Consider the following 55968-nt stretch of genomic DNA (forward strand, 5'->3'; position numbering starts at 1 on the left):
GTTACGCCGCTTTGATCAAAGACTCTTAACCTTTCCGTGTTCCTGGATCTGCTGTCAAACAGCCTGACACACTCAATAGTCTCTGGAAGAGCTGGGCAAACACTGAGGAACCGCAAAAATGATTCCTCAAAAATTTGTGCGTCATCCTCCAGAACAATGAGCGGCTTGTTGGACTCAGAGCAGCGCTGCCACACCAGGTAGTGACTGGCATAACAGCCCAAATGTCCTGCAGTAAGCGGAATTTCTCCAATACGCTTCGCCTTCCGTGCATCGAACCTTGAAAACAGCTCATGTCCTTTCTTGCCATCCACAGCATCAAAGAAGTGAAAGTCTACGCCAAGGTGCGAAAACTGTGCCTTAATCGCTTCTCGGCGCTCAACCGCCCTGAGAAGGCTGATGACAATTATTTCAGGCTGATCATTCATCATACTATTCCTAAAGAGAAACGAACCCGCGCCAAAAACTAGCGCTTGAACCATCGCCTGAGAGCAACTTCAAGATTGTTGAGCTGCTTATAAAACCGCAATCCCGTTAATGGATTATAGGTCCAGGGCTTAGGTGGATCTTTGGGAGTACACTCAAGAAATTCCTCGGCCACGGGCAACTTTTGGTCGGGTACAGATCTGATTTCTTTTGCCCGCCCCTCAGACCAAATCCGAAAAGGATAGAAACCCACCCCTTTCTTACGCTCTGCGAGCTTCAGTCCCAAGGTTTTATTCTTTCCCCGATATGCAGGAACTTCAGGCAGCCACATTGCGAAAGGCAGCCACATGTACGCCATCATCCCGAAAAGCGACTTTGCCTGTTGGTCATTGGCAGGTTCGGACTGCTTGAATTGCCAGCCTGCCACGATAAGTCTCTCCGGACGAAAAACAACCAGATCAGAGTAGTGAATACCTGCACTCTGGCCCGTGTCCTTCCTGAAGAAAAATTCGGCTGATGGTCCCTGTAATGGTGTTATCGGCCGTTTCGTCAGGTCGACACCTCGAATGAAGCAAGGATGAATAAACCCAAGACTTTCCGTATCGTCAAACAGCTGATCCAGAGCGATGAGATCTTCTGGTGAAATAGGTCGAACAACTTGCGTATCATCCTGAAGAAAACAAACAAGGCGACGACTCTGAAATCGTGTAAGCGCCGAGTTCATATTATGATAGAGACCGCCATGCTTAATGCTGCCCTCTTTCTCCGGTTTGATTACCTCACAGGTGCCCGAAATAGTGTTCAGATACTCGCAGGTTTCGGAGTCAGTGCTGTTGTCATCAAAAATGGCAATATCTGCGTCTGGGATGCATCGCAGAATCGAATCAACACAATTTCGGAGAAATTTCCCGCGGTTGAAGGAAAATATACATACGACTATTCGGTTATCGAACATAAGCCTCCCCAGCCCCGTTTTGTTTCTTCACCCCAGCATGAGCGGAACAGGCCCATGACCACACAAAAACCAAAGGAAGCCAACCAATCAACCAGACTGGGTGCAGCGAAATCAGCAAGGTATATTCATCCGTGAAGGTGAGCATCACAAAGAGTGCAAGAAGCGCCAACAAGTGAAATTTTACCAGAGGATTGACTGTCGCCTTAATAGCCCAGAGCGCCGGCAATCCCAATAAAGCGAGTTGAAATGCAACGCCAATGACACCCGTTTCAGCCCAAACCCCAAGCCAGATATTGTGCGGATGGGATATATCAAGCCCCAAAGGCTCAAGATACTGACGCGAGGCATCCATCAACTTGAAGTCCATTCCCGCACCGTTGCCAAACCAGAGAGACTCCGGCGGGTAGGACGCGTAAGCCTCCCAAATGTCAAAGCGATGTGCATCGCCCCTCTTGAATAGCTGTTCAATCAAGGGTTCAAATCCCACGAGTGACTGAACACTTACTACGATTATGGCGCCCGCAATGACAACACCAAATGCGGTCAAGTACGGGCGGAATCTGGCCGCAAGAACAACAACAAAAAACGCCAAATAGGCGCACATTGTCAGAATGGGAGCCCGACTCTTGGTCATTATCACAAATACGCAGGTAGCAACAATCACCAGGGCAGCGAAAAACACTTCGGCCGGCTGTATTGGCTCATTTTTATGCAACATGATGAACAAGCCAATTGCCATGAGCACAATCGCTATCGACGCGCCTTGAATAGGGTGTTCCAGCATGCCCAAACCACCCGTCCTCAACCTCCCAAACTCAGGCAACGGATCAGTTGCCAGTCCTGCGAGAGAACCGAGAAGTGCAGCGCACAGAAACACATATCCCCATACCGCTCTGTAACGAACGATACTGGACATCCACAGCCGGAATGCAAGCATGCCAAAGGCAGCTTCTACGCCCCACCGTGACGCCTGCCAGTCATCCTTAACAGGGCCACTCCCCACAAACCATGTAGAAACAGACATATAGGCACAGAAAAGGATAAAAACAGCGATAAACGGTTCTTTCAGATCAACCAGATCCCGCCTATGCAAAGCCAGGTATGCGGTGAGAGGTAAGATCAAAGCGTGAAAAAAGGTTCTGAATACCACCTCAGGCGCAGATACACTTAAGAAAAGCCAGATACCGAACAGAAACCCCAATCGACCAAACCATACAGCCGTCATTTCACGACCACTGGAAACCTGCCCCATGTCTACAACACCCTGCATAGGTCGTCAGCCCGCCTGCAATTGACGAATCAAAGGATCTATATAAGCACTGGGCGCCCAACTCTCTCGCCCACTAGCCTGCGAATGAATCGTAATGTAGTGCACGCTGGGATCCCCACGCATCGAGGTCACCGTGTGAATAACCTTTTCAGGATCGCTGGTATCAAATATGTAACGACTTGATACTGGGTTACGCCATTCGACCTCACTGGCGTCGCACTGACACGCCAGAAACGCTTTGTAGTAGCCGAATTCGGACCACCTTCTGGGAGGTTGATCCAGAAGCACCTGCCACCAACGTTTTCTGCTACCCCTCTCCAGAAAATTCAGGGCCGCACGCAAAAGCCTCTGATCAAAAACAAAAGGCGTGTCAAAATAGACGTTAACCTTTCGGTCAGCGTTGACGGCCCCTGCCATTGCCTCTGAAACTGCCACCCAGTTAGCCACCTTCCCCTTCAAGTCAGTTCGGGATTTCCAGTCAGCAAAGCACACTGACCCTGAAGTCGATACAAAATCATCGACTTGCGCACCCGGCGTAACGTACACATCCGAATCAATGATCACGGCCAGATCACAATCAAGCTCACTCGCCAGCTTCAACTTGCACAGTTGCTGGGTATGCCACCCGGTATAGGATGGCCATATTGGCCACGAAATGAGGCGTTTCAGGCTCCCAAAAATCTTGGTCAGGCCCCGCCCAAACCTTGAAGAAAGGTTTCGGGCCCTCACGCGGATTGCTTCCACCTCGGGAGGCAAAACGTCTCGCGTCGACAGAAGGTGCAAACCGGGTGTGTCGGCAAACTCTCGGAACAGTTCGAGATCCTCATGCTGAACCACTACATAGTGTGGCAGGTGGCTCAAACCGGAATGCTCAAGCGAAGCTCGCATCAATCGGAAATGCTCGAAATCACCAGCCCACGTCGGTGTAATCAGAACCGTTCTCTGGAGGCGACTCATGAGAGGTTGCCCTGCTTCCTATCCCGCCACCGAGACTGCCATACCCGTAGCCTGGTCCTGAGCTTACTCCGGGCTTCATTACCGGAATATCGGCCTTTGGCAACGTGGCGAATCCTGTAAACACCAGGAATCTGAATGGGCACGCCCTGGCTCTGCAGTAACCACCGGAAGGCTCGATCTTCATGGCATTTGGCGAAGTTTTCTACCGGCTGTTGATACAACCCGATGTTTCGGCAATAGCCCACGGCTCGACACACATCACCATGGGCAATCTGAAGCGGGCCGGTGGCTTTGACGATGTTTCTGGTGGTGAAGGAACCGATATCGATATCAAGGACTTGCGGCCCCGTGGTACCCGCTTGCAACAGGGGGTTATCCTCGGCCAACAAGTCGGTTGTGTGCTCTTGTTCGGGAAACAGCAAGGCGTCCTGGCGGCCCTGAAGTGCCGCAGCGAGAGCATCTAAACAGCCATCGCGAAACATGAGATCACAATCGGTAAACCACACCCAGTCGGCGGTTGTAGCCAGTGCTGCCCGGTTTCGGCCAATGCCGCGACGGAATAGTTCCTGTTTCGCGATTGGCTGCCAGTTCCAAGTAATACCGGGAGCCACTTGGTCACCAAAAAAGGCAAGGAGTTCGGCAGTTTTCTTGTCCTCCGGACTGTAGAAAACCGTCATGGTGACATCCAGCTCTTTTGGCGGGAACAGCACCAGAGAGCTCAGTTGGTAAACCAGAAAATGGGAATAGTTCCAGCAATGGCTGACCACCTCCAGTTTGAGGTGGCCGGTGCGCGCAGCTCGCTTGTCCTTTGGCGGCAGGTCAGGCTCGAACCACCGTGCAGGAATCCAGCCACCGGCTGCAAACCGGAAAAAGGCGAGTTTAATAAGGTTCCACATAGTTCGGGCCCGGGCAACGTCATGTAAAAACCCGCGAATTCTATCATGGCCAAGCTTCAAAAGCCGACAACCGTGCTGTTACAAAGCGTCAATCACCTTGTGCGGTGTTGGTGACAATGTTACTTTTTCGGCCCTGTTTCTACCTCAAATGGAAAGATTTCGTGACTGGCAAGCTCATCAAAGTCGTTTTTCGCCTGCTGTCTTTTCTGGGCCTGCGCAAGGCTCAGCGCCTGGGCAGGCTTCTCGGCAGCCTTGCCTGGAAACTTGAAGGGCGCTCGGTCGAAACCACCCGCAAAAACCTTCGAGTCTGTTATCCGGATCTTTCGGAGGAACATATTGAGGCCATGGGCCGCGAGAGCCTGCGTGAAACCGGCGCAACCGCGCTGGAGCTTCCAATAATGTGGGAGTGGCCCGTGGAGCGCTGCCTCGGCTTGATCCGCGAGATTGAAGGGGAAGAGCTACTCGCTGATTATCAATCTGGCAAACAAGGCCTGCTGTTACTGGCACCGCACCTGGGCAACTGGGAGCTCACCGGGCTGTTCTTTGCGTCACGTTACAAGATGGCAGCGCTTTACAGCCCGCCAAACCAGGCCGGCTTCGAAGAGTACATGAAAGCGGTACGCAGTCGCAGCGGGTCCGAACTGGTCGCCACTGACCGGCGCGGTATTATGCGGCTGTTCAGCATTCTTCGGGAGGGCGGTGTCGTCGGCATCCTGCCAGACCAGACACCACGAAAAGAAGGCGGCGAGTTTGCACCTTTTTTCGGCATCCCGACCATCACCATGACACTGGCCTCCAAGCTGATCCACAAAACCGGCGCGAGACCCTTGGTCACCTATGCCCAACGATTGCCCGACGGGCAAGGTTTCAAAATGGTCATTCGGGAAGCCGAGCCGGGGATGGCATCACAGGACATGAGCGAGTCGCTTGCTGCACTTAATCGCTCGGTTGAAAAGTGCATCGCCGATGTTCCGGTTCAATACCAATGGGAATACAAACGTTTTCGCAGGACAGCTCCGGGCGAGACGCCGGTTTACTGATCTGCCCCGTCATAACCCGCCATAAACGCCTGCCATAAACGGTGCCTTAACGAATCATCAACGTCACCCAGGCATTTAGTGACAGAACGTTGCAACCGGCCGATGTTTGCGGCTTTCCAGCGGTCACCCTGCATTGGCGGCACGATTTTTCCGCGGTCAAAGTCAATCAGATACACCGCTCTCCCTGCCACCAGAATGTTCATGCAGTTTAGGTCCGCATGATAAACCCTTGCATCGTGGAAGCGCCGCACACAACCCCCGACTGCTTTCCAAACGCGCAAACAATCAGCGCCGGAGTAATCGGTTAGCGGCGCTGCTTCGGGAATCCGGCGAATGATGATGGAGGCACGATAGAGCAAACCGGCCTGGCGCTGATAACCGGCGGCAACCGGTTCGGGAACGGGAAACCCCTGGCGATAAAGCTGATCAAGTAATCGAAACTCAGCAAAGGACCGAACGCGATCCTCTCCGGTATAGACATACTCGCTACGGATGAAGCGCCCCGGCAGGCCACCTCGGGAAAATTGCCTCAACACCAGGTCGCCCACCGGTGAGTGAACAAACCAGGCCGAGCCACGGCCGCCTTTTGTTACTGGAACTGCCCGTTCTGCCCAAAACTCCGGGTTAAACCACTGTTCCGAGAAATCCGCCACATACGAACGGGCCACCAGATTGACTCCGGTGGCCCCAACGTTTCTAACGTAGCCTTCCCTCATGGGAGCCTTTACCGAACCGGCGTCAGCCACTCGGAATGCTGAGCCAACTTACCTTTAACCGCATCAAAATACATGCTCTGCAGCTTCTCGGTAATTGGCCCACGCTTGCCAGCCCCAATAGCACGGCCGTCCAGTTCGCGGATTGGCAGCACTTCAGCGGCGGTACCGGTGAAGAAGGCTTCTTCGGCAACGTAGACTTCATCGCGGGTAATGCGGCGCTCTTTCACCTGCAGGCCGAGGTCTTTGGCGAAGTCGATGATGGTGGCGCGGGTAATACCTTCCAGACAGGAGGTCAGTTCGGGCGTGTGCAGCACTCCGTCACGAACGATGAAGATGTTCTCGCCGGAACCTTCAGCCACGTAGCCTTCATTATCCAGCAGCAGGGCTTCTTCCGCACCGCCCGAGATCGCCTCGTTCAGGGCCAGCATGGAGTTGATGTAGTTGCCGTTGGCCTTCGCCTTACACATGGTGATGTTGACGTGGTGTCGGGTGTAAGAGGACGTGCGCACCTTGATGCCCATTTCCTTTGCTTCCGGCGACATGTAGGACGGCCAGCTCCAGGCGGCAACCATCACGTGCACTTTCAGGTTGTCCGCACGCAGGCCCATGCCTTCGGAACCCAGAAACGCCATCGGGCGCAGGTAGGCTTCATCAAGATTGTTTTCACGAACCGCTGCACGCTGAGCTTCATTGATCTCATCTTTGCTGAACGGCATCTTCATGTTCAGGATGTGAGCGGAGCGGAACAAACGGTCCGTGTGCTCTTTCAGGCGGAAAATCGCCGGGCCGTTGGCAGTATTGTAGGCTCGCACACCTTCAAAACAACCGAGGCCGTAATGCAGGGTGTGAGTGAGGACGTGGATTTTGGCTTCGCGCCAGGGAACCATTTCACCATCCAGCCAGATAACGCCATCACGGTCAGCCATCGACATTTCTATTCTGCTCCTAAAAAAGCGGTTTTTCGGGGAATCGGCATTCTAGCAGGAAAGTCCGCCATAAATAAATTTAGCTTGCTACCCACCCATGACTTTTTTCCACATACTTTGGATGTAGTCACGCTCTTCCGGAAAAGCATCGCCGTCTACCTGGCTGTTCAGGTTCTGCAATGCCCGCCGATGAATGGTTGAGCGCAGGGTAATAAAGGCGGCCCGAAGTTTTTCCGTATCGGCAACCTCAAGCACACCTGCACGACCCAGCTCCTCCAGCTGACGAATGTTATCGCTCCATTGGGTCAGCTCGGGATGCTCTTCGCTACAGGCCAGCATCAGGTATTGCACCATAAACTCGATGTCTACGATGCCGCCGGCGTCGTGCTTGATGTGAAATACCTCGCCCCGCCGGGCTTCGGGCGTGCCAAGGTTGCTGCGCATTTTTTCACGCATCTCGGCGACATCCTGGCGCAGTTTGGTTTTGTCTCTGGATGCACACAAGATGTTGTGCCGGATCTTCTCGAAGCCCGCCAAGGTATCGGGGCAGCCCGCCACACCACGGGCGCGGGCCAGGGCCTGATGCTCCCAGGTCCAGGCATCGTTCTGCTGGTATTTTTCGAAGGCCTGCAGTGTACTGACCAACAAACCGGAATTGCCGGATGGCCGCAGCCGCATGTCTACCTCGTACAGCTGTCCGGAGGGTGTCTGAGTGCTGAGAATATGCACAATGCGCTGACCCAGGCGCGTGTAGAACACAGCGTTGTCGATCGGCTTATCACCATCCGTCGCCAGCTGAGGATCCGCTTGGTGCACAAAAACCAGGTCCAGATCGGAGGTATACCCCAACTCAATTCCGCCAAGCTTGCCATAGCCAATGATGGCGAAGTCGGTATCGCAGGCCGAGCCATCGGCCCGGCGGGGGTATCCGTGACGGCTCACCAGGTTGGAGAAGGCCACATCCACCACGTGATCCAGCACCACCTCGGCGATCCAGGTGAGGTAATCGCTCACTTTCATCAGCGGTAAGGTGCCTTTCAGCTCAGACGCAGCCACGCGCAGAATATGGGCTTTCTTGAAGTGCCGAAGGGATTCCATCTGTTCTTCGAGATCTTCGTAGGGAATTCGCAGCATTTGCTGACGCAGATCGTCCTGCAGCTCCTCTTTTGCCGGCGGGCTGTAAAGGCTCTCTGCGTTCAGCAGTTCATCCAGGAGCAGCGGGGTCTCCGCCAGCAGCCTCGCAATCCAGGGGCTTTCACTGCACAACCGAACCAGCTGGGTCAGTGCACCGGGGTTTTCTACCAACAACACCATATAGGCGGTTCGCCGCAGGATGGCTTCAACCAACTGCAGAACTCGGTCAAGGGTTTCTGAAGGGTTACTGACTTCGGTGAGCGCGCTTAGCAAGAGCGGCAGGAACTGGTTCAGGCGTTTACGACCCTGCGTCTGCATGGTTTGCACCGTGCGGCCTTCACGCAGGCTCGCAAGCACTTTGAAGCTGGCGTCCGGATCCTCAAAGCCCTGCTCCGCCAACCACTCAATCGCGGCCGGCTCTTCCATTTCCGACAACCAGAGCTCAAACCAGCCATCGTCTACGCCGGAGTCACCTTCCTGCTGGTCGTCATCGTCGGTCGCTATGATATTGGCGAAGTGTTTGGCCACGCGCTCACGGTGATCCGTCAGCGCCATCTCGCAAGCGGACCAATCCTCAAACTCCATAACACGGGCTGCTCGGGCCAGAGAAAGCGCATCGTCCGGCAGGGTCTGCGTTTGCTTGTCTTCCATGCCCTGCAGGGCATGCTCGAGATCACGCAGGAACACATAGGCCTCCCGCAACTCTTTGACCACCGGGGACGGCAGCAACTCCAGCTCTTCAAGCTCTTTGAGAATATTAAGCAGCTCTCGCTGTTGAAGCTCCCTGTCGCGACCACCTCGAATGAGCTGGAATGCCTGCACCACAAATTCGATCTCGCGAATGCCGCCGCTACCCAGCTTGATGTTGTTTTCCAGCCCCTTGCGGCGAACTTCCCGACTGATCATGGCCTTCATATTGCGGAGGGATTCAAACGCGCTGAAGTCGATGTACTTGCGGTAAACGAACGGGCGCAGGCTTTCCATCAACACGCTTCCTGCTCGCTGGTCACCGGCCACCACCCTGGCCTTCACCATGGCATAACGTTCCCAATCCCGCCCCTGGTCCTGATAGTAGGTTTCCAGGGCGGCAAAACTGAGCGCAAGCGCCCCGCTCTGACCGTATGGGCGCAAGCGCATATCGACCCGAAACACAAAGCCGTCTGCGGTGATCTGGTCCAGTGCCTGAATCAGCCGCTGACCCAAGCGAATGAAAAATTGCTGATTGTCCAGCGCACGACGCCCCCCCCGGGTTTCGCCCTTCGCCGGAAAGGCAAAAATCAAATCAATATCGGACGACACATTGAGTTCACGACCACCGAGCTTGCCCATGCCCAGCACGACCATCCTCTGGGGTGCGTCTTCACGGGTGGATGGGTCTTTCCCCCAGGGCACCCCAAATTCTTCGCAGGCCTTGCTGTAGAGCCAGTCGAGCGCTCCATCAATGCAGGTGTCGGCAAAGGCACTGGTAGCCTGCATGGTTTCCTGCAGGTTTGCCCAGTTCATTACATCACGCCAGATGATGCGGAATTGAATTTCACGGCGGAAACGCCGAAGTGCCGCATGCAGGGCCAGCTCTGTATCGACAGCCTCCAGATACCAGGCCCAGCGTTCCGACAGCCAGGCTTCGGTCGTCGGCTCAGTGAGCGGGCGAGCCGCCAGAGCCTGCCGAACGTAATCAGGGTGACGCTCCAGTGTCTGGCGCAGGAACAAGCTGCGCGCCAAGGCCTCCGCAAGATCCGCATCGGTCATGTCTGCAGACCCGGACAACCACTCTGGCACTCCATCCGGAAACACCGATGGCCAGCAGGACGACACATCCTCTGCCAGAATGGCCGGCAACGAATCCCAAGGCTCAGACATAACGCAAACCCCTGTCTCTCTGATATATTTCCGGTACTGTATAACGAACTCGCCAAGGACTGAACAGGCCACCACGCCAATGATGAGAAACAAGCGCCCGCTGAATCCGGAACATTCGCAACCTCACCTCCCGATGGGAGGGCTAATCCGTCAGCGTGTAAAACGATTATTTCTTGTTTTGGCGGCGCTGGTTTGTGCCCAGGTCCTTATCCTGTGGGCGGCAGAGCCACTGACCTTTTTTGAAGCCGTATGGCTAACCATGACAACCCTGGTGACGGTAGGCTATGGCGACTATGCACCGGTAACGGCGATCGGGAGAATCAGTACGGTTCTTCTGATGTTCATCTCCGCCATTACTCTGCTGACACTGATTGTGAGCGACTATATTGAGTATCGCTTTTACCGCCGTGAACGAATTCTGACCGGACGCTGGATCTACAACATGAAAGACCATATCGTAATCATCAACACCCCTCGCAGCGGAGGTGAGCAATACTTCATGCGCTTTGCCTCCCAAATCCGCTCGGTGCCGGAATACCACACCGTGCCCATCATGCTTCTGACACGGCAGTTTCCCGGCGGCCTGCCCGCCGAACTCAGAGACTGCGGCATGGTGCACTTTCACGGTGCAGGCAATGACCCGGAAGCACTCAAAGCCGTGCATGCCGGCGCCGCAAAACACATTATTGTGCTGGCCTCCGATGAGTCCGATCCTTTCTCTGACAGCCTGACCTTTGACATCGCCCACCGATTGACCGAGTCCAATCTTGGCAATCGCACCACCGTGGAATGTGTCAGCGACCAGAACCGTGACAGGCTCAAAGCCCTTGGTGTTCGCACCATCATCCGGCCTGTTCGCACCTATCCGGAAATTATGGTCCGGGCGGTTGTGGCGCCGGGCTCAGAGAAAGTGCTTGAAGACATGTTCAACTACGAGCGGGACCATCCCCACCGTTACGACCTGGAACTGGACGACCTGATCTGGGCCGATATTGTCAGCGCACTCGTTCGCCACGGTATAGGCACTGCCCTCGCCTACATCGATCACGACAACGAAGTGATCTGCCATCCGGACACCAATAAAGAGGTGGAAGGCAAGGGACTGATCGTACTGGTACGTTCAGTCGATACGCCGGATGTTTCCGTGGTCGAGGAAGCGCTGGACCGTTACCGGGAGTTTCTCGTGCAGTGGCGCAGCATGCATGAGCAGAACGAGAAAAAGAGCGCAGAGCAGAACGGCTAAGAAACTCTCAGCCCTGGTCTGCCAGCGCCAACTGTAATACGCCCAGCTCCTGGTGTTCACCGAGCAGGCTGTTGACCGTAACGCCTTCCAACAGCCTCGCACTCACACTCGACCAGAGTGTCTCAAAGCCTGCATGGCGGGCTTTATCATCTATTCCAATCAGGGCGCTCGGAGATAACTTAAGAACATCACCCGTCAGCCAACTGACACTGAGCAAACGCAAGAGCCCGGATATCGACAATGCGTCCCCGGGAACGAAAACCTCTGGCCGATAGATATCCGCAAGGTAATAGCCTTGCTCGGCCTTGCTGATCAGATTGAGAAACACCGGCACCTGCAGCGCCAACGCCCTCGCCCACCGCAACAGCTCTCCGGGTTCGCCCCCTTTCAGCTCAAACTCTACCTCGTGCAGCGGCATGGCATGGCCGCCACCCAAAACGTCGCCGGAATCGACCGCCACCTCAATGACACTGGGTCCCGCCTCGAGCATAACAATCTGGCGCTGAAAATTGGTTTCAAAGGCAAGCCGCAGGTCGTCCAGGTTCACCTGCTCGCTGATCGGCGTTTGCTTAAGCAAAGCTAAATCCAGCTCGGGGCCTTCCAACGGCCACTCCCACTCCTGTCGCCGATGGGCACCACCGACAAATTCACCCTGGGTTTTCAGGGTTTGGATATAACGATCCCCAGCCTGCCGGACCCTAAGCGCCGCCCTGGCTTTGTTGAGGTCGGCATCCGGCGTGTCGTAATAGCGATTCACCAGAGTTTTGCAGCCACCCGCCCTGGCCTCCTGCTGGGCCAACAGCCAGCTCAGGGCCTGTGATTGCGCCTGCTCAGACAGCGTGAGTTTGATTTCGAGCTCTGTGGCCATGAAGTACTCCGGGAAATCGGGTAAATAGAAATAGAAAAGCCGGTGACCTGAGTCACCGGCTTTTGATACTACTTGATTAGCTGGTTAGCTGATCAGAAGTAGTAGGTAGCACCAACTGCAGCGACGGTGCGCTCGTCAGTAGCGGTTGCACCAGAGTTGTTGGTGAATCCGTAAACACGATCTCCACCACCGATGTAGCCCTCAACATAAACGTACATGTTGCTGGAAAGGTTGTGCAGCGCTTGCAGCGTTACTGTGTCCTGGGCATCTTGCTCGCCCGGAACAGAAGCCGTTTGGTCCGCATCGTAGCTTGCACGCTCATAGGCCAGAGCAAACTGGTTCTTACCCAGAGTGTACACACCCATGATGCCAGCAATATCAGCAACATCTTTACGGGTCTGGTACTGAGCGGTCACGCTCAGCGCATCGAGTGCATAAGTAGCGCGTAGGCCGTAGGTGTTTTCGTTGTTGGCACTAACATCCGTGGCACTGGAGTACTCCAGATCACCATCGTTTGAGTCAACCGCGAATGCCAGCTCCAAAGCGTCAACTTTATACGTTGCTGCCAGCTGATACGGATAAGATTTACCACCTTGCTTATTGTCGCCATTAACTTGAACTGCGCCATGCAGCTGGAGACCACTAAAGCTTGGTGAGCTGTACTGAATAAGGTCGCCCTCACCAGTCTCATACAGACCACCCAGGCTCAACGTGGCCACTTCAAAGAAGTTCGCAATCTTGTCGATGGCCGACTCATAGGTAGAGTCATCTGAACCAACCCAAACCGTACCAAACTGATCGCCCTTAACACCAATGTAGGCTTCATCGAATGCATTGAGACCACCGTTGCCGGCTTTGTCGTCAGCATCGAATTCCAGCTCGGCTTTGAAGAAACCGGTTACACCTGGAGCGATTTCATGGTCGTGGGTCAGGCCGATGGTAGAACCGTTATCTGCATGATCAATTGTAGATGGGCCGCCGTCATAGTTGTCATGAACAACAGCCAGCTGAATATTACCGTAAACCGTCGGCAGGTTGCTTTCCTAGGCCATAGCAGCGCCAGAGAAGGTTGCGGCTGCGATCGCAGAAGCAAGAATTGTCTTTTTCATTTTGCGTCTTCCTTTTATGAGTTAACTCAGGTTATTCAACGGGTCTAGACCCCGATTTTTCTTTTTATCTGACCTGGCGTGCACCAAGCCTTGATTCTCAACCACTTACAGACCTTTATTAAAGTTCCGCGTGATGATCCTGTTTTAATACAACAATTGCACTTTTGCAAATTTTTAACGGCTGATTTTTAGCCTTTTTAGTACTGCAAGTCAAAAGCCTTATACCAACATACACTTGCGTTAACTGTCAGGGCTCATCGCAAATTCAGGGCCGAAAAACAAAATTCACCAATAAAACAATGACCTGAACTTAAACAAATACGCCCCACAAAAACTTCAACCCGGATTACTCAGGCGCCACTGCAAACCACGCACTAAATTCGGGCACCACTCTACCCTTTCGGTGCACTATTTCTGCCTACCCGTTTCCAATAAAAAGGTTACCGGGCCGTCATTCACTAACGCGACTTTCATGTCTGCGCCAAACCGTCCTTTCCCCACCCGATCATTTCCTAAAACACGCTCTACCTCGCCAACGAACTCCTCGAAGAGACTGTTTGCAACATCCGGTGCAGCAGCGTGAGAAAAGCCCGGACGGGTGCCGGAAGATGTATCAGCCGCCAGCGTAAACTGGGGAACAACCAGCACAGAGCCACCGGAATCCTGAACGTTAATGTTCATCCGGCCTTGCTCGTCGGGAAATACGCGGTAAGAGAGAATTTTCTGGCACAGTTCCTTGGCCTCATCGGGTGCGTCATTCCTTTCTACGCCCAGCAGCAGTAAAAGCCCTTTGCCAATGCCGGCAATTTGGCTGCCGTCCACGGCAACACTGGCTTCTGATACTCGCTGAATCAATCCTTTCATTTAGTCCCTTGGCAGGTAGCACTCAGGGTTAAAAAGCAGCAACGAGCCAGAGTGTATAGAGCCTCTACGCGGGCCGCAACCCCGCAATCTCAACAAAAAGTCGAATGATCAGCCGGCCGAAAGGGTGCTTTTCGCAACAATTTGTTCAACGCCCCGAATCAGGGCATCAATGATGGCCGGCTCGGATGCGGAGTGACCGGCATCGCGAATAATCTGAAGTTCGGCTTCTGGCCACGCCTTGCTGAGCGCCAACGCATTGTCCAGGGGGCAAACCATGTCATAGCGGCCATGCACAATGATGCCGGGTATGCCCGCAAGCGCACGGGCATTACGAACAATCTGGTCAGCCTCTAGAAACGAGTTACTCATGAAGTAGTGACACTCAATCCGCGCCAGCGCAATCGCCACATGGGGGTGACCAAAATGCTCAACCACTTTCGGGTTTGGGTGCAGGGTGGCGCAACGGCCCTCCCAAATAGACCAGGCCTTGGCAGCCTGGATCTGCTCCAGCTCATTGCTGCTGGTCAGCCGGCGATAGTAGGCCGTTACCATATCACCGCGCTCAGCTTCGGGAATCGGGGCCTGAAAATCCTGCCAGTAATCCGGGAACACCCGGCTTGCGCCTTCCTGATAGAACCAGTGAATATCCCGCGGCCGGCAAAGAAAAATGCCCCGCAACACCAGCCCAAGAACCCGCTCTGGATAGGTTTCCGCATACACCAGACTAAGCGTGGAGCCCCAGCTGCCACCGAACAGCAGCCAGCGGTCGATTCCCAGAAACTGCCGGATGGTTTCCATGTCTTCAACTAGCTTCTCGGTGCTGTTGCCTTCAAGCTCGGCCAAGGGCGTTGATCGACCCGCTCCACGCTGGTCCATCAGAATAATTCTAAAACGCTCGGCATCAAAGAATCGCCGGTGGTAGTCCTCACATCCGCCACCCGGACCTCCGTGCACCACAAGCACAGGAACGCCATCCGGATTGCCAGATTCTTCCAGGTACAACTCATGGGGTTCATCTACCGCAAGGCGATGACGGGCGTATGGCTGGATTTCAGGGTAAAGGGTCAGCATGGGAGACTCCGTTCAGGGATAACGGCAGTCTAGCTGAGATAGACGGGGTTGATAAAGAAAGGATATTTCTGCCACGAAACCCACCGACGGGTTTCGTGGCAGAAAACGTCTTTTACTTCTTACCGGCGCGCTTACGCTCGTTTTCAGTCAGAAGCTTCTTACGCAGACGGATCGACTTAGGCGTCACTTCAACCAACTCGTCGTCGTCAATAAACTCCAGCGCCTGCTCAAGGGTGAACTTGATGGGCGGTACCAGAGCGATCACCTCGTCCTTACCGGAGGCACGCATGTTGTCCAGCTTCTTACCTTTGGTGGGGTTAACCACTAGGTCGTTGTCACGGCTGTGGATGCCGCACAGCTGGCCTTCGTAGATCTCCTGGCCGGGATCAAGGAACAGCTTGCCGCGGCTCTGGAGGGTTTCCAGCGAGTAGGTCAGGGCTGTACCGGTCGCCATAGACACGATCACGCCGTTCTGGCGACTGGTCACGTCACCCAGTTTGATCGGGCCGTAATGGCTGAACGTAGAGGTCAGGATGCCCGTACCGGAGGTCATGGTCAGGAAGGTATTCCGGAAACCGATCAGACCGCGAGCCGGAATGGTGTATTCCAGGCGCATACGGCCCTTGCCATCCGGGATCATGTTGGTCATGTCGCCACGACGCAGCCCCATCTGCTCCATGATCGGGCCCTGGTGCTGCTCTTCGATATCAACAATTACGTTTTCGTAAGGCTCTTGCTTAACACCGTCGACTTCCTTGATCACAACCACTGGGCGACCCACGGCCAACTCGAAGTTCTCACGGCGCATATTTTCAATCAGCACCGACAGGTGCAGTTCGCCACGACCAGACACCTTGAACTTGTCGGCAGAGTCGCCTTCCTGAACGCGCAGTGCCACGTTGTGCAGCAGCTCTTTTTCCAGACGCTCTTTGATGTTGCGGCTGGTAACGTACTTGCCTTCTTTACCGGCAAACGGCGAGTCGTTGACCTGGAAGGTCATGGAAACGGTCGGCTCGTCCACAGTCAGCGGCGGCAGGGCTTCAACATTGCTCGGGTCACACAGGGTGTCGGATATGTAAAGCTGGTCCAGACCACTGATGCACACGATGTCGCCAGCCTGGGCTTCTTCAACTTCAACACGCTGCAGGCCTGAGTGGCCCATGATCTTGAGAATACGACCGTTGCGCTTTTTACCGTCGGCACCAATGGCGGCAACCGGGGTATTGGTTTTTACCTTACCGCGTGCAATACGGCCGATACCGATAACACCCAGGAAGCTGTTGTAGTCCAGCTGGGAGATCTGCATCTGGAACGGGCCTTCCGGATCAACAGAAGGCGCAGGTACGTGATCCACGATAGCCTGGAATACCGCATCCATATTGTCTTCGAGGTTTTCATGCTCCAGGCCGGCAATGCCGTTCAGGGCACTGGCGTAGACGATCGGGAAATCCAGCTGCTCGTCGGTCGCACCCAGGTTATCAAACAGATCAAACACCTGATCCACTACCCAATCAGGGCGGGCACCCGGGCGGTCAATCTTGTTAACCACAACGATCGGGCGCAGGCCGGCTGCGAAGGCTTTCTGTGTTACAAATCGGGTTTGCGGCATGGGGCCGTCAATGGAATCGACCACCAGCAGTACGCTGTCTACCATGCTCATGACTCGCTCAACTTCGCCACCGAAGTCCGCGTGCCCAGGGGTGTCTACGATGTTGATATCGTAGTCCTTCCATTTAAGCGCGGTGTTTTTGGCCAGAATGGTAATGCCACGCTCTTTTTCCTGGTCATTGGAATCCATAACGCGCTCGTTTTCGAGCTCTTTACGGTCCAAAGTACCGGACTGGCGTAACAACTGGTCAACCAGGGTCGTCTTACCGTGGTCTACGTGGGCAATAATGGCAACGTTTCTAAGCTTATCAATCACAACGGGTATCCTGCAGAATTTGGCGGGGCGCAGTATATCGAAAAGTCCATGGCGTTAATATGAAGATTAGTGCCTAATATGTAACCAACCGCACAATGCACTGTTATCAGGCATCTTCACGGTGATCGCACCATAGCGGTGCACTAATGGGCGCGCTATGGCACTGCAACACTGTCCGGCAGTGCGCCAGAATAGCCCTAAAGCCTTGCCACTGCGCTGTTGTGGCGCAAAGGATGAAAACTGGCAAGGGCCTTGCTTAGATACGAGCAGCCGTAATTGAAAGGTAAGGGCAACCGGCTTCTGATAAGCTTCCCTTCCTGCAAACAGATCGGGCCTCAGTACACTGAACGATCCGGCACAACGAACATGTATAACTTACGGAGCATGCACCATGTCCAAGACAGTTGATTTGATCAAAGAACACGAAGTTAAGTGGGTTGACCTGCGCTTTACCGACAGTCGCGGTAAAGAACAACACGTTACCCTGCCGGCCACTGAAGTGAACGAAGACTTCTTCACTGACGGCAAAATGTTCGACGGCTCATCCATTTCCGGCTGGAAAGGCATCAACGAATCCGACATGATCCTGATGCCGGACGACAGCAGCTCTGTACTGGACCCGTTCACCGAAGAAACCACCATCAACATCACCTGCGACATCGTGGAGCCCTCCACCATGCAGGGTTACGAGCGTGATCCCCGCTCTGTTGCCCGTCGCGCGGAAGAGTACCTCAAATCTACCGGCATCGCTGATGGTGCACTGTTCGGTCCTGAGCCCGAGTTCTTCATCTTCGATTCCGTGAAGTGGAAGACCGACATGCAGGGCTCCATGTACTCCCTGCACTCTGAAGAAGCAGCCTGGGTATCCGGCGAAGACTTCGACCGCAACAACATTGGTCACCGCCCGGGCGTAAAAGGCGGCTACTTCCCGGTTCCTCCGGTCGACAGCCTGCATGACCTGCGGGGCGCGATGTGTGCCGCTATGGAGTCCATGGGCCTGGTTATCGAAGTTCACCACCACGAAGTTGGCACCGCTGGCCAGTGTGAAATTGGCGTTGGTCCGAACACCCTGACCAAGAAAGCTGACGAAGTCCAGATCCTCAAGTACTGCGTTCACAACGTGGCCCACGCCTACGGCAAAACGGCGACCTTTATGCCCAAGCCGGTGGTTGGTGACAACGGTTCAGGCATGCACGTACACATGTCCCTGAACAAAGATGGCAAGAACCTGTTCGCAGGTGACAGCTACGCGGGCCTGAGCGAAATGGCTCTGTACTACGTTGGCGGTATCATCAAGCACGCCAAGGCCATCAACGCTTTCACTAACCCGGCCACCAACAGCTACAAGCGACTGGTACCCGGTTACGAAGCGCCGGTTATGCTGGCTTATTCTGCCCGTAACCGTTCTGCCTCTATCCGTATTCCGTACGTGAGCAGCCCGAAGGCACGTCGTATTGAAGTGCGCTTCCCTGATCCGGCAGCCAACCCATACCTGGCCTTCGCGGCCCTGATGATGGCTGGCCTGGACGGCATCCAGAACAAGATCCACCCTGGCGATGCCATGGACAAGGATCTGTACGACCTGCCGAAGGAAGAAGCCCTGAACATTCCGAAGGTTGCAGAAACCCTGTCTGAAGCTCTGGACTGCCTGAAAGAAGACCACGAGTTCCTGACCCGTGGCGGCGTGTTCACCGAAGACATGATTGCAGGCTACATTGACCTGAAGCGTGGCGAAGTTGAGCGTATCAACATGACCACCCACCCGGTTGAGTTCGAGCTGTACTACTCCTGCTAAGTGATCGCACCATCTTGGTGCGCAATAGCGAGTGAAGAAGCCCCGCCCCGTGCGGGGCTTTTTTGTGGTTGAAATGCCCCGCCCCTCAACTGATAATCAAGGCAGTCAACCAGCACAGGCCATTACCATGAAAGCACCCATCGCACTTGCAACCGGATTACTTCTGCTGGCATCTTCAGCAAGCTGGGCAGAGGTGTATCGCCACGTTGATGCGCAGGGCAATGTCACTTTCTCGGATGAGCCAATGGAGGGCGGCCAGGAGGTCAAGGTCAAGCCAGTTACAACCATTACCTTACCCAAACCGGAAGCCGTGCGCGAAACCCGCAAACTTCGCGAGGAAGTTGAGCGGGAAGGCGCCGCCTATGAAAGCGTGTCATTCGCGCACCCCCAGGATGAACAGGCGTTCCACAGTGGCAGCGGCGATGTCAGCTTTGAGGTGCGCAGCACACCCGGCCTTAAGCGTGGCCACAAATACGAAATCACCCTGGATGGCCAGCCAGTCGGCCAGAGCGCATCGGGTTCAGTGACCGTGCCGAACATTGATCGGGGCACCCACAGCGCGGCGGTTCACATCATCGATGAAAACGGTGTTCAGGTAAAAACCGGCCAGCCCATCCGCTTCACCGTGCACCGCCCCTCCGCCATCAATTAAGCTTTATTGCACTACTTTAGTGCGAACGCACCACGATAAAGCCATACTAAGGGCAGCGAAAGGGCAAACCCCGGGCTGCCATCAGTCTTAACCCGTCTTCTGCATCAATTCAAAGCACCGCTTGGCCCCGCCCGGGGCCATTCCCTCGAGATTAACGCACCTTTTGTGACGTCATCACAAAACTGGTTCGCTTTTTGCAAAACCGGGGTAACAACCATGAGCGTTCAACAGGAACCTGGCATGTCATTTCGACCCTCCACCACACTGGAAACCGGCTACAAAAGCATTCTGGACAGCCTGACGACTGCGGTGCTGGTGCTTGGGGATGACTTGGCCATTCGCTACCTGAATCCGGCCGCGGAAAATCTGTTCGAGACCAGCTTGACCCGAACCCAGGGCCTGCCTCTAAGCGACGTGCTGGTGGATTCGGCCGACGCACTGGAAACCTTGCATGCCGCAGCCTACAACGGACAGTCCTATACCCGCCGCGAAGCCGAATTCGCCCTGCTCACCGGGCCCAGGCTTACCGTAGATTATTCGGTAACCCCGATTTCCCTGGAACCGACTGAACTGTTGATCGAAATTCAGCCCCGGGACCGATTGCTGCGCATCAGCCGGGAAGAGGACATCATTTCCCAGCAGGAAACCACCCGAATTCTTGTCCGAGGCATGGCCCATGAAATCAAAAATCCCCTGGGCGGCATTCGGGGGGCCGCGCAGCTGCTAGACCGCGAATTGGGCGACGAGGGCCAACGGGAATACACCCGGGTCATCATTGACGAGGCCGACCGCCTGCGCAGCCTGGTAGACCGAATGCTCGGCCCCAATAAAGCCCTGCAGATTGCCCCCACCAACATTCACGAGGTGTTGGAACGGGTACGCACGCTGATCGAAGCCGAGAGCCGGGGCAAAGTGCACCTGAGGCGCGACTATGATCCGAGCATTCCGGAATTCCCGGGCGACAAGGAGCAGCTCATACAGGCTGTCCTGAACATCGCCCGCAACGCCATGGAAGCCGCTTTCGAGAACGACGATATTCTGGGCCTCAGCGCAAGCCCAACCATAACCTTCCGCACCCGGGCGCTGCGCCAGTTCACCATCGGCCATCGCCGCCACCGTCTGGTGTGCCGAATAGACATCATCGACAACGGGCCCGGTATTCCGGCAGACCTGCTGCAGAACATCTTTTACCCCATGATCAGTGGCCGGGCCTCGGGAACAGGCCTGGGGCTGTCTATTACCCAAAGCATCATCGGCCAGCACCGCGGCCTGGTGGAATGCGAAAGCGAGCCCGGAAGAACCAACTTCATCATCTTCCTGCCTCTGGAGGACACTAAATGAGCCAACCGGCAAACGTCTGGATAATTGATGACGACAAGAGTATCCGCTGGGTGCTCGAACGAGCCCTGAGCCAGGCAGGAATGGAGCCGCGCGTATTTGAAAGCGGCGACGGCATCCTCACCCGTCTGGACCATGAGCGGCCGGATGCCATCGTCAGTGACATTCGCATGCCTGGCGTTGACGGCATCACCCTGCTGTCGCAAATCGTGGCCCGACACCAGGACGTGCCGGTTATCATCATGACCGCCCACTCCGACCTGGACAGCGCCGTCACCAGCTACCAGACCGGCGCGTTTGAATATTTGCCAAAACCCTTTGATGTGGACGAGGCCGTTGCCCTTGTGAAGCGAGCCGTGGCACACAGCCACGAACAACGGGCCACTGCAGAACCACAACTGGAGTCTGTGCAGAAGAACACCGAGATCATCGGCGAAGCACCGGCCATGCAGGAAGTTTTTCGGGCCATAGGCCGGCTGTCAAACTCCAACATCACGGTACTGATCAACGGCGAAAGCGGCACCGGTAAAGAGCTGGTTGCTCAGGCTCTACACAACCACAGCCCCCGCGCCCGAAACCCCTTCATTGCCCTGAACATGGCGGCCATCCCGAAAGACCTGATTGAATCCGAGCTCTTTGGCCACGAAAAAGGCTCGTTCACCGGCGCCGGCGCCACCCGCCAGGGCCGCTTCGAACAAGCCAACGGTGGCACGCTGTTTCTGGATGAAATCGGCGATATGCCCGCCGACACCCAGACCCGCCTGCTGCGCGTGCTGGCCGACGGCGAGTTCTACCGGGTAGGCGGCACCACACCCATCAAGGTCGATGTGCGCATTATCGCCGCCACACACCAGGATCTCGAAAAACTGGTCAATGCCGGCAGCTTCCGGGAAGATCTGTTCCACCGCCTGAACGTTATTCGCATTCACCTGCCGAAGCTCGCCGAGCGGCGGGAAGACATTCCTCGCCTGGTTCAGCACTTTCTGAAGCAAGCGGCCAAAGAGCTGACCGTAGAGCCCAAGCTCCTGCGCAAAGACGCCGAAGAATACCTTTCAACCCTGGCCTGGCCAGGCAACGTCCGCCAGCTGGAAAACACCTGTCGCTGGTTGACGGTTATGGCCAGCGGCCGGGAAATCCACGTCGACGACCTGCCGCCAGAACTGCTGCATCAGGCCGAAACCGAAAACGCCGCCACTGGCCAAAGCTGGCAGGAAGGTCTGAGAAACTGGGCCGAACAGGAGTTGAAACGCGGCAAGAAAGGCATACTGGACAAAGCCGTGCCGGAGTTCGAGAAAATCATGATCGAGGCGGCTCTGAAACACACCGGGGGGCGCCGCCGAGATGCTTCGGTGCTGCTGGGCTGGGGGCGGAATACACTAACCCGAAAGATTAATGAACTGGGAATGGATCATCCGGAGGGGGAGGAGGAGTGAGTCGCCCCTCCACTTACCGCTCCTGCCAATAAATGACTCGATCGTGGCCCCGGTAGACACCGAAAGTGGCGGTCGCTGTCGGGTCATCCAGTGTGCCATCACCATCCAGGTCGTCTCTCTGCCAGTCTTTCAGGCCGCCCCAAATAAGGGTATCCGTACCGGTTGATCCTTTAGCTTCCAGCACCAACGGCCCGCCCACGCCACTATCAAAGGTTCCAGCGGCGCTGACCAGGTCGTGATGACTCGCAGTATTACTGCTGACATCCGCCGCACTCCACGGCGTGCAGCTGTCGGCCCCATTCAGAGCGAACCGGTCTCCCGTCCAGTATTCCATCTGTAGCGGCATCTGCAGTTCGTCGATGTTTTCTGGGCCGTAGACGTTCTGGGGGGACAGGCGACCATAACGCACCTCGAAAGCGGCCACGGGCTTGATGGGCTCTCCTCCCGCGGAAATTCCACTGACCTGAACGCCATCCGCGTCAGCCATAGGCTGCAGCAGGAACGTCAGATCCGGAGAAAACGGGTTGATCCGGCTGGTCGCCAATTTTGGATAGATGAATTCATCCGCGCCATTGAACAAATAACGTACAACTCCGCCTGTCACGCTGTCCCGACTACCGGTGCTGAGTGAAGTGGCATTCGGTTCACGCCGGAAAGGGACAGGTGTGGAGGCCGCATCGTCCAGCGTTTCTACGTTATCAGCATAGGGTACATTGACCACAAACCGTTCAGCATTTAGCTGGACGATCACTTCCGGATCGGTGTAGTTCAGGGTGGCCTGGGGCGGAATCTGCCCGTTCAGGGCTTCCACCCGCAACTCTGGAATGCCAGCCGCATCCCAGCCAAACGTCTGACCGGTGTAGACAAAATTACCGCATTGGGGGCTCAGTTCTCCATTGCTTTCCACCGTAAGTGCCAGCTGTTCCGGCACCATACGCGCAGTCATCGCGTTATCCGAGGCGGGTACATCCCGTCCTAGATAACCGCCAGGGACGGCGGCGGTGCTGATGGAAAACACACCGACTTCCGTCAGTGTCAGTGACTGGTTACCGTCACCGTAATCAATAACTGGCTCCAGCAGGTCACCCTCTATCCCGCCACCAGGAAACAATAGCTGGTGGGAAACCGGCACATCGCCAGCCGCAAAAGAAGGAGCAGGCGGCTTGTCGGTACAGCTCATGCCTGACACGCCCGGAGCATCCCTATAGGCCTTGGGAGTTACACTGAAGGGCACGCCGGCTGGCAAGGTATTGCTGCAACTCAGATCAGCACTGACACACCGCTGTTCAGGGATCAGACAAAGCCCCAGGGGTACGGAAACGTATTGCCCGGCCCCCTCGATCAGTAATGTGCCACCATCGGGCTGCTTATCTTCCACATAGCGGGCCAGCAGGCTATTTCTGCCGGCATCGTTGTAGCGGATGGGGATGTCCCGGGCCACGCCGTCACCATCAAAGGTAATCGCAACCCCGGTCTGCGCAACGCCATCCGTGGCAACCTGGTTACCGTCGATCCAGGTTGGGAACGCTGCCTGCCTGTTTGCCGGTCCCGGATTCAAGTAGCTGGTGCCGAATTCAATAGTTCTGGTTTCCCCGGCAAACAAGGCAGTGCACTGGCCGGTATTTTCGTCCGTTTCCAGCGCAGACATGGATAATGTCTTGCCTTCCTCGCCGGCAATCAGATCCTGCATTTCAAACACAAAGGCGACGTCCCGGAACTCCATGTTGCAGCTGCCCGAGCCATCGGGCGCAATGCACACCGTGCCGTTCTCCGTAGCGGGAGAAATGTTGCTGACACCCAGGGTAACCGTCTCCTCGATGGAGCGCTGGAACTGCAGATTGGCAACCCCGGTCACCGTCACATTCTGAGCTGGCAACCAGCCGGCAGGCTGCAGGGTCAGATCCACCGGATCCGGGTAGAGAGTGCCACAGCCGGAATCTGCGCATGCCAGCACCTGCAGATCCGATGCCTGGCAGGTCAGCCCGACGCCCGGGTGGACAATGCGGATATGATCCAGCACCACAGTCGGCTCATCAGGAGTGCAGGCCCCGCCGAAATCTACCTGGCTGATGACACTCGGATTAAAGGTGACGAGACTATTCCCGCCGCCGATATCAATATTACCGTGGGCAGCTAAGGCTCCAACCACAACAGCGTTGTTCCCGAAGCTGATATCCTTAGTCACGTAGATAACAGCATTGATGGTGACATTTGGCTGTGTAACGGTCAGGTTTCCCTTAACGATTAGCAATAAATCACTGGCACTGCCATCAGCGTTGATGTTGAAATTTGTACTGTTTATGGTCAGATCACCATCAACTACGACTAGTGCTCTGCCGTTGACGACTACGTCACTGGTTTTTTTGGGGAAATTACGTCCCGGATACAAGTGCGAGCCAGAGGGAATTACATTATTACTTGGCCAGGGCTCAGTGGTAAGGGAATCGAAGACGCCTAGATCCAGTTGTTCACTTTCCGGCACAATCTGATTTATGCCGCTGCTGGCATCGAAGACAGCGGAGCATTGAGGTGCTGCCTGATAGGTGATGCGGACCTGGCCATCGCCGCCGGGGCCGCCAGGGTAGTTTGAGCCACCAGCTCCTCCACCTCCCCCACCGGGACGACTCCCACCACCACCTCTTCCCCCTAGCCAGTCAAGGAACGAAACACCACCATCACCGCCAGAACCGCCTGCAGTCGGAGCGGTTGCACCATCATTACCAGAACTATCGCCCCCCTCATCATAAATGCCCGCAGATGAACCACCGCCACCACCGAAGAGAAGGCCCCAAAAAGTATAGGCGTTCGCTCCATCACCGCCAGCTCTCGATACATAATCTGCACCTGTTATTGAACCGCCACCTAAGCCGCCCGTAAGCCCTGACCCACTGGCACCTCCCGCAGCCTCTATACGTTTTGGCCCCTCAAACCAGCTATTTTCACCCTTCTCCACGTTAGCATTGGCTGCCCCAGCACCAACCCGATAGTTAAATACCTCATCAACAGTTACATTCAAAATGGCCCGGGAATAGGCGCCGCCTCCACCTCCGCCACCTAACCCGTTGGCTCCATGCCCGCCAGCCCCCCAAACCTCAACCGATATCCGGCTCACATTCTCTGGCACCGTAAACGTACCGTCACCCGGCTCCGTAAAAGTCTGAACCGTTTGTGCCTTCAGCGCCACTGGAATGACAACCAAGGCCAGACAAAGCGCCTGGCAGAACCTCAACAACATACTCTGCCTATTCATCGCACCCTCACCTCAACCACTCGCCTGGCTTCATCCGGCCCGCTCCCACAACTGCCGGTACTGGTGATGGTATACACCGTGTCGCCTCCCGGTCCGCTGATATCGGCGGTTACGAAATCGCATGCCAGACTTGCACTACAGCCCGCCAATCCGCCGGTACTGAAATTTAAAGGGCTGGCCGAAAGAACCGCCGGGCACCCGCTGTCTAAGGCTTTGCGGACCGCCGACTGGGCACCACTTTCTGCTGCAAAAAAGGCCCGTTGGGACTGAATCTGCAGGCTAAGAGACTGGCTGGCGCCCTGCTGCAACTGGGACATGCCCAGCACCAGCAACGAAAGCACGGTGATGATAAACAGTGCTATAGGCAGACCTGCGCCACGCTGTGAGTTTATGAATCGGTCAGGGCACATTGCGAATCTGCACCTCCTGACTCAAATTAGTGGTTTCGCCGGTGCCGGTATCTTCCAGAACCATGCGGAAGGACACGACGGCTCCCCTTTGCAGTGACTGTGGTGTGACGTCGAATTGCAGTGAGTTCTCCTGCAGGTTGGCCGCCAGCACCTCCCGGTCAGGCATGGTCACCGGCAGGTTGCTCGCCGGCGTACTGTTGATGCCGTAATCCTTGTAGCGATACAGGAAGCGCCCCCGCTGACAGAAAGTTCGGGGACTGTCCACCATATAGAAACGTTTCTCGGGCGACTGGGCAGAGAAACGATGGGTTACGCCTCCGTCAAAAGTCACCGTAACCGGACCGGTGCCCGACGGCATAGTAGCCGTGGGTGACACAGGGCCGGGATTGGTCAAGCTGTATAGATTGCTGCCGTAGCCATAGACCACCACCCGGCCACTCGATGAGCGCTCACCGGGCAGCGGCACTGCTTCAAAGGAATCCGGAGCATTGCCCACCGGCAGACTCAGGTAGTTCGAAGCCGCCACAATGGGCATCCACTCGATACAGCTCTGATCCGGTGTCGTGCGAATGGACGTGGGAAGCGCCGCCCGCAAGGAGCGGCTGACCTGCTCGCTGATGACAACACTGGACAAGGCACGCTGCTGACGAGAACCTACGTCGATCGCGCCCTGAGTGGAAAGCGCCACAAATTGCACGGAAATGGTGGCGACTATGCCCAGCAGCACAATCACCATCACCAGTTCCACCAGCGTAAAGCCCGTCACCCTGCGCATCAAAAATTTGCCTTGTAGGCGGTGAAACTGAAGGCCTGATCCCCCGGGGCGGTAATGGTCAGATCAATCCGTTTGGCCTGCCCCGATGGCAGGTCCACACCACCGGCATCACAGCTGACATTTACCTCCACGGAAAAACCGTTGTACCCGTCCAGTGGACCTTGGGCATCCGCCGGGGGCAAATTCACCAGTCCGTGGTAGTCATCAACATCATTAAATTGGCCCCGGTTACCGGCGCCTTCCTCCGCCGAGATATTGCAGGGACCGCTATAACGGGGTAAGCCGCCCTGGGGTGCGTTGTGATCGTATTTACGGGTGATAATCTCATCCATGTAAAGCTGAGCCAGCTCCACCGCCCGGGTCTGATTCAGGGGATCGGCACTGCGGCCGGTAATCAGGGCGAACGCCCCCACCACCCCGGCAATGGCGACACTGATAATGACGATGGTCATTACCAGCTCCACCAGAGTTGCACCGTTCTGGAGTATGACCGGGCCGCGACTCATGGTTGGCAGCCTCCGCTATAGACTGCACCGAGGGAGCTTACGCAGATGTCATAACGGCTGTCACCGACAAAGGACAGCTCAAGGTTATTGCCACTAACTGGGGAGCCGTCCTTATTAAACTTTACAGCCAAAGGCAGGCCACCCGATACGGTTAGCTCTGTACCTTCCTTCGGTATGGACCAGGAGCCGATGCTCCCGACAGAAAATGTGAACGAACCGCCCCCATCGCTGATGGTGACGGTATCGTTTTCGTTACCTGCCATAGCTGCTTGGCGGGCAAGCAGCGCAGCAGAGTTGAGTTGCTGGTTGGCCAGCAAGGGAGAGAAGGCGGAACGATTGGCAAAAAGCCCAACGCCCAGAGCGGAGAGGACTCCGATAAGGATAATGACCATAACTAGCTCTACAAGTGTGAAGCCATTTTCCCCCTTAGCACCGCACACCTAATCTTCTCCTGAATGCATTTTGATCCAGTTCAACATCAAAGATGCCTCCTGAAACTCAAACAATGATTCAGCACCCGTTATCGTTAACAGTGACACTATAGCTACTAGTAATCGGGCCAGTGTTGTCTGTGGCAGCGTTTGCTGCAGTATATTGCACTGAACAGTTTGCTTGGATCTCGAGAGTTATAGTATCCCCGCCATCCGTTCCGCCGACATCCGTGTTCGAAATGGTGTAATCGTTTGTTGTATCAACATCTATCGCAGCGATAATACCCGCAGAGTTTGCCGTCGGGTAACCATTCACCATTGTTACTGGTTGCCCTTCAAGTGTTACACCCGCCCCCAATCCATTACCACTGGCAAGTTGCGAGGAGTGGGCAATTGAAGCTGCCGACTTCATAGCACCCGCGAGCCCCTGAATCGATGAGGTGCGAGCATCCCCCCCCAAATCCGCAAACCGGGGCAAAGCAAACGCCGCCAAAATACCCAAAATCACAATCACCATAACCAGTTCGATCAGGGTGAAACCTTTTTGCTTTCTGTTCGGAATCATATTTCTCATGGATTTTCTCCGCTGGGCTTGTTAATAAATAAACACGAATTATTGATTTTCAGTCGTGGCAATGTCGCCTGTGGATGCATCATAAGTGATATTCTTTTCATCCGCAGTTCCAGCAAGGCCGTCAGCTTGGTAAGCGTAGGTGCATACAGAACCTGACCCCGTTACCGCATAGTCAGGCGCTGCTCCGGTAATGGTCGGTGCATTTGACTGCAGAACACCAGCCCATACCTGTTCACAACGGCTCGCATCCATTGCCGCTGAACCATCCGCTTCACCCGTATAGCCTCCGGTGTAAGCTACCGGCCAACCGCGGCTTGAAACGTTTAGGTCGCCATCACCAAAGCCATCCAAGCTATCCGTCGACGCCTTCAGACCGTTAGCGACCCACTGAGCCCTTGCCAGTGCAACACCCGCAGCCATTGCGCCGGCCGTGGCCTTCACGTTGGAGCTGTGCGCCTGCTCCGAAAGCTGCGCAAACCTCGGCAACGCAAACGCCGCCAAAATGGCCAGGATAGCAATCACCACCACCAGCTCAATCAGTGTGAAACCCTTTTGTTTATGTTTGCTGCTGTAATGCTTCATTCGTCAGCCTCTTTGCCATAGTTTCGAGTTGTTCACTCATGCCTGGCGTCCTGCCGGTTCACGGTGGTTTCTGTTATCGGCACCGGTTCCAGTTTCAGGCCGGTCAGCCGTTCATTCTGCTCCCGCAGGTTATTCCGGTTGCGGTCAGCAAATTCCGTTGTTACTACCCAGGCGACTGGCTGGCTGGCCTTTACAGCTTTCCCGTTTATGGTTATCGGCTGCTTCGGATTATAAATTAACCAACCTTTCGCCTTTTCGCCCGTTTCTTTTTGTTGCTTCACTGTAAAGCACCACTGCCCTGGCTCTGGGCCTGTGGCACTGCATAGCCCGGTGTAGGCCTGCCAGCGGTGTTCCAGCCAACCGAAAGGATTTTGCCCCTCCAGCTCGGTGAGCGTTGTGTCCCGGCCCAGCATGGCTTCACTGCCTTTTATCACCAGGGCAGACCGGAGCTGGCTCAGCACCATGTTCACACTTTGTTCTTCCGCCCGCTGGATTTCCCGCTCTAGCTTTCCGAGCAGTACCCACCAGAGTACAAACAGCACCATCAGGGCGATGATCAGGCGCGTTCGCCGGGCATTGGCCAAACCGGTGGAGGACGACCAATGCTCGCGCATTAGCCACGCCCCATGGCGGCGGCTCCCAGATCCCATATGGGCAGGAATACGCCCAGCGCCAGTATCAACACCAATACGCCCATGGCTACGATCAATATGGGTTCTATGGATTCCGCCAGCCGTTTCAAGCCGTAATCCACGTCTTCATCGTAGAAGTCCGCCACGTTGTTGAGCATGTCGTCCATGGAGCCGGTTTCTTCCCCGACCGCGATCATCTGCAGAATCAGCGGCGTGAACATTTTGCTGCCGCGAGCCGTTCGCAACAGGCTTTCACCCCGCTCGATGCCATACCGCATTTCTTTGATGTGGCGCGATATCCAGGCATTGTCGGTGGCGTCTGCCACAACCGTCAGAGCCTGGGTAACCGGCATGCCAGCCTTCAGCATGGTAGCGAAATTGCGGGCAAACCGGCTGAGGGTAATCAGCTCCAGCAAGGGGCCAATAATGGGCATTTTGAGTTTATAGCGGTCCCATACCTGCTGACCGTTGTCAGTTTGCTTCCATTGGCGGATCAGCAGGCCGGCTGCCGCTGTGCCAAAGATCATGTACGGCCAGTAGCTCAACAGGAAATTCGATGTGCCGACCAATACCTGAGTGAGAAAGGGCAAGTCCGCCCCCATTTTGGAAAACACCGAGGCAAAACGCGGTATCACCAGGAAGTTCACCACCATCAATGCTGCAAACAGTGCCACCAGCACAAAGGTGGGATAACGCAGAGCCTGTTTTACCCGTCGCTTGGTATCTCGTTCCAGCTCCAGAATTTCCGACAGGCGTTTGAAGGAATCATCGAGCATACCGGTGTTTTCGCCCACGTGAATCATGGCGATGAACAGCTCGGAAAACACCTTGGGGTGCGCCTGCATCGCGCTCGCCATGGTCACGCCGCCTTCCAGCCGGTTGGTGATGTCGTCCAGCACGTCAGACAGTTCTGGTGAGCGCGTGGTCTCAGCCAGTCCGCGCATGGTGCGTATTAACGGGATGCCCGCCTTGGTCAGGGCGTGCATTTGCCGGCAAAATACAATCAGTTCATCCAGAGTGACTTTTTTCCGGAAGATGGCCAGGTTGTTGATTGCCCCCATGCCGGAAGTTTTCTGCTCCTGCTCCCGGATCACCAACGGGGTGATACCACGACGCATCAGTTCGTTGGCGGCCGCATCCACATTGGGCGCCGCCAGCGACCCCTGCTGCAAAACTCCGCGGTTATCTTTACCCCGATAATTGAACTGCATCAGTCATCCACCCCTATCGGGCTTTCACTGGCCAGGTCATCGGTTTCGAGTGAAATGCCGCCATCGGACGTCGCGGCTACACGGGAAACTTCCTGCAATGAGGTAACGCCCTGCAAGGCATAGTCCATGGCCCACTGGCCCAGTGGGCGAAATGCCGGGCTTTGCCGTGCCGCCCGGGTGAAATCCGAGACATCCTTGCGCCGAAGGGCATCCAGCATGTCTTCGTTCATTTCGAGCATTTCATAGACGCCCACCCGGCCTTTGTAACCGGTGTTGCTGCACTGATAGCAGCCACGGCCATGCACGAAGCCGGCTTCGATATCCAGCGGGTCCAGATCAAACGCCTGCAGCCAAACCAGCTCCTGCTCTGTCGGCTCATAGGTCTCTTTGCAGTTGTCGCAAACCCGACGTACCAGGCGCTGGGCGATAACCCCGAGCAGTGAGCTTGCCACCAGGAAGGGCTCTGCACCCATATCGATCAGGCGCATGGCGCTGCTGATGGAATCGTTGGTGTGCAGCGTGGAAAGCACCAGGTGACCGGTCATGGCGGCACGCAGGCCGATCTCTGCGGTTTCGTGGTCCCGCATCTCGCCCACCAGGATGATGTCCGGGTCTTGGCGCAAGGCTGACCGCAATACGGTGGCGAATTCAAGGCCGATTTTCGCGTTCACCTGCACTTGGGTAATGCGCGGAAGGCGATATTCCACCGGGTCTTCCGCGGTGATGATTTTTACCTCGGGTTTGTTCAGCTCAGTCAGTGCACCATACAGCGTGGTGGTTTTACCGCTACCTGTGGGCCCTGTGACCAGGATCATGCCGTGGGGCTTTTTGATCAGCTTGCGGAACCGGGCCAGCAGCTCCGGCGGCATGCCGGTGCCTTCAAGATCCAGAGTGCCCTGGCTTTGATCCAGTAAACGCATGACCACCGATTCGCCGTACTGCACGGGCATGGTGGACACCCGCACGTCAATGCTGCGACCTTTTACCCGAATGTTGAAGCGGCCATCCTGGGGCAGGCGTTTTTCTGAAATATTGAGGCCTGCCATCAGTTTCAGGCGCAGCACGAGCGCGGCGTTCACCCGTTTTTCTTTCATCACCTGCTCTTGCAGCACACCGTCCACCCGCTGGCGGATGCGCACGACGGACTCATCAGGCTCGATGTGTATGTCGGAGCTTCGGGCCTGAACCGCGTCTTCGAACAGGGTTTGCAGCAGTTTGACCACCGGTGCATCGGCGCTTTCGGACTGTGCTGACAAGTCCGCAAGGTCGAAGGCGTCGTCACCCAGCTCATCTTCCAGCTCTTCCGCCAAGGAGGCGATTTCATCGGTTCGGCGATAGACCAGGTCGAGCGTGCTGAGCAGCTCACTTTCCCGAACCACGGCTTGCTTGATGGGTTGTTTGAGCACCCGCACCAGCTCATCGTAAGCGAAGATATCCAGAGGGTCGGCCATGCCCACCAACAGTTCGCCACTTTTCTCCGCCAGCACAATCGCCCGGAAGCGACGAGCCATGGCTTCGGGCAGTTTCTTCACCAGTTCGTTGTTGAACTGGTAATGGCGCAACTGAACAAAGGGCACTTCCAGCTGCCTGGAGAGGATGTTGAGCAGGTTGTCTTCATCCACGTAGCCCAGGTCAATCAGGGTTCGCCCAAGCTTGCGGCCGGTGTTTTTCTGCTCACGGAGGGCGGTCATCAGCTGCTGTTCAGTGATGACGTCGTTCTGTACCAGCAGGTCGCCGATGCGGATTTTCTTTTTCAGTTCCGTACTCATGAGCCTGCCTGCAATGCGTTCAGTCGTTCCCGTGCATAGTCCGCCAGCGAGGGCGCCAGCCCCGGCAAAACCGCCGCCTGAGCGTAGGCCCGCACCGCACTGTTGATGCGTCCGCCGGTTTCCAGCGCAATGGCCAGCCCAAGCCACCAGGTAGCCTGGCTATCGTCATAGGCAATCAACTCAGACCAGTGACCTGCGGCCTCATCGGCCTGGCCTGCCTGCTGCAACAAGGTTGCCAGAGTTACCCGGTAGTCCGGCTGGTCTGCAACCGGCGGTACTTTCGAGGCAAGCGTGTCCACAGCCAGGAGTAATTCACCCCGCTCCAGCAGAGCCCTGGCTCGAAGCAGGCGCAGGCTGGCGTAGTCGATGGCGACAGCTTCCGGCAACCAGCTCAACGCTCGCTCGGGCATGCCCTGCACTAACATTTCCCGGGCAAACACCTCTCGGCTGTTTGGTGCCGGCTGGCGTGCACTGACCTCTGTCAGGAGTCGCTCGGCCTCTCCGGTACGACCTGTCGCCAACAGCTTTTCCATTTGCCTGGTCGTTCTCAGGTCTACCGCTGCCGGCGTTTCCCGTTGCTGTTTCACCGGTGTTTCCGGGGCGCGATTTTCAGCGCCTGCAGCCTGATCCTGCTCGGCGGGCTGTTGCGCTACCACGGGCGATGCGGGCTCTTTAGGCCGCAGGTTCGACGTAGCGACACCTCTTGGAACGGCCTCTACTTCGCTCGCTGTCTGGGTCTGTGTCTCGGCCTTTGTCTTTGACTGTGCCTGTGGCGCGGGCGCCTGCTCGCGCACCGGTTTTTCTGACGCCAGCTGCACCATGCTCGATTCGGCGGGCTGAGGCACCTGAACCGCCTCAATCTCTGGCGCCGGCGCAGTCGCCAAAACTTCGGGCACAATCTCCGGCGGCCGAATAATTTCACCGGCGTTTGCCTCCGCACCGTTTATCGGCGGTGCGCTGTTTCTGGCCTCGGGCCATAACCACCAGGCGATGGCGGCTCCGGCAAGAAGCAACAAAATAACGAAGACCAGCAGTACCAGCATTTTGCTCTGGCTGGCAGGCTGCGGGGTCGGGTGGCCGGTGTATGCGGTCGCGACCGCCGGCCTGTTCTGGCGCTCTTCTGCTGCCCTCAAGGCATCGTTCAACAGGCTCATAGCCACCGCTCCAACATGCCAAGCGAGCGGGCGCTCTCGGTGTCTTTTATGGCCAGCAGAGCATGTTTACGCCCCACCAGCCTGTCGCCCTGCCCCCAGGCAGCCAACAGGGATTTATGCGCAAGTACATTGACCAGCCTCGGAATACCGCCAGATGCACGCCAGATCATTTTCAGTGCCGCAGGCGCAAACAGGTCCGTTCCGTTGTAGCCTGCCTGAGCCAGGCGGTGGCGAAGGTATTGGCTGACTGCATCCCGGTTCAGCGGTTGCAGGCGGGTCTGGAAGGTAATTCTCTGGCGCAGCTGGCGCAGGCTGTCTTTGGCCAACAGGGCATCCAGCTCCGGCTGCCCGAACAAGACAATTTGCAGCAACCGGGTACTTTCAGTTTCCAGATTGGTTAACAGACGCAGCGCTTCAATGGTTTCCTCAGGCATGGCCTGGGCTTCATCAATCACCAGCACGGCAGGCTTGCTTTCCATCGCCAGGGCAATGAGCCGCTGATTCAGTGCTTTCAGTATCTGGTGCACGTTGGCACACCGGGTTACATCAACCCCCAGCTCCTCCGCGACGGCCTCATACAGAGTTTCCGGAGATAAGTTCGGATTGGGTATGTATGCCGTGCACGCGTTTCTATCCAGCTCATTGAGCAGCAATCGGCACAACAGGGTTTTACCCGTGCCCACTTCGCCGGTCACTTTGATAAAGCCCTCCCGTTGCTGCAAGGCTACCAGCAGCAATTCCAGGGCCTCGGAATGGCTGGCCGCCCGCAAAAAGTAGCGGGTGTTTGGCGTCAGTGCGAACGGTGCTTCCTGCAGTCCAAAGTGGCTTTCGTACATCAGCGCGGCGCAGTCTCTGGTTGAGGCTTGACAGATTCGGACGAGTTCAGCAATTCCCGCAGTACGTTCATACGTTCGCGACTGGCGCTGACATCAGCCTGCATCTGGCCGGCATTGGCCACCACCGGGCGAAGCAGAATAACCAGTTCACTCTTGCGGGATTCAAACCGGCGCTGCTTGAACAGTTCACCCAGCAGCGGAATGTCGCTGAAAAAGGGGACCGCTGAATTGTTGTCTTCACTGGTGGTCTGAATCAGTCCGCCAATCACCACAATCTGCCCGCTCTCTGCGCGAATCACACTGTCGGTTTCGCGCACCGTGCTTCGGGCCAGCGGCAACGTGACATCCCGTTCGCCAATGGTGATCACTTTTTCCTGGTCAGCCACTTCACTGACCGAGGGGTGGACATGCAGAGTGATGGCGCCATCTTCAGAAATCTGGGGCGTAACATCCAGGGATATCCCCGAGAAGAACGGCGTAAGCTCTACCGAGGTCGAGGTGCTGTCGGTTGCGGTTACCGCGGAGTTGTTGTCGTCAAAATCGATGTCGGTCACGAAGAACTCGTCGGTGCCCACTTTGATGACAGCTTTTTGGTTGTTAATGGTAGATATCCGGGGACTGGACAGTATCTGAACGTTGCCCTGCTGGCCCAGGAGTTCAATCACTGCGTTGAAGCTGCCCTCCCTGATCGTCGCAGAAAATAGGCCTCCAATATCGGACGTTCGTATCGCCTGGCCAGCGAGACTTTCAAACGTGAACTCCGCGGGCAGCCCGTCAGCGGCTGTGATGGCCGATGCGCTCTGGAGGTCCGACCAGTTGATTCCCTGCTGATACCCTTCGTTCAATGCCACTTCCAAAATCTTGGCTTCAAGAACCACTTGCCGCTGCATAATCAATTCCGTGCGGCGCAGATAGTTTTCAACCATTTGTAGATCCGAGTTACCCGCGCGCACCATAACAAGTCCGGCGCCGGGGTTGACCACCACCTGGCCGCCATCGCTGCCGACAATCATGGTGAGGGCGTCACGGATGTCTTGCCAGAAATCGGATTCGGTTTCGGTGGAAATTGTGGTACCCACCAGGTTCCGGGACTCGCCACCCTCGCTTCCACTGCCGGAGTCACCGCCGCCGCGAGCGCTGCTGACCTGACCGGAGCTGACTCGGGTTTCAGAGCCGCCCCGGCGTTTGAAGTGCAAATAGTCGATAGGGAACAAACGGGTTTGCACCTGATCGGCCGACACCCGGAACAGGCGACCAGTGCGGGCAATGTCCAGGCCGTATAGGTCTGCAGCAATATCCATAACCTCCGGAACGGTTACGTCACTGAGCCGAAGATTTACCGTTGCGGCAACGCCGGGATGCACCACAACGTTGTACCGGGTACCTTCAACCAGGGCCGCAAAAAAGCTGTCAGCAGAAATGCCGGTTGCGTTGACATCAAACCGTTCATCCTCCTGCCGGACACTGGTGAGAGGGGGGAGTAACTGACTGCTGATCGCAGCGGCAGAGGGACCCACGGCCCCGACTGCCGGGCCAGCGCCCGCCTGTTGTTCAGCCCGTTCAAGGGTTTTATCAATCTCGTCCGCCACGTCGGATGAGGTGGCCGCCGAAGTGCGCATCAACGGGTTGTTGCTGCAGGCGACCACAACGAATGAAAGCATTACGGCTACCAAAGGCCTGACTGTTGTCATCGTTATCCGTTTGTCTGTCATTGGGTTCTCCGCACCTGCGGGAGTGATTCAGGGTAAAGCACTCGTTGCTGGCCTCTGTCCACCACGTCAACTTTGTCTTTGTCGATGCGGAGCACCTTTATGCCGTCGTGGCTTTCACCTTCGCGCAAAGCCACACCATTAATCACCGCCACGCGGCGGGCCTGGCCAAGCACAATGGTACTCACTTGCAGGTTTCTGGGCGCTACGGTTTGCGACTCCGGAGCTGCTCCCGGAGGCCGCGTCGGATCCTGCAAGGCATGCACAGCGGTGCCGCTCAACAACAGTCCCACCAACATCAACCTGCTTGCATGTCGAAATGTCATATCACACTCCCAGCCACGCAGCATCGAGGCTGAGGGTTCTCACCGTAATGGTCGCTTCACCTTTGGGCCATTCTCCGGCATCGTAATCCAGCTGCAACCAGCCAATGCGCTCATCCATCTCTTCCAATCGCTCAAGGTAATGCATAACCGTCAGGTATCCCCCACGGATTTTGAGCTCCACATCGTGGGCATACAAGAGCGGCTCCGGCCTGGGCTCATTGTCCGGCCTTTCGCCCGATTGATCGTAGACAGGGGCCGGCATTTTCAGTTCCAGGGATACCAGCTCCAGCCCATCCTGAGCCGCGAGGATGTCCCGCAACAGGGAGACCATGTCTCGCGGTGCTATCAACTGCCCGGTGGTCTTGGTTATCTGTTGGTCCAGCTTATCCAGGCGATCCTGTCGGGCCGCCAGGCGCTCTCGAAGCTCGGCTGACGGGTCGTTGGCCAGCCGGTTGCTTAGCATTTCCTGCTCATCGAGCAAGCTGTCCCGAGTGGCAGACAGGCTCTGCATACGATTGGTCAGCTGTTGTTGTTGCGCCTCAACCGGAGCCATCAGCAACTCCCAGGCAATTACAAACACCAGCACACATGCCGTCACCAGAATGAGAACACGCTCCCGGATCGGACGTTCGTTATACCAGGCTTCCGCCTGGGCAAGTCGTTCCCGAAGACCGTTCACTGGCCGGCCTCCCCGCTTTGTTTGGTTGCAACCCGAAACTCAACCCAGTTGCGGCCAGCACCTTCTTCCGGCCGACTGAGCAGAAAGTCGCTGAACGTTTCACCTATAAACGCAGGTTCCTGGCCGAGCGATGCCAGATAGCCAGGTACCCGCTCCGCGGAACGGGTCTGGCCTTCAATTCGCATGGCTGCGGGCTCTGCGCGCAAATGCACATAGGTCAGCCATAGATCATCCGGAATCTGCCGAGCCAGAGCGGCAAGCCGTCCGGAGAAGCCGGCATCGCCCCCGGCCGTCAGCCCTTCAACCCGTTCGAGAAGCCGTTGCCGGCGAACAATGGTTTCAGTCACCCGCTCCAGAGCCGCTTCCAGCTCCTGGTCGGGCTTTCTGGCTTCCACTTGGCTGGCCATAGTCGCAATCGCCTGCTCCAGGCTTTGGTTCTGGCGCTCCACTGCCGCAATCCGGGTGTCGAGCTGTTGGTTCTGCCAATGCTCCCAGCCCGTTAGTCCGGCTACCGCCAGCAATACCAATACCGCCAACGCCAGTGCTGAGCGAGCACTGAGCTTTTGCCGTTGTGGCCGCAGCTCTGCGGTGTATAAATTCACCTGCTGATTCATGGGGCCTGCCTCTCGCTGACAAGGCCTGCGCACCAGGCGGGCAGGCACCGGCTATCGAGATCCTGTTCCAGGCCGAACACGGACCAGTCTGGCGTATCAATATTGGCTGCGACATAAGAGGAAAGCATGGAGCTAAGAGGCAGCACCGCGTCATGAGCGACAAGGCGAATCGAAGACGGAGGCACCTGCCCCAGCTGACTTTCGAAATAATCCATCGAACGCTGCATTTCCAGCGCCAGCGACTGAACCGCATTCTCCTGCTTGGCAGCATCGCGCAGGTCGTCATGGGCTACGTCCAGCCTTCGGGACAAGTACAGAATGTCGCCACGGCAAATCACCATTTGGCCGTAACGGTCTTTCAGGTGAACCAGCGCCACACCACGATTACTGGTATCCAGCCGCGAGGCCAGGTTTCTCAAGGCCAGCTCTGCAATGTCGATCCGCTCCAGCTCCAGGCCTGCGCCCGCAACCAGAGAGATCAAGTCCTGGACCAGTGACTTTCGTGCTGCCACCACGTTCACCAGCGGGCCCCGGCCGCGGGAAGCGTCTTCAGGGAATCCGAAAATATCGGTAACCGCTTCCGTGGGACTGAAATCAAGGAAATCCTTGAGCTTCCACTTCAAGGCATCCGCGAGCTCGCTGTCATCTATCCCTTCCGGGCGCTCCACCTGAAACACCTGATATTGCTCCAGCGGCAACACCAGAACGGCCGGAGAGCCGGCCCAACCTTGCTCAGAAACCAGTTTATCCAGTGTTTCCTGCCGCTTGGCCGGCAAACTTTCTGCAAACCCGGACTGCTGCCCGGGATTGCCCGATGCCACGGCCCAAGCTATGCCATCAGGACGAACTTCAAGGCATACTGAGGGCACCGAACCAGTGCGGCGAAACATTCGCTTGAATAAATTAACGACAGAGCTCAGGGGCATGAATTCCTTAAACGTATTCGGGGCTCTCAGGCCTGACGGTAAAATCCTGAAACGCTCAAAAGATCAGCAAACTGTACACATTCTTACATAATAGTTGAGAAATTGAGCGTAACTCCAAGTTTTTTTGACGCATTTCACGGAAATTTTGCAACTCTGATACAAAAGAGCCCGCGCTACAGCACGGGCTCTTTTCAGCGTCAGATTCTGACTAGAAGGGTATGTCGTCATCAAAGTCGTCAATGGGCTCAGGCATACCACCACCCTGTTGCTGGGAAGGCGCATTACTGTAACCACCCGTCGACTGAGCCTGGCCACCTTGCTGCTGGGCCGGCGCATTGTATTGCTGCTGCTGTTGCGGACGCCCCTGGGGTTCACCCTGATTCATCCCGCCTTCACCGCCACGGCTATCCAGCATCTGCATCTGGCCGTTGATATCCACCACAATCTCAGTGGTGTAACGATCCTGGCCATCCTGCCCCTGCCATTTGCGGGTTTGCAGTCGGCCTTCGATATAAACCTTCGAGCCCTTGCGCAGATACTGCCCTGCGACCTCGGCCACCTTTCCGAACAGAACCACCCGATGCCACTCTGTTCTTGGCACCAGCTGGCCAGACTGACGGTCTTTGTAGCTTTCATCGGTCGCCAGGTTGAGGTTAACAACCGCATTGCCATTCGGGGTGTAACGGGTATCCGGGTCCTGCCCCAGATTGCCGATAAGAATTACCTTGTTTATGCCACGTGCCATTATCTGCTCCTGATATATTTCGCCGAACAACTGCGATCCGTGCAGTCACCCTGTGTTTAAGAATGGTTACCCTGCCGCACAAATTCAAAGCGCGCAAGCTGATCTTCATGAAAATGCAGACGATCCACCTTCAAATAGGCCATGGCCGCCTCTTCCACAATGACCACGTCCTCAACGCCAGGCAAATTGCGCAGGCGCTGGTCAATCTCATCAAACCTCATAGCAACCGCACTCTGAAGCTGCACCACGAAACTGGTCGTATAACTGGGGGCGGGCATTGAGAGCGCGACCAGCAGCCAGACCGCCAAGCCTCCTGCCATCAGCCAAAGCACGCCATCGATCCCCGCTGACTGCAACAGGTAACCACCCAGCGCGCCGCCAAGAAAAGCACCAAAAAACTGGGAGGTGGAATACACGCCCATCGCCGTTCCCTTGCTGGCAGCCGGCGCCTCTTTGCTGATCAGCGAAGGCAAACTGGCCTCCAGCAAGTTGAACGCCATGAAGAAAAAGAATAGCACGGCCCACGCCACGCCAAGACTTTGCTCCGCACCGGTAAGCGCTGCCGTCGCGATCGCCAGCAGCGCAATGGCGCCGCACAGTACCGGCTTCATCTTCCGTTTTTTCTCACCAATGATGATAAAAGGCACCATGGCAAAAAAGGAGGTGATCATCACCGTGAGGTAAAACCACCAGTGCGAAGTGGCAGCGAGTCCCAACTCATCCTGCAGCATGGTAGGAAACACCAGGAACAGCGCCGTCAGCGCAAAGTGCAGGACGAAAATACCGAAGTCGAGCCGCAGCAACCGGCCATCGGCCAACACCCGGCCAACCATTTCACGGGCTGGATGGGTATCAGCACTCACTTTATGCTGATGTGGCGTGGGTACAACCCTGGCAACCACCACCAGTGCGAGGACAGCCAGCACCGCCGTAGTGTAGAAAATGCCTGACAGGCCCCAGGCGGAACCCAGCAGCGGCCCGAGCACCAGCGATACTGAAAATGACAGTCCGATGGATATGCCAACCGTCGCCATCGCCTTGGTACGCTGTTCTTCGCGGGTGAGGTCGCTGAGCATCGCCATCAGAACGCTGGCGATGGCCCCGGCGCCCTGAAGGATCCGCCCGGCAATAACTACGTATATGGAATCGGTGGCGCCAGCAAGCACACTACCGGCCGCAAACAGGATCAGGCCAATGTAGATCATGCGTTTGCGGCCGACACGATCGGACAAAAGCCCGAACGGAATCTGCAGCAACGCCTGGCTCAGACCGTAAGCACCGATGGCAAAGCCAATCAAAGCGGGAGTCGCTCCCTGCAGATCACTTCCCAGCAGGACAAAAACCGGCATGACCATAAACAGGCCCAGCATACGCATGGCGTATACCGAAGCCAGAGCGACTACTGAGCGTTTTTCAAGCGCGTTCATGCTAACCCGTGCCGGACTGGGTGAATGTGATGTGCAGCCTGAGGCCGCGAGCGGCGCATTGTACCAGAACCAGCAGAATGACGGGACTACTCACAACGGGATGCATCAGAGCCACGGAGCACAGTTTCGCCGGCGGCACCCGAAACCGATATAATGGGCGTTTTTACCCAAGCGAGGTGTTATGGACCATATCCAGATCAAGGGCGCACGTACCCACAACCTGAAGAATATCGACCTGGATATGCCAAGGGACAAGCTCATTGTGATTACCGGGCTTTCCGGCTCGGGTAAGTCGTCACTGGCTTTTGATACGCTATATGCAGAGGGCCAGCGGCGCTACGTGGAATCATTGTCCACCTATGCCCGACAATTCCTGTCAATGATGGAAAAGCCGGACGTTGACCACATTGAAGGTTTGTCTCCTGCCATCTCGATCGAACAGAAGTCCACGTCCCACAACCCGCGCTCAACCGTCGGCACCATCACCGAGATATACGACTACCTGAGACTGCTTTTCGCCCGCGCAGGGGAACCCCGGTGCCCGGACCACCATCAGCCTCTGGAAGCACAAACAGTCAGCCAAATGGTCGACCAGGTACTGGCTATGCCGGAAGACAGCAAGCTGATGATTCTGGCGCCGATCATCCGTGACCGGAAGGGCGAGCACCTGCAAGTCGTCGAAACCATGCGTAGCCAGGGTTTCATCCGCCTGAGGGTCGACGGTACCGTCTACGATATTGATGATGTACCCGCCCTCGACAAAAAGCGGAAACACCAGATTGACGTGGTGGTTGATCGCTTCAAAGTCAAACCCGGGCTTGAACAGCGGCTGGCAGAAAGCTTCGAAACTGCACTTGAGCTTTCCGATGGCATCGCCCTGGTCGCGCCCATGACAGGCGAAGGTGAGCAGCATACCTTTTCCGCCCGCTACGCATGCAACCAATGCGGCTACTCCTTAAGTGAACTAGAGCCCCGGCTATTTTCATTCAACAACCCGGCCGGCGCCTGCCCTACGTGCGACGGCCTGGGGGTTCGACAGTTCTTTGATCCGGAAAAAATCCTGCAGCACCCGGAAGCCACCCTGGCCTCTGGCGCCATCAAAGGCTGGGACCGGCGGGCTGTCTACTATTTTCAGATGCTGACCAGCGTTGCTGAGCATTATCAAATCGACCTGGAAACACCTTGGGAGAAACTCCCCGAGCCTTTCCGGGAAGTACTCCTCCACGGCTCCGGCACCGAGGATATTGTCTTCCGCTACGTAAACTCCCGCGGCCAGATTATGGAGAAAGCCCACCCATTTGAAGGCATACTTCCTAACCTAGAGCGACGTTACAGGGAAACCGAATCCCAGAGTATGCGCGAAGAACTGGCACGCAACCTCAGCACCCAGCCCTGCCGCGAATGCCAGGGCTCCAGGCTTAGGCGCAGCGCACGCCACGTATTCATCCAGGACAAGAACCTTCCGGACATCACCCACATGCCGGTAGGTGACGCCCATCACTATTTTGGCGAGCTCTCCCTGCCCGGCCGCAGAGGCGAGATTGCAGACAAGATTCTGAAAGAAGTCAGGGAGCGCCTGCAATTTCTGGTCAACGTAGGCCTGGAGTATCTGACGCTTGAACGCAGCGCGGACACACTCTCCGGCGGCGAAGCCCAGCGTATTCGACTCGCCAGTCAGATCGGAGCCGGACTCGTCGGCGTGATGTACATTCTGGACGAGCCATCTATCGGCCTGCATCAGCGGGACAATGACCGGCTACTTGCCACGCTCACCCATCTTCGCGACCTTGGCAACACGGTAATCGTGGTCGAACACGACGAAGACGCCATACGAGCCGCCGACTACGTTATCGATATCGGCCCAGGTGCAGGCGTCCACGGTGGGCACATCGTTGCGCGCGGAACACCCGCCGACATCATCGCCAACAAAGCCTCGCTCACCGGCCAATACCTCAGCGGCGAAAAAGAAATAGCCATACCCGCCACACGCAATAAAGGTAACGGCAAGGAACTGGTACTGACCGGCGCCACCGGCAACAACCTTCAGGACGTGACCCTGACACTCCCTCTGGGCGTGATGACCTGCATCACCGGCGTCTCAGGTTCCGGCAAATCGACCCTGATCAACAGCACACTTTATCCCGTTGCTGCCGCAAAATTGAACAAAGCCACAAGCTTGGATCACGCGCCCTTCAAAAACCTCAAGGGGCTGGATCATCTCGACAAAGTCATCGACATCGACCAAAGCCCGATTGGGCGCACTCCCCGTTCTAACCCCGCAACCTATACCGGCCTGTTCACACCCATCAGGGAACTGTTTGCCGGCACCCAGGAAGCCCGATCACGAGGCTACAAAGTCGGCCGCTTTTCATTCAACGTCAAAGGCGGCCGCTGCGAAGCCTGCCAGGGCGACGGCGTGATCAAAGTGGAGATGCACTTCCTGCCAGATGTGTACGTGCCCTGCGACATCTGCAAAGGCAAACGCTACAACCGAGAAACCCTGGAAGTACGCTACAAAGGCAAAAATATCCACGAAGTGCTCGACATGACCGTCGAGGAAGGCCGGGAGTTTTTCGACGCCGTACCCTTCCTCGCGCGCAAACTGCAGACCCTGATCGATGTAGGCTTGTCGTACATCCGCCTGGGCCAGAGCGCCGTCACTTTGTCCGGTGGCGAAGCCCAGCGCGTCAAACTCGCCAAAGAGTTGTCCAAGCGCGATACCGGAAAAACCCTCTACATCCTCGACGAGCCGACAACGGGCCTACACTTCTACGACATCCAACAGCTGCTGAACGTACTGCAACGGCTGCGGGACCACGGCAACACCATTGTGGTAATCGAACACAACCTGGACGTGATCAAAACGGCGGACTGGATAGTGGATTTAGGACCAGAGGGTGGTTCCGGTGGCGGGCAGATTATTGCCGAGGGAACTCCGGAGGAGGTGGCTGATAATCCGGCGTCACATACTGGGCATTATCTGAAGCCGATGCTGAAATAAATTTTGGCCACGGAATCCACTGAAGAACACGGAAAGATAAAGACAAGGACGTTTTTGGCCACGAAAACCACGAAAGGACCCTAAAAAATAAGGCCTTTTGTTAACAAAGGCAGTCCTCGGAAGACCGGACGGTCAGGGGGTGCGGGTAAAGTTTCTGCCGGAAAAAGATGTCTGAGCGGAGCGAGTTGTTTTTCCAAAGAAACTTTACCCACACCCCCTGACCAGCCCCAAAACCCGCAACCTAAGAGCCCGAGCCAAAACGGAGCCACAAAAAAACCGGGCCCTTTCGGAACCCGGTTTTTTCAGGACTAAACGAAGAATTTACTCTTCGCCTTCGTCCACTTCTTCAGCTTCGATGTCCAGAGGACGACCGACCAGCTCAACAAATGCCATAGGGGCATTGTCGCCAGCGCGGAAGCCGCACTTCAGGACACGAAGATATCCACCCGGACGCTCATTGTAACGGGGGCCCAGCTCATTAAAGAGCTTGGCTACCGCTGCATCGCTACGCAGGCGCGCGAACGCCAGACGGCGATTCGCAACCGAATCATTCTTTGCGAGCGTGATCAACGGCTCAGCTACCCGACGCAGCTCTTTAGCTTTCGGGAGCGTCGTTTTGATCAGCTCGTGCTCAACCAGTGACGCAGTCATGTTACGGAACATGGCCTTGCGATGCGCACTGGTCCTGTTGAACTTACGACCACTCTTACGATGACGCATTGCTCTGATTCCTTACCTTAAACTAATCGGCGATTAACCGCCCAGAACCCGGTCATCACCACGAAGGCTTGCCGGCGGCCAGTTATCAAGACGCATACCCAGAGACAGACCACGGGACGCTAAAACGTCCTTGATCTCGGTCAGCGACTTTTTGCCAAGGTTAGGCGTCTTCAGCAGCTCCACTTCCGTGCGCTGAATAAGATCGCCGATATAGTAAATGTTTTCTGCCTTCAAGCAGTTAGCTGATCGTACAGTCAATTCCAGATCATCAACCGGGCGCAGCAGAATCGGATCAATTTCTTCCTCTTCTTCTACACGCTCTGGCTCTTTTTCATGATCGAAATCAACGAACACCGCCAGTTGCTGCTGGAGGATAGTCGCGGCCCGGCGAATTGCTTCTTCCGGATCGATCGTACCGTTGGTCTCCAGGTCAATAACCAGCTTGTCCAGATCTGTACGCTGCTCAACCCGCGCGCTTTCCACGGCATAAGCCACTCGGCGAACCGGGCTGAACGTAGCATCAAGCTGCAAGCGTCCGATGGCACGAGTTTCGTCCTCGTCCAGGCCACGCTGGTCAGCCGGCTCATAGCCACGACCACGAGCAACACGCAAACGCATGTTCAACTCACCGTTTTCGCTCAGGTGACAGATCACGTGCTCCGGGTTAGCGATTTCCACATCGTGGTCCAGCTTGATATCGCCGGCAGTCACTACACCCGGGCCCTTCTTGCTGAGTGTCAGCTCAGTGTCATCACGGCCGTTCATCTTTACGGCGACGCCCTTAAGATTCAGAAGAATCTCAATGACGTCCTCCTGGACACCCTCGATGGCACTGTACTCGTGCAGGACACCGTCGATCTGTGCTTCAGTTACGGCGCAGCCCGGCATCGAAGACAGAAGAATACGGCGAAGCGCACTGCCCAGGGTATGGCCGAAACCGCGTTCAAGCGGCTCCAGCGTCACCTTGGCACGCGTAGCACCAGATTCTTTCACGTCAATGGTACGAGGTGTCAATAACTCATGTACTGAACGCTGCATAGACGCCCCTATCTGCTATCGTTGCTAACTGGGCTTTACTTGGAGTAAAGCTCGACGATGAGGTTCTCGTTGATGTCGGCAGGCAGTTCAGTACGCTCAGGCACTGACTTGTAAACGCCGACCATCTTATTGGCGTCAACCTCTACCCAGCTCACCGCAGCGCGGCTACCAGCAAGATCCAGAGCGCCTTTAACGCGCAACTGGTTCTTCGCCTTTTCGCGCAGGCTCACAACGTCGCCTGGCTTGACCTGATAAGACGGGATGTTAACCGGCTTGTCATTCACCAGAATCGCTTTGTGAGACACGAGCTGACGGGACTCCGCACGGGTAGAACCAAAGCCCATGCGATATACAACGTTATCCAGACGACCTTCCAGAAGTTGCAGCAGGTTTTCACCGGTTGCACCCTTCAGGCGGGCAGCCTCTTTGTAATAGTTACGGAATTGCTTCTCAAGCACGCCGTAGATCCGACGAACTTTCTGCTTCTCACGAAGCTGAACGCCGTACTCGGACAGACGACCGCGACGCGCGCCGTGCATACCCGGCGGAGTCTCGATGTTGCACTTTGAATCGAGCGCGCGAACACCGCTCTTCAGAAAAAGATCTGTCCCTTCACGACGAGACAGCTTGCACTTCGGGCCTATATAACGAGCCATATTTCACTGTCTCCTGTGTTAGACGCGGCGCTTTTTGGGCGGACGACAGCCGTTATGGGGAATCGGCGTCACATCAGTGATGTTAGTGATCTTGTAGCCACACGCATTCAGCGCGCGAACTGCAGATTCACGTCCGGGCCCAGGACCCTTAACCTCTACGTCCAGGTTTTTAAGGCCGTATTCAGCAGCCGCATTACCGGCTCTTTCAGCTGCTACCTGCGCAGCAAAAGGTGTGCTCTTACGTGAGCCGCGGAAACCAGAACCACCAGAGGTGGCCCAGGACAATACGTTGCCCTGACGGTCCGAAATGGTCACGATGGTGTTGTTGAAGGAAGCGTGAATGTGCGCGACGCCATCAACAACCGTCTTTTTCACCTTTTTACGGGTACGTGTACCTGGCTTTGCCATGTTTGCCTACCTGTTACTTACGAATAGGTTTGCGAGGACCTTTACGGGTGCGGGCGTTGGTCTTGGTGCGCTGACCACGGACTGGAAGCCCATGACGATGGCGCAGACCACGGAAGCAACCGAGATCCTTCAAACGCTTGATGTTCATCTGTACTTCACGACGCAAATCGCCTTCGACGGTAAACTTGCCCACTTCAGTACGAAGTGCTTCAAGCTGCTCGTCGCTAAGGTCTTTGACCTTGACGTCCGGCTTAACGCCGGTAGCATCGCAAAGCTTCTGGGCTGTTGTCTTGCCAACACCAAAGATGTAGGTCAGCGAGATAACAGCATGTTTGTGATCGGGTATATTGACACCGGCTATACGTGCCATCCAAATTACTCCGCGTTCAAAGCTTTGCTGTGTGAATTTTCCGCCACAAAAAGGGCGCGAAATAATAGCGCTTGACCCGCGTACGAGTCAAGCGCCATATTCCGAACCCCTTTTACAATGTCAGGTTTGATTCGTGAGAATCAGCCCTGACGCTGCTTGTGGCGAGGCTCCGAGCAGATGACTCGCACTGAGCCATTGCGTCGAATTACTTTGCAGTTACGGCAAATTTTCTTTACCGAAGCGCGTACTTTCATTGTCGACTCCAGTTTTCAAGGGGAACGACTATTAGCCGTTCCGTCCATAGCCCTTGAGATTGGATTTCTTCATCAGCGATTCATACTGATGCGACATCAGGTGCGACTGTACCTGGGCCATGAAATCCATCACCACGACTACAACAATCAGCAGTGATGTACCACCAAGATAGAAAGGTACATTACCCGCAACCATCAGAAACTGAGGGAACAGGGACACCGCTGCAATATACATAGCCCCGAACAACGTCAGACGGGTCAGTACACCATCGATGTACTTGGCAGTCTGCTCTCCTGGGCGGATGCCCGGGATAAACGCGCCGGAACGCTTGAGGTTATCCGCAACTTCTTTGGGATTGTACATCAAGGCTGTATAGAAGAAGCAGAAAAACACCACTGCTGCTGCGAACAGAATGATATACAACGGCTGACTGGGAGCCAATGCCTGGGAGATGTCGCTCAACCACTCCATACCTTCGCCCTGGCCAAACCACTGCCCCAGCGATGCAGGGAACAACAGAATAGATGACGCAAAGATCGGCGGAATAACACCGGCCATGTTGACCTTGAGAGGCAAATGGCTGGACTGCTGAGCAAACACCTGACGACCTTGTTGCCGCTTGGCGTAGTTAATGGTCAGGCGGCGTTGACCGCGCTCCATAAACACCACAAAGCCAACGACGGCAATCGCCAGAACACCAATACCAAGCACCACCAGCAAGCTCATCTCGCCGTTCCGCGCCTGCTCCAGGGTCTGACCGATGGCCCCCGGCAAGCCCGCAACGATACCTGCGAAAATAAGCAGAGAGATACCGTTACCAATGCCACGCTCGGTGATCTGCTCACCAAGCCACATCATAAAGACGGCACCACACACAAAGGAAACAACCGCCACAAAGTGGAAGCTGAAACTATCGTTAAAGGTGACGCCCTGAGAGGCAAGCCCTACCGAAATACCAAAGCCCTGAACCAGGGCCAGGATAACCGTACCATACCGTGTGTACTGGCTGATCTTGCGACGACCAGATTCACCCTCTTTCTTCAGCTGCTCAAGCTGCGGGCTGACCGCAGTCATGAGCTGCATGATGATCGAGGCCGAGATATACGGCATGATGCCGAGTGCGAAAATACTCATGCGCTCAAGCGCACCACCGGAAAACATGTTGAACAGACTCAGAATGGTTCCCTGATTCTGATCAAACAATGCCGCCAAACGGTCAGGGTTGATACCTGGCACCGGGATATGAGCACCGATGCGGTAAACCAACAGCGCCAGAAAGACAAACCAGAGCCGCGAACGCAGCTCTGCAAATCCTTTTCCGGCGCCCGCAGGCAATGATGCTGTCTTGGCCATTTAGTCCTCGACTCGTCTTAGTCTTCGACTTTCCCACCCGCGGCAATGATTGCCTCGCGTGCGCCTTTAGTGACACGTAGCCCTTTCACGGTTACTGCGCGGTCCAGCTCGCCAGACAGCATAACCTTGGCAACACGAATTTCTTCGCGAATGATGTCAGCTTTCTTCAGTGCGGCCAGATCGACCACATCACCGTCTACCTTCGCCAGTTCGTTCAGGCGAATCTCAGCAACGTAACGCTGCTGACGAGAGGTGAAACCGAATTTCGGCAGACGACGAGCCAGAGGCTGCTGACCACCCTCGAAACCAGGGGCTACAGAGCCACCGGAACGGGCCTTCAGACCTTTATGACCACGACCGCCGGTTTTTCCGAGACCGCTACCGATGCCACGACCTACGCGACGAGCGACGGGACGTGAACCAGGTTCCGGAGCAAGTTCGTTCAGACGCATCTCAGTTCTCCTCAACCTGTACCAGGTAATTAACCCGGTTGATCATGCCGCGAATGGAAGGCGTATCTTCCACTTCAACGGTGTGACCGATTTTACGAAGACCCAGGCCCTTCACACACAGCTTGTGCTTAGGCTGACAGCCGATCGGGCTGCGGGTCAGAGTTACTTTGATCGTTTTTGCGTTCGCCATGACTTCAACCCAGGATATCTTCGACGGATTTACCGCGCTTGGCTGCAATATCTTCAGGCGCTTTCATCGCCTGCAGACCCTTGATGGTGGAACGTACTACGTTCACCGGGTTGGTAGATCCGTAGCACTTGGACAGTACGTTGTGCACGCCTGCAACCTCAAGCACCGCACGCATCGCACCACCGGCAATTACACCAGTACCTTCAGACGCTGGCTGCATGTATACCTTGGAGCCGCCGTGCTGGGCACGAACCGGATACTGCAGCGTGCTGCCGTCGAGGGCCACATCTACCATGTTTTTGCGAGCGGCTTCCATGGCCTTCTGGATGGCAACCGGAACTTCCCGGGCCTTACCACGACCGAAACCAACACGACCTTTACCATCACCCACGACTGTCAGTGCGGTGAAGGCGAAAATACGACCACCTTTAACCACTTTAGCGACGCGGTTTACCTGAACCAGCCTTTCCTGGAGCTCAGGCGCCTTCTGTTCGTTAACGCTCATCTTCTCCACCTCTTAGAATTGCAAGCCAGCTTCACGAGCAGCGTCGGCAAGAGCCTGTACGCGGCCGTGATAACGGTAACCTGAGCGGTCAAAAGCGACCTTCTCAATGCCTGCCGCCTTGGCACGCTCAGCAATCAGCTGGCCTACTTTTTTGGCGGCGTCCACGTTACCGGTTGCACCCTGGCGCAGTTCCTTATCCAACGTGGAGGCAGTGGCCAGCACTTTGCTGCCATCTGCAGTTGTAACCTGGGCGTACATATGACGCGGCGTGCGGTGAACGCACAGACGGTCAGTACCCAGCTCACGAATCTTCATGCGCACTTTACGTGCGCGACGCAGTCTTTCGTTATTCGCGCTCATAGTCCCGCCTTATTTCTTCTTGGCTTCTTTGCGTCTGACCTGCTCATCCGCATAACGAACACCCTTGCCCTTATAAGGCTCGGGCGGACGGAACGCGCGAATGTCTGCAGCGACCTGGCCAACCTGTTGCTTGTCGATACCGCGAATCACAACTTCCGTATTGGACGGAGTTTCAGCGGTAACACCCTCGGGCAGCTCGTATTCGACCGGGTGGGAAAAACCCAGAGTCAAATTGAGCTTCTTACCTTGCGCCTGAGCACGGTAGCCTACGCCCGTCAGCTGAAGCTTACGCTCCCAGCCATTGGCCACGCCGGAAACCATGTTATTAACCAGCGCACGAGTAGTACCAGCAAGAGCGCGGGACTGTTTTGCACCATCACGGGCCGCAAAGCGAAGAGTTCCCTCTTCCTGCTTTACTTCAACCGCTTGGTGAATGGTGAGTTGAAGTGCTCCCTTGGAGCCCTTAACGTTAATTTCCTGTCCGTTCAGCTTGACCTCAACACCGGAAGGCAGCACGACAGGATTATTGGCAACCCTGGACATGTGATTCTCCTAGAATACGGTGCAGATGACTTCGCCACCCACGCCAGCAGCACGTGCGGCGCGGTCTGTCATAACGCCCTTGGACGTTGAGACAATCGCGACTCCCAAACCACCGGATACCTTCGGCAGTTCCCCAGCGCCTTTATACTGGCGCAGACTCGGACGACTGACCCGCTTGATTTCTTCGATAACCGGCTTGCCGCCGAAGTATCTCAGATTGATCGTAAGCTCGGGCTTCGCGTCAGCTGAAACAGAAAAATCTCCAACGTAACCTTCGTCCTTAAGGACCTGGGCTACAGAGATCTTCATCTTTGAAGATGGCATGACCACATCGGCCTTCTGTGCCATCTGGGCATTACGGATACGGGTAAACATATCCGCAAGCGTATCTTGCATACTCATTTCAATGAGTCTCCTGATCTTTTTAGTTGTGCAGCGGCGCGCCGCACCGCTTACCAACGGGCACCTGACCGGGGTCAGGATGCCTGCCTTACCAGCTTGCTTTGGTCAGTCCCGGAACGTCACCGCGCATGCCGTACTCACGGAGTTTAATCCGTGAAAGTTCGAACTTGCGCAATACGCCGTGCGGGCGACCCGTTACCTGGCAACGATTCCGAAGACGTGAAGGGCTCGCATCACGAGGCTGCTGCTGCAGCTTCATTTGCGCATCCCAACGCTCTTCTTCGCTGGTATTCGGGTTCTTGATAATCGCCTTGAGCTCGGCGCGCTTGGCTGCGTATTTAGCCACAGTCTGCTCGCGCTTGAGCTCACGGTTTTTCATGGAAACCTTCGCCATGTCACTCGTTCCTTATTTCTTGAACGGAAAGCCAAAGGCTTTCAACAGTTCGCGACCTTCGTCGTCGGTATCGGCAGAGGTGGTGATGGTGATATCCAGCCCGCGGATCTTGTCGACTTTGTCGTACTCGATCTCAGGGAAGATAATTTGCTCACGAACACCCATGCTGTAGTTACCGCGACCATCGAAGGATTTCGGATTCAGGCCACGGAAGTCACGAATGCGGGGAACCGCAATGTGAACCAGGCGATCAAAGAAATCCCACATACGCTCACCGCGCAGGGTCACTTTACAACCAATCGGCCAACCTTCACGGATTTTAAAGCCCGCTACAGATTTCTTAGCCTTGGTGACAACAACTTTTTGACCTGCCAGACGCTCAAGATCTGCGACGGCATTCTCAATCAGCTTTTTGTCGCCAACTGCTTCGCCAACACCCATGTTCAGGGTGATTTTTTCGATACGCGGAACCTGCATGATGTTCTTGTAGCCGAACTCTTTCTGCAGGGCGGGTACCACTTCCTTTGAGTACTGCTCTTTCATGTTAAGCATCGTAACCACCACCGCTTACTGGTTATCGACAGGTTCGTTCGTGGACTTGAAGATCCGCACTTTAGTACCGTCTTCCTTGATCTGGAAGCCAACACGATCGGCCTTGCCGGTCTGCGGATTAAAAATAGCCACGTTGGAAGCCTGGATAGGCGCTTCTTTTTCGACGATACCACCAGGGGTGCCAAGCATCGGGTTAGGTTTCGTGTGCTTCTTCATCATATTGATGCCAGAAACGATCACGCGACCATCATCCTGAACCTTCAGGATTTTACCACGTTTGTCTTTGTCTTTCCCCGTGGTGACGATAACTTCGTCATCTCGTTTGATCTTTTTCATAACCGGCCTCTGGTCCTTTAAAGTACTTCGGGTGCCAGTGAGATAATCTTCATGAACTTTTCGTTACGCAGCTCACGGGTAACCGGTCCGAAGATACGGGTACCAATGGGCGCGTCCTGATTGTTCAGAAGTACCGCCGCGTTACCGTCAAAACGGATCAGCGACCCGTCTGGACGACGCACACCCTTGCGGGTACGAACGACTACAGCCTTGAGGACCTGGCCTTTCTTCACCTTGCCGCGCGGGATGGCTTCCTTAACGGTCACCTTGATGATATCCCCTACGCTGGCATAACGCCGGTGAGATCCGCCCAGGACCTTGATACACATAACTTGACGTGCACCGCTGTTATCTGCGACTTCAAGCATTGTTTGAGTCTGAATCATGGTTGTTCTCCGGGCGAATTACACCTTGGACGCGCGTTCAGTAACCTCAACCAGAGCCCAGCTCTTGGTCTTGGAGACCGGACGGGTTTCCTCGATGGTTACGATGTCGCCGATGTTGCACTGATTGCTTTCATCGTGCGCATGGATCTTGGTTGAACGCTTCATGTACTTACCGTACAGAGGGTGTTTCACCTGACGCTCTACCAGAACCACGATGGACTTATCCATCTTGTTGCTCACGACCTTCCCGCTCAGAGTTCTGGCAGTTTGGGTAGCTTCGGTCATGTCACTGTCCTGCCTTTTCATTCATTACCGTTTTAACGCGCGCAATGTCACGTTTCACGTTGCCGAGGAGGTGAGACTGATTCAGCTGACCCGTCGCCTTACGCATGCGCAGGTTGAACTGCTCCTTCAGGAGGTTGATCAGCTCGCTGTTCAGCTCCTCAACGGACTTGTCACGCAGCTCTGTTGCTTTCATCACATCACCGTCCTCGTTACAAAGGTGGTCTGTACAGGCAGTTTGGCCGCCGCCAGAGTGAAGGCTTCACGAGCAATTTCCTCGGATACACCTTCCATTTCATACAACATGCGGCCTGGCTGAATTTCTGCCACCCAATACTCGACAGAACCCTTACCTTTACCCATCCGTACTTCAAGCGGCTTACCGGTGATCGGCTTATCCGGGAAAACCCGAATCCAGATCTTACCGCCCCGTTTGATACGACGAGTCATGGTACGACGCGCTGCTTCGATCTGGCGCGCAGTTATACGTCCACGGGTTGTCGCTTTCAATCCGTATTCACCGAAGCTCACCTTGTTAGCGCGCTGAGCAAGACCGGTGTTACGGCCTTTCATTACCTTGCGAAATTTGGTGCGTTTTGGTTGCAGCATAAGAGTGCCCCTTTACTTGCCTTTCTTTCCAGAGGCTTTCTTGTCAGCACGGACCTGTTCCATACCACCAAGAATCTCACCTTTGAAGATCCATACCTTGACGCCGATAACGCCGTAAGTGGTATGCGCTTCGTAGGTTGCGTAATCAATATCTGCACGCAGTGTGTGCAGAGGTACACGACCTTCGCGATACCACTCGGAACGTGCGATTTCAGCACCCCCAAGACGACCGCCAACCTGAATCTTGATACCCTTGGCACCCTGGCGCATGGCATTCTGAACCGCACGCTTCATAGCGCGGCGGAACATCACACGACGCTCCAGCTGACCGGCGACGTTCTGCGCGACCAGGCGGGCATCCAGGTCCGGCTTGCGGACTTCTTCGATGTTGATGTGCACAGGCACACCCATCATGTCGCTGACTTCACGACGCAGACGATCAACATCTTCACCCTTCTTTCCGATAACAATACCGGGGCGGGCGGTATGGATCGTGATCCGGGCATTCTGCGCAGGGCGCTCGATCACGATCTTGCTGACAGACGCCTTAACCAGACGCTTGTCGAGGAACTCGCGAACCTGAATATCATTCAGCAGATTCTTCGCGTAGTCCTTTTTATCGGCATACCATACTGAGTTGTGCTCTTTGATCACACCCAGGCGCATGCCGGTTGGATTTACTTTATGACCCATCTGAGCATCTCCTACTTGTCGGCGACCTTGACGGTGATATGACAGGTGCGCTTCATAATACGGTCAGCGCGCCCCTTGGCTCGAGCTTTGATTCGCTTGAGCGTTGGGCCCTCATCCACCATAACGGTGGAAACCCGCAGATCATCTACGTCCAGACCTTCGTTGTGCTCAGCGTTGGCAATGGCAGATTCAAGAGCTTTCTTGATAACTACCGCCGCCTTCTTAGGGCTGAAAGTCAGAATGTTCAGGGCGTCCTCAACAGCCTTGCCGCGTACTTGGTCAGCGACAAGACGCGCTTTCTGAGCTGAGAGGCGAGCGCCCTTATACTTGGCTGCTACTTCCATTTCTATTACCTCAGAATCAGCGTTTAGCTTTCTTGTCGGCCGCATGACCACGATAAGTACGCGTTGCCGCGAACTCACCCAGCTTATGTCCAACCATATCTTCGGTGACATAAACCGGCACGTGCTGCTTGCCGTTGTGGACTGCAATGGTCAGGCCTACCATCTCTGGAAAAATCGTTGACCGGCGGGACCAGGTTTTAATGGGCCGCTTGTCACTTGTTTCCAGAGCTGCCTCGACCTTCTTCAACAGATGCAGGTCTATAAAAGGACCTTTCTTTAAAGAACGTGGCACAGCAATTACCTCTATGTAGTCGTTTACTTGGCCGAACGACGACGTACTATCATCTTGTCAGTACGTTTGTTCTTACGAGTCTTATGCCCTTTGGTCGGAACACCCCACGGAGTAACCGGGTGACGCCCGCCAGAGGTACGCCCTTCACCACCACCATGCGGGTGGTCAACTGGGTTCATAGCAACACCACGTACTGTTGGACGTTTACCGCGCCAACGTGATGCACCCGCTTTACCAAGCTGCTTGAGACTGTGCTCACTGTTGGACACTTCGCCCAACGTTGCGCGGCAATCTACAAGCACCTTACGCATTTCACCTGAACGCAGGCGGATGGTGGCATACGCCCCTTCCCGAGCAACCAGCTGTACGGATGCGCCCGCAGAGCGAGCCAGCTGAGCACCTTTGCCAGGCTTGAGTTCGACGCAGTGAATCACAGAACCAACCGGAATATTCCGGAGCGGCAATGTGGAACCCACCTTAATCGGCGCGTCGACGCCGGAACGCACAGGATCACCAGCCTGAACACCTTTAGGAGCGATGATGTAGCGACGCTCGCCATCGGCGTACTTCAGCAGTGCGATGTGCGCAGAGCGGTTAGGATCGTATTCCAGGCGCTCAATAACCGCAGGAATACCATCTTTTGTCCGCTTGAAATCGATAACTCGGTAGTGCTGCTTGTGGCCACCACCAATGTGACGAGTAGTAATGCGACCAACATTGTTACGGCCACCAGACTTACTCTTTGATTCTACCAACGGCTCGTAAGGGCGCCCTTTGTGCAAATCCGGGTTGTAAAG

At 55.7% G+C, this 55968-nt stretch carries 64 protein-coding genes (2 of these 64 only partly in view); 7 read left to right on the forward strand and 57 right to left on the reverse strand.

The window, feature by feature from the left end; all coding sequences use genetic code 11:
• The 5 genes in view from QPL95_RS15045 to QPL95_RS15065 are tightly spaced (at most 38 nt apart) and all read right to left on the reverse strand, a layout consistent with a single transcriptional unit that may run on beyond the window.
• On the reverse strand, positions 1–425 hold the 5' portion of the coding sequence (locus QPL95_RS15045) for a glycosyltransferase family 25 protein (RefSeq protein ID WP_303291816.1). Its footprint begins 346 nt before the window's first position; 425 of the gene's 771 nt are visible here — the first part of the coding sequence; it begins with the start codon at positions 423–425; the stop codon falls past the left edge of the window.
• Between the two features lie 38 nt (positions 426–463).
• Positions 464–1378: a glycosyltransferase gene (locus tag QPL95_RS15050; protein WP_303291817.1), complete on the reverse strand. Its 915-nt coding sequence runs from the start codon at positions 1376–1378 to the stop codon at positions 464–466.
• On the reverse strand, positions 1368–2648 hold the full coding sequence (locus QPL95_RS15055) for an O-antigen ligase (protein ID WP_303291818.1): 1281 nt from the start codon (positions 2646–2648) through the stop codon (positions 1368–1370). The genes QPL95_RS15050 and QPL95_RS15055 overlap by 11 nt, the downstream gene beginning before the upstream one ends.
• Before the next feature lie 6 nt (positions 2649–2654).
• Complete coding sequence (locus tag QPL95_RS15060; RefSeq protein WP_303291819.1) at positions 2655–3605, reverse strand: DUF6492 family protein; 951 nt, start codon at positions 3603–3605, stop codon at positions 2655–2657.
• Positions 3602–4501 carry a glycosyltransferase family A protein gene (locus QPL95_RS15065; RefSeq protein ID WP_303291820.1) on the reverse strand — a complete coding sequence of 300 codons (900 nt, stop codon included), beginning with the start codon at positions 4499–4501 and terminating at the stop codon, positions 3602–3604. The genes QPL95_RS15060 and QPL95_RS15065 overlap by 4 nt, the downstream gene beginning before the upstream one ends.
• Positions 4502–4662: 161 nt before the next feature.
• On the opposite strand from QPL95_RS15065, the gene QPL95_RS15070 reads away from it, so the two are divergent.
• Complete coding sequence (locus QPL95_RS15070) at positions 4663–5541, forward strand: lysophospholipid acyltransferase family protein (protein WP_303291821.1); 879 nt, start codon at positions 4663–4665, stop codon at positions 5539–5541.
• On the opposite strand, the gene QPL95_RS15075 is transcribed toward QPL95_RS15070, so the two are convergent.
• The 3 genes from QPL95_RS15075 to glnE all read right to left on the reverse strand — a co-directional run bounded on the left by QPL95_RS15075 (position 5535) and on the right by glnE (position 10177).
• Positions 5535–6209 carry a 3-deoxy-D-manno-octulosonic acid kinase gene (locus QPL95_RS15075; protein WP_303291822.1) on the reverse strand — a complete coding sequence of 225 codons (675 nt, stop codon included), beginning with the start codon at positions 6207–6209 and terminating at the stop codon, positions 5535–5537. The two genes, QPL95_RS15070 and QPL95_RS15075, sit on opposite strands and share 7 nt — an antisense overlap.
• Positions 6210–6265: 56 nt before the next feature.
• On the reverse strand, positions 6266–7189 hold the full coding sequence (locus tag QPL95_RS15080) for a branched-chain amino acid transaminase (RefSeq protein ID WP_303291823.1): 924 nt from the start codon (positions 7187–7189) through the stop codon (positions 6266–6268).
• 81 nt (positions 7190–7270) lie between these two features.
• On the reverse strand, positions 7271–10177 hold the full coding sequence (glnE, locus tag QPL95_RS15085; RefSeq protein WP_303291824.1) for a bifunctional [glutamate--ammonia ligase]-adenylyl-L-tyrosine phosphorylase/[glutamate--ammonia-ligase] adenylyltransferase: 2907 nt from the start codon (positions 10175–10177) through the stop codon (positions 7271–7273).
• 79 nt (positions 10178–10256) lie between these two features.
• Between glnE and QPL95_RS15090 the strand changes: the two genes are divergently transcribed.
• A complete protein-coding gene (locus tag QPL95_RS15090) occupies positions 10257–11420 on the forward strand; it encodes a potassium channel family protein (protein ID WP_303291825.1) in 1164 nt (387 codons plus the stop codon).
• Positions 11421–11427: 7 nt separating this feature from the next.
• On the opposite strand, the gene QPL95_RS15095 is transcribed toward QPL95_RS15090, so the two are convergent.
• From QPL95_RS15095 to typA, 5 genes are all read right to left on the reverse strand, one after another.
• Positions 11428–12288: a CYTH domain-containing protein gene (locus QPL95_RS15095; RefSeq protein WP_303291826.1), complete on the reverse strand. Its 861-nt coding sequence runs from the start codon at positions 12286–12288 to the stop codon at positions 11428–11430.
• A 92-nt stretch (positions 12289–12380) separates the two neighbouring features.
• Positions 12381–13322: a porin gene (locus tag QPL95_RS15100; RefSeq protein ID WP_368389758.1), complete on the reverse strand. Its 942-nt coding sequence runs from the start codon at positions 13320–13322 to the stop codon at positions 12381–12383.
• 483 nt (positions 13323–13805) lie between these two features.
• Entirely contained in the window at positions 13806–14261 is a 456-nt protein-coding gene (gene dtd, locus QPL95_RS15105) for a D-aminoacyl-tRNA deacylase (protein WP_303291827.1), read from the reverse strand.
• Between the two features lie 108 nt (positions 14262–14369).
• The gene (pip, locus tag QPL95_RS15110) at positions 14370–15332 is read right to left on the reverse strand and encodes a prolyl aminopeptidase (RefSeq protein ID WP_303291828.1); all 963 of its coding nucleotides are present in this window, start codon (positions 15330–15332) and stop codon (positions 14370–14372) included.
• A 112-nt stretch (positions 15333–15444) separates the two neighbouring features.
• Complete coding sequence (gene typA, locus QPL95_RS15115; protein WP_303291829.1) at positions 15445–17256, reverse strand: translational GTPase TypA; 1812 nt, start codon at positions 17254–17256, stop codon at positions 15445–15447.
• 391 nt (positions 17257–17647) lie between these two features.
• Between typA and glnA the strand changes: the two genes are divergently transcribed.
• From glnA to glnG, 4 genes are all read left to right on the forward strand, one after another.
• Positions 17648–19051 carry a glutamate--ammonia ligase gene (gene glnA / locus QPL95_RS15120; protein ID WP_303291830.1) on the forward strand — a complete coding sequence of 468 codons (1404 nt, stop codon included), beginning with the start codon at positions 17648–17650 and terminating at the stop codon, positions 19049–19051.
• Between the two features lie 127 nt (positions 19052–19178).
• Complete coding sequence (locus tag QPL95_RS15125) at positions 19179–19703, forward strand: DUF4124 domain-containing protein (RefSeq protein ID WP_303291831.1); 525 nt, start codon at positions 19179–19181, stop codon at positions 19701–19703.
• A 240-nt stretch (positions 19704–19943) separates the two neighbouring features.
• On the forward strand, positions 19944–21044 hold the full coding sequence (gene glnL, locus QPL95_RS15130) for a nitrogen regulation protein NR(II) (protein ID WP_303291832.1): 1101 nt from the start codon (positions 19944–19946) through the stop codon (positions 21042–21044).
• On the forward strand, positions 21041–22474 hold the full coding sequence (gene glnG / locus QPL95_RS15135; protein ID WP_303291833.1) for a nitrogen regulation protein NR(I): 1434 nt from the start codon (positions 21041–21043) through the stop codon (positions 22472–22474). Before glnL ends, glnG begins: the two co-directional genes overlap by 4 nt.
• A 13-nt stretch (positions 22475–22487) precedes the next feature.
• On the opposite strand, the gene QPL95_RS15140 is transcribed toward glnG, so the two are convergent.
• From QPL95_RS15140 to QPL95_RS15235, 20 genes are all read right to left on the reverse strand, one after another.
• Positions 22488–24659 carry a DUF6701 domain-containing protein gene (locus QPL95_RS15140; protein WP_303291834.1) on the reverse strand — a complete coding sequence of 724 codons (2172 nt, stop codon included), beginning with the start codon at positions 24657–24659 and terminating at the stop codon, positions 22488–22490.
• A 461-nt stretch (positions 24660–25120) separates the two neighbouring features.
• Complete coding sequence (locus QPL95_RS15145) at positions 25121–25309, reverse strand: hypothetical protein (RefSeq protein WP_303291835.1); 189 nt, start codon at positions 25307–25309, stop codon at positions 25121–25123.
• Between the two features lie 411 nt (positions 25310–25720).
• Positions 25721–26134 carry a hypothetical protein gene (locus tag QPL95_RS15150; protein ID WP_303291836.1) on the reverse strand — a complete coding sequence of 138 codons (414 nt, stop codon included), beginning with the start codon at positions 26132–26134 and terminating at the stop codon, positions 25721–25723.
• Positions 26124–26909, reverse strand: a complete 786-nt coding sequence (locus QPL95_RS15155) for a type II secretion system protein J (RefSeq protein WP_303291837.1) — start codon at positions 26907–26909, stop codon at positions 26124–26126. Before QPL95_RS15155 ends, QPL95_RS15150 begins: the two co-directional genes overlap by 11 nt.
• Complete coding sequence (locus tag QPL95_RS15160) at positions 26909–27415, reverse strand: type II secretion system protein (RefSeq protein WP_303291838.1); 507 nt, start codon at positions 27413–27415, stop codon at positions 26909–26911. The genes QPL95_RS15155 and QPL95_RS15160 overlap by 1 nt, the downstream gene beginning before the upstream one ends.
• Positions 27412–27855, reverse strand: a complete 444-nt coding sequence (locus tag QPL95_RS15165; RefSeq protein WP_303291839.1) for a type II secretion system protein — start codon at positions 27853–27855, stop codon at positions 27412–27414. The genes QPL95_RS15160 and QPL95_RS15165 overlap by 4 nt, the downstream gene beginning before the upstream one ends.
• A gap of 70 nt (positions 27856–27925) precedes the next feature.
• A complete protein-coding gene (locus tag QPL95_RS15170; protein WP_303291840.1) occupies positions 27926–28420 on the reverse strand; it encodes a prepilin-type N-terminal cleavage/methylation domain-containing protein in 495 nt (164 codons plus the stop codon).
• Positions 28421–28459: 39 nt separating this feature from the next.
• Entirely contained in the window at positions 28460–29002 is a 543-nt protein-coding gene (locus QPL95_RS15175; protein ID WP_303291841.1) for a prepilin-type N-terminal cleavage/methylation domain-containing protein, read from the reverse strand.
• A 32-nt stretch (positions 29003–29034) separates the two neighbouring features.
• The gene (locus QPL95_RS15180) at positions 29035–29616 is read right to left on the reverse strand and encodes a hypothetical protein (protein ID WP_303291842.1); all 582 of its coding nucleotides are present in this window, start codon (positions 29614–29616) and stop codon (positions 29035–29037) included.
• On the reverse strand, positions 29616–30845 hold the full coding sequence (locus tag QPL95_RS15185; RefSeq protein WP_303291843.1) for a type II secretion system F family protein: 1230 nt from the start codon (positions 30843–30845) through the stop codon (positions 29616–29618). Before QPL95_RS15185 ends, QPL95_RS15180 begins: the two co-directional genes overlap by 1 nt.
• Positions 30845–32614, reverse strand: a complete 1770-nt coding sequence (locus QPL95_RS15190; protein ID WP_303291844.1) for a GspE/PulE family protein — start codon at positions 32612–32614, stop codon at positions 30845–30847. The genes QPL95_RS15185 and QPL95_RS15190 overlap by 1 nt, the downstream gene beginning before the upstream one ends.
• Positions 32611–33768 carry an MSHA biogenesis protein MshN gene (locus tag QPL95_RS15195; protein ID WP_303291845.1) on the reverse strand — a complete coding sequence of 386 codons (1158 nt, stop codon included), beginning with the start codon at positions 33766–33768 and terminating at the stop codon, positions 32611–32613. Before QPL95_RS15195 ends, QPL95_RS15190 begins: the two co-directional genes overlap by 4 nt.
• Positions 33765–34604: an ExeA family protein gene (locus tag QPL95_RS15200; RefSeq protein ID WP_303291846.1), complete on the reverse strand. Its 840-nt coding sequence runs from the start codon at positions 34602–34604 to the stop codon at positions 33765–33767. Before QPL95_RS15200 ends, QPL95_RS15195 begins: the two co-directional genes overlap by 4 nt.
• The gene (mshL, locus tag QPL95_RS15205) at positions 34604–36316 is read right to left on the reverse strand and encodes a pilus (MSHA type) biogenesis protein MshL (RefSeq protein ID WP_303291847.1); all 1713 of its coding nucleotides are present in this window, start codon (positions 36314–36316) and stop codon (positions 34604–34606) included. The genes QPL95_RS15200 and mshL overlap by 1 nt, the downstream gene beginning before the upstream one ends.
• A complete protein-coding gene (locus QPL95_RS15210) occupies positions 36313–36639 on the reverse strand; it encodes a hypothetical protein (protein ID WP_303291848.1) in 327 nt (108 codons plus the stop codon). Before QPL95_RS15210 ends, mshL begins: the two co-directional genes overlap by 4 nt.
• A gap of 1 nt (position 36640) precedes the next feature.
• Entirely contained in the window at positions 36641–37318 is a 678-nt protein-coding gene (gene gspM, locus QPL95_RS15215) for a type II secretion system protein GspM (protein ID WP_303291849.1), read from the reverse strand.
• Positions 37315–37932 (reverse strand): PilN domain-containing protein, encoded by a 618-nt coding sequence (locus QPL95_RS15220; RefSeq protein ID WP_303291850.1) that lies wholly within the window; start codon positions 37930–37932, stop codon positions 37315–37317. Before QPL95_RS15220 ends, gspM begins: the two co-directional genes overlap by 4 nt.
• Positions 37929–38753, reverse strand: a complete 825-nt coding sequence (locus tag QPL95_RS15225) for a biogenesis protein MshI (RefSeq protein WP_303291851.1) — start codon at positions 38751–38753, stop codon at positions 37929–37931. The genes QPL95_RS15220 and QPL95_RS15225 overlap by 4 nt, the downstream gene beginning before the upstream one ends.
• A 313-nt stretch (positions 38754–39066) precedes the next feature.
• Positions 39067–39603 carry a single-stranded DNA-binding protein gene (gene ssb / locus QPL95_RS15230; RefSeq protein ID WP_303291852.1) on the reverse strand — a complete coding sequence of 179 codons (537 nt, stop codon included), beginning with the start codon at positions 39601–39603 and terminating at the stop codon, positions 39067–39069.
• A 56-nt stretch (positions 39604–39659) separates the two neighbouring features.
• Positions 39660–41030 carry an MFS transporter gene (locus tag QPL95_RS15235; protein ID WP_303291853.1) on the reverse strand — a complete coding sequence of 457 codons (1371 nt, stop codon included), beginning with the start codon at positions 41028–41030 and terminating at the stop codon, positions 39660–39662.
• 181 nt (positions 41031–41211) lie between these two features.
• Here QPL95_RS15235 and uvrA point away from each other — a divergent pair, with 181 nt between their 5' ends.
• Complete coding sequence (gene uvrA, locus QPL95_RS15240) at positions 41212–44031, forward strand: excinuclease ABC subunit UvrA (RefSeq protein ID WP_303291854.1); 2820 nt, start codon at positions 41212–41214, stop codon at positions 44029–44031.
• Positions 44032–44352: 321 nt separating this feature from the next.
• Here uvrA and rplQ read toward each other — a convergent pair whose 3' ends face one another.
• From rplQ to rplB, 24 genes are all read right to left on the reverse strand, one after another.
• Positions 44353–44751, reverse strand: coding sequence for a 50S ribosomal protein L17 (gene rplQ, locus QPL95_RS15245; RefSeq protein ID WP_303291855.1), 399 nt, complete (start codon positions 44749–44751; stop codon positions 44353–44355).
• A gap of 33 nt (positions 44752–44784) precedes the next feature.
• Positions 44785–45789: a DNA-directed RNA polymerase subunit alpha gene (rpoA, locus tag QPL95_RS15250; protein WP_303291856.1), complete on the reverse strand. Its 1005-nt coding sequence runs from the start codon at positions 45787–45789 to the stop codon at positions 44785–44787.
• A gap of 35 nt (positions 45790–45824) precedes the next feature.
• Positions 45825–46445, reverse strand: a complete 621-nt coding sequence (gene rpsD / locus QPL95_RS15255) for a 30S ribosomal protein S4 (protein WP_303291857.1) — start codon at positions 46443–46445, stop codon at positions 45825–45827.
• Between the two features lie 18 nt (positions 46446–46463).
• Positions 46464–46853, reverse strand: coding sequence for a 30S ribosomal protein S11 (rpsK, locus tag QPL95_RS15260; RefSeq protein WP_007153992.1), 390 nt, complete (start codon positions 46851–46853; stop codon positions 46464–46466).
• A gap of 13 nt (positions 46854–46866) precedes the next feature.
• Positions 46867–47223 (reverse strand): 30S ribosomal protein S13, encoded by a 357-nt coding sequence (gene rpsM, locus QPL95_RS15265; RefSeq protein WP_029655315.1) that lies wholly within the window; start codon positions 47221–47223, stop codon positions 46867–46869.
• A gap of 140 nt (positions 47224–47363) precedes the next feature.
• The gene (gene rpmJ, locus QPL95_RS15270; protein WP_008174902.1) at positions 47364–47477 is read right to left on the reverse strand and encodes a 50S ribosomal protein L36; all 114 of its coding nucleotides are present in this window, start codon (positions 47475–47477) and stop codon (positions 47364–47366) included.
• Positions 47478–47508: 31 nt separating this feature from the next.
• On the reverse strand, positions 47509–48831 hold the full coding sequence (gene secY / locus QPL95_RS15275) for a preprotein translocase subunit SecY (RefSeq protein ID WP_303291858.1): 1323 nt from the start codon (positions 48829–48831) through the stop codon (positions 47509–47511).
• A 17-nt stretch (positions 48832–48848) separates the two neighbouring features.
• Entirely contained in the window at positions 48849–49283 is a 435-nt protein-coding gene (gene rplO, locus QPL95_RS15280) for a 50S ribosomal protein L15 (protein WP_303291859.1), read from the reverse strand.
• 1 nt (position 49284) lies between these two features.
• Positions 49285–49473 carry a 50S ribosomal protein L30 gene (rpmD, locus tag QPL95_RS15285; RefSeq protein ID WP_007153997.1) on the reverse strand — a complete coding sequence of 63 codons (189 nt, stop codon included), beginning with the start codon at positions 49471–49473 and terminating at the stop codon, positions 49285–49287.
• A gap of 4 nt (positions 49474–49477) precedes the next feature.
• Positions 49478–49978 carry a 30S ribosomal protein S5 gene (gene rpsE, locus QPL95_RS15290; protein ID WP_303291860.1) on the reverse strand — a complete coding sequence of 167 codons (501 nt, stop codon included), beginning with the start codon at positions 49976–49978 and terminating at the stop codon, positions 49478–49480.
• A 12-nt stretch (positions 49979–49990) separates the two neighbouring features.
• Positions 49991–50338, reverse strand: a complete 348-nt coding sequence (rplR, locus tag QPL95_RS15295; protein ID WP_011784258.1) for a 50S ribosomal protein L18 — start codon at positions 50336–50338, stop codon at positions 49991–49993.
• A 9-nt stretch (positions 50339–50347) separates the two neighbouring features.
• A complete protein-coding gene (gene rplF, locus QPL95_RS15300; protein ID WP_303291861.1) occupies positions 50348–50881 on the reverse strand; it encodes a 50S ribosomal protein L6 in 534 nt (177 codons plus the stop codon).
• Between the two features lie 9 nt (positions 50882–50890).
• Positions 50891–51283, reverse strand: a complete 393-nt coding sequence (gene rpsH, locus QPL95_RS15305; protein ID WP_303291862.1) for a 30S ribosomal protein S8 — start codon at positions 51281–51283, stop codon at positions 50891–50893.
• A gap of 88 nt (positions 51284–51371) precedes the next feature.
• The gene (gene rpsN, locus QPL95_RS15310) at positions 51372–51677 is read right to left on the reverse strand and encodes a 30S ribosomal protein S14 (protein ID WP_303291863.1); all 306 of its coding nucleotides are present in this window, start codon (positions 51675–51677) and stop codon (positions 51372–51374) included.
• A gap of 12 nt (positions 51678–51689) precedes the next feature.
• Complete coding sequence (rplE, locus tag QPL95_RS15315; RefSeq protein WP_303291864.1) at positions 51690–52229, reverse strand: 50S ribosomal protein L5; 540 nt, start codon at positions 52227–52229, stop codon at positions 51690–51692.
• A gap of 15 nt (positions 52230–52244) precedes the next feature.
• A complete protein-coding gene (gene rplX, locus QPL95_RS15320; protein ID WP_303291865.1) occupies positions 52245–52565 on the reverse strand; it encodes a 50S ribosomal protein L24 in 321 nt (106 codons plus the stop codon).
• A gap of 17 nt (positions 52566–52582) precedes the next feature.
• Complete coding sequence (gene rplN, locus QPL95_RS15325) at positions 52583–52951, reverse strand: 50S ribosomal protein L14 (protein ID WP_007154005.1); 369 nt, start codon at positions 52949–52951, stop codon at positions 52583–52585.
• Positions 52952–52969: 18 nt separating this feature from the next.
• A complete protein-coding gene (rpsQ, locus tag QPL95_RS15330) occupies positions 52970–53236 on the reverse strand; it encodes a 30S ribosomal protein S17 (RefSeq protein ID WP_303291866.1) in 267 nt (88 codons plus the stop codon).
• Position 53237: 1 nt separating this feature from the next.
• A complete protein-coding gene (gene rpmC / locus QPL95_RS15335; protein WP_303291874.1) occupies positions 53238–53429 on the reverse strand; it encodes a 50S ribosomal protein L29 in 192 nt (63 codons plus the stop codon).
• Entirely contained in the window at positions 53429–53842 is a 414-nt protein-coding gene (rplP, locus tag QPL95_RS15340; protein ID WP_303291867.1) for a 50S ribosomal protein L16, read from the reverse strand. The genes rpmC and rplP overlap by 1 nt, the downstream gene beginning before the upstream one ends.
• A 12-nt stretch (positions 53843–53854) precedes the next feature.
• Positions 53855–54535, reverse strand: coding sequence for a 30S ribosomal protein S3 (gene rpsC / locus QPL95_RS15345; protein WP_303291868.1), 681 nt, complete (start codon positions 54533–54535; stop codon positions 53855–53857).
• 11 nt (positions 54536–54546) lie between these two features.
• Positions 54547–54879 carry a 50S ribosomal protein L22 gene (rplV, locus tag QPL95_RS15350; protein WP_092016112.1) on the reverse strand — a complete coding sequence of 111 codons (333 nt, stop codon included), beginning with the start codon at positions 54877–54879 and terminating at the stop codon, positions 54547–54549.
• A 16-nt stretch (positions 54880–54895) separates the two neighbouring features.
• Positions 54896–55171, reverse strand: coding sequence for a 30S ribosomal protein S19 (gene rpsS, locus QPL95_RS15355; RefSeq protein WP_061333570.1), 276 nt, complete (start codon positions 55169–55171; stop codon positions 54896–54898).
• 23 nt (positions 55172–55194) lie between these two features.
• On the reverse strand, positions 55195–55968 hold the 3' portion of the coding sequence (rplB, locus tag QPL95_RS15360; protein ID WP_303291869.1) for a 50S ribosomal protein L2. The gene runs 54 nt beyond the window's last position; the window shows 774 of its 828 coding nt (coding positions 55–828); its start codon lies beyond the right edge, outside the window; it ends in the stop codon at positions 55195–55197.

This window comes from Marinobacter sp. SS5-14b (assembly GCF_030541005.1).
Classification (GTDB): domain Bacteria; phylum Pseudomonadota; class Gammaproteobacteria; order Pseudomonadales; family Oleiphilaceae; genus Marinobacter.

Bases quoted from the DNA above. Each gene is read 5' to 3' on its own strand.
- QPL95_RS15050 (WP_303291817.1), bottom strand. From the start codon at position 1,378: ATGTTCGATAACCGAATAGTCGTATGTATATTTTCCTTCAACCGCGGG.
- QPL95_RS15055 (WP_303291818.1), bottom strand. From the start codon at position 2,648: ATGCAGGGTGTTGTAGACATGGGGCAGGTTTCCAGTGGTCGTGAAATG.
- QPL95_RS15060 (WP_303291819.1), bottom strand. From the start codon at position 3,605: ATGAGTCGCCTCCAGAGAACGGTTCTGATTACACCGACGTGGGCTGGT.
- QPL95_RS15065 (WP_303291820.1), bottom strand. From the start codon at position 4,501: ATGTGGAACCTTATTAAACTCGCCTTTTTCCGGTTTGCAGCCGGTGGC.
- QPL95_RS15080 (WP_303291823.1), bottom strand. From the start codon at position 7,189: ATGTCGATGGCTGACCGTGATGGCGTTATCTGGCTGGATGGTGAAATG.
- glnE (WP_303291824.1), bottom strand. From the start codon at position 10,177: ATGTCTGAGCCTTGGGATTCGTTGCCGGCCATTCTGGCAGAGGATGTG.
- QPL95_RS15090 (WP_303291825.1), top strand. From the start codon at position 10,257: ATGATGAGAAACAAGCGCCCGCTGAATCCGGAACATTCGCAACCTCAC.
- QPL95_RS15095 (WP_303291826.1), bottom strand. From the start codon at position 12,288: ATGGCCACAGAGCTCGAAATCAAACTCACGCTGTCTGAGCAGGCGCAA.
- dtd (WP_303291827.1), bottom strand. From the start codon at position 14,261: ATGAAAGGATTGATTCAGCGAGTATCAGAAGCCAGTGTTGCCGTGGAC.
- pip (WP_303291828.1), bottom strand. From the start codon at position 15,332: ATGCTGACCCTTTACCCTGAAATCCAGCCATACGCCCGTCATCGCCTT.
- glnA (WP_303291830.1), top strand. From the start codon at position 17,648: ATGTCCAAGACAGTTGATTTGATCAAAGAACACGAAGTTAAGTGGGTT.
- QPL95_RS15125 (WP_303291831.1), top strand. From the start codon at position 19,179: ATGAAAGCACCCATCGCACTTGCAACCGGATTACTTCTGCTGGCATCT.
- glnL (WP_303291832.1), top strand. From the start codon at position 19,944: ATGTCATTTCGACCCTCCACCACACTGGAAACCGGCTACAAAAGCATT.
- glnG (WP_303291833.1), top strand. From the start codon at position 21,041: ATGAGCCAACCGGCAAACGTCTGGATAATTGATGACGACAAGAGTATC.
- QPL95_RS15145 (WP_303291835.1), bottom strand. From the start codon at position 25,309: ATGTATCGAGAGCTGGCGGTGATGGAGCGAACGCCTATACTTTTTGGG.
- QPL95_RS15150 (WP_303291836.1), bottom strand. From the start codon at position 26,134: ATGTGCCCTGACCGATTCATAAACTCACAGCGTGGCGCAGGTCTGCCT.
- QPL95_RS15155 (WP_303291837.1), bottom strand. From the start codon at position 26,909: ATGCGCAGGGTGACGGGCTTTACGCTGGTGGAACTGGTGATGGTGATT.
- QPL95_RS15160 (WP_303291838.1), bottom strand. From the start codon at position 27,415: ATGAGTCGCGGCCCGGTCATACTCCAGAACGGTGCAACTCTGGTGGAG.
- QPL95_RS15170 (WP_303291840.1), bottom strand. From the start codon at position 28,420: ATGAGAAATATGATTCCGAACAGAAAGCAAAAAGGTTTCACCCTGATC.
- QPL95_RS15175 (WP_303291841.1), bottom strand. From the start codon at position 29,002: ATGAAGCATTACAGCAGCAAACATAAACAAAAGGGTTTCACACTGATT.
- QPL95_RS15180 (WP_303291842.1), bottom strand. From the start codon at position 29,616: ATGCGCGAGCATTGGTCGTCCTCCACCGGTTTGGCCAATGCCCGGCGA.
- QPL95_RS15185 (WP_303291843.1), bottom strand. From the start codon at position 30,845: ATGCAGTTCAATTATCGGGGTAAAGATAACCGCGGAGTTTTGCAGCAG.
- QPL95_RS15190 (WP_303291844.1), bottom strand. From the start codon at position 32,614: ATGAGTACGGAACTGAAAAAGAAAATCCGCATCGGCGACCTGCTGGTA.
- QPL95_RS15195 (WP_303291845.1), bottom strand. From the start codon at position 33,768: ATGAGCCTGTTGAACGATGCCTTGAGGGCAGCAGAAGAGCGCCAGAAC.
- QPL95_RS15200 (WP_303291846.1), bottom strand. From the start codon at position 34,604: ATGTACGAAAGCCACTTTGGACTGCAGGAAGCACCGTTCGCACTGACG.
- mshL (WP_303291847.1), bottom strand. From the start codon at position 36,316: ATGACAGACAAACGGATAACGATGACAACAGTCAGGCCTTTGGTAGCC.
- QPL95_RS15210 (WP_303291848.1), bottom strand. From the start codon at position 36,639: ATGACATTTCGACATGCAAGCAGGTTGATGTTGGTGGGACTGTTGTTG.
- QPL95_RS15220 (WP_303291850.1), bottom strand. From the start codon at position 37,932: ATGAATCAGCAGGTGAATTTATACACCGCAGAGCTGCGGCCACAACGG.
- ssb (WP_303291852.1), bottom strand. From the start codon at position 39,603: ATGGCACGTGGCATAAACAAGGTAATTCTTATCGGCAATCTGGGGCAG.
- QPL95_RS15235 (WP_303291853.1), bottom strand. From the start codon at position 41,030: ATGAACGCGCTTGAAAAACGCTCAGTAGTCGCTCTGGCTTCGGTATAC.
- uvrA (WP_303291854.1), top strand. From the start codon at position 41,212: ATGGACCATATCCAGATCAAGGGCGCACGTACCCACAACCTGAAGAAT.
- rplQ (WP_303291855.1), bottom strand. From the start codon at position 44,751: ATGCGTCATCGTAAGAGTGGTCGTAAGTTCAACAGGACCAGTGCGCAT.
- rpoA (WP_303291856.1), bottom strand. From the start codon at position 45,789: ATGCAGCGTTCAGTACATGAGTTATTGACACCTCGTACCATTGACGTG.
- rpsD (WP_303291857.1), bottom strand. From the start codon at position 46,445: ATGGCTCGTTATATAGGCCCGAAGTGCAAGCTGTCTCGTCGTGAAGGG.
- rpsK (WP_007153992.1), bottom strand. From the start codon at position 46,853: ATGGCAAAGCCAGGTACACGTACCCGTAAAAAGGTGAAAAAGACGGTT.
- rpsM (WP_029655315.1), bottom strand. From the start codon at position 47,223: ATGGCACGTATAGCCGGTGTCAATATACCCGATCACAAACATGCTGTT.
- rpmJ (WP_008174902.1), bottom strand. From the start codon at position 47,477: ATGAAAGTACGCGCTTCGGTAAAGAAAATTTGCCGTAACTGCAAAGTA.
- secY (WP_303291858.1), bottom strand. From the start codon at position 48,831: ATGGCCAAGACAGCATCATTGCCTGCGGGCGCCGGAAAAGGATTTGCA.
- rplO (WP_303291859.1), bottom strand. From the start codon at position 49,283: ATGCGTCTGAACGAACTTGCTCCGGAACCTGGTTCACGTCCCGTCGCT.
- rpmD (WP_007153997.1), bottom strand. From the start codon at position 49,473: ATGGCGAACGCAAAAACGATCAAAGTAACTCTGACCCGCAGCCCGATC.
- rpsE (WP_303291860.1), bottom strand. From the start codon at position 49,978: ATGAGCGTTAACGAACAGAAGGCGCCTGAGCTCCAGGAAAGGCTGGTT.
- rplR (WP_011784258.1), bottom strand. From the start codon at position 50,338: ATGAGCGCGAATAACGAAAGACTGCGTCGCGCACGTAAAGTGCGCATG.
- rplF (WP_303291861.1), bottom strand. From the start codon at position 50,881: ATGTCCAGGGTTGCCAATAATCCTGTCGTGCTGCCTTCCGGTGTTGAG.
- rpsH (WP_303291862.1), bottom strand. From the start codon at position 51,283: ATGAGTATGCAAGATACGCTTGCGGATATGTTTACCCGTATCCGTAAT.
- rpsN (WP_303291863.1), bottom strand. From the start codon at position 51,677: ATGGCGAAGGTTTCCATGAAAAACCGTGAGCTCAAGCGCGAGCAGACT.
- rplE (WP_303291864.1), bottom strand. From the start codon at position 52,229: ATGCTTAACATGAAAGAGCAGTACTCAAAGGAAGTGGTACCCGCCCTG.
- rplX (WP_303291865.1), bottom strand. From the start codon at position 52,565: ATGAAAAAGATCAAACGAGATGACGAAGTTATCGTCACCACGGGGAAA.
- rplN (WP_007154005.1), bottom strand. From the start codon at position 52,951: ATGATTCAGACTCAAACAATGCTTGAAGTCGCAGATAACAGCGGTGCA.
- rpsQ (WP_303291866.1), bottom strand. From the start codon at position 53,236: ATGACCGAAGCTACCCAAACTGCCAGAACTCTGAGCGGGAAGGTCGTG.
- rpmC (WP_303291874.1), bottom strand. From the start codon at position 53,429: ATGAAAGCAACAGAGCTGCGTGACAAGTCCGTTGAGGAGCTGAACAGC.
- rplP (WP_303291867.1), bottom strand. From the start codon at position 53,842: ATGCTGCAACCAAAACGCACCAAATTTCGCAAGGTAATGAAAGGCCGT.
- rpsC (WP_303291868.1), bottom strand. From the start codon at position 54,535: ATGGGTCATAAAGTAAATCCAACCGGCATGCGCCTGGGTGTGATCAAA.
- rplV (WP_092016112.1), bottom strand. From the start codon at position 54,879: ATGGAAGTAGCAGCCAAGTATAAGGGCGCTCGCCTCTCAGCTCAGAAA.